Genomic DNA, 57,671 nt, shown 5'->3' with positions numbered 1-57,671 from the left:
GTAACGAGAACGCGCCGGCCTGCCCAGGCGCTTGGGCGCTTCACCACATTTTCCATTTGGCTGCGTTGCTATCCCATAGCTCCTCAAGGAATTGCTTGTCGCGCAGCGTATCCATCGGATGCCAAAAACCTTCATGACGATAGGCACGGAGCTGGTCGTCCCGTGCAAGGGCTTCCATCGGCGCACGTTCCCAGATAGTCGCGTCCCCATCTATCCTGGACAGAACATCGCGCGACAGCACGAAAAAGCCACCGTTGATCCAGCCACCGTCCGCATGCGGCTTCTCCTCAAAGGCAGTGACTTTGTCGTTCTCAAGATGCAACGCGCCGAAGCGCCGCGCAGGACGTACAGCCGTGACGGTCGCCTGACGGCCGTGGTTTCGATGAAACTTCAGTACGTCGGGAATGTTCACGTCGGCAACACCGTCACCGTAAGTCAATCCAAACGTGTCATCGCGAAGATACTTCTCAACGCGGCCCAAGCGACCGCCAGTCTGAGTCTGCTCGCCCGTATCCACAAGGGTTACTTTCCACGGCTCCGACAATTGCCGGTGGATTTCCGTAGCGCCGCTCGACAAGTCAACAGTAACGTCGGCTTGATGGAGAAAGTAATTGTGGAAATATTCCTTGATTAGATACCCTTTGTAGCCGAGGCAGATGATGAAGTCATTGAAGCCCCAATGACTATAAATCTTCATGATGTGCCAGATGATCGGCCGCCCACCAATCTCGACCATGGGCTTCGGCCGCTTGTCTGTTTCTTCGGCCAGGCGTGTCCCCATGCCTCCAGCCAGAATAACAATCTGCACGGCATCAACCTCTGCGTTAGTGATTGCTGTGAGCTAGTATGTGCAAAGCGCTATATGCGTGAATTGTTAGAGCCGCGCAACACTGGTTCCCCGGTGTGGATAAGCTACCAACCGCGTCGCTCCCTCCACCAATTCCGCGCTGGAACTGCCCTCACCTGCCGCAACGTTTTGCCAACCCATTGGAAAGCCGTACCTTGAGTCCGGGAAGGCGTCCCGCGGGCGTTTGAAAGCACGCGCGTAGCCGCCAAGTGCGTTTCCTCCGCTACATCGAGCGAAGGCGCACAAAAAACTGGCACTGCAGCGATGCAGTGCCAGCCTCGACTGCCTGTTTCTCACCGACGAGAGTACACCTCAGAAGCGCGCGGTTGCGCTCACTCGGGCCGTGCGGCCGGGCGACGGCACCGAAGCGGTCGTCAGCGGATCGAAATAATAAAGATCCGTGATGTTTTCGATGCTTCCGTCGATCCTGAAGTGTTCGTTCACTTCATAGCTGCCAAAAACATCGTAGGCGACGAACGGGTCCCAGATCTGCTTGAAGCGGTTGGAGGTCGACTCCAGATAGCGCTCGCCCGCGAAGAATATGCGACCACCGAGTGTCAGCTTCTGGTCCAGTACACGCGTACCGACAGTGATGGTTCCCGTATGCTTAGGCGGAACATACGGCGATCCGTAATCGCTATCGGGCTCGCGGCCGTCGCATTTGGCGTCGGAAATGCAGTATGCGATTTTCGTGTAACGGGTGAGAGCCACATCCGCGAAAACTATTCCGGCATCGTACGAACCTGAGATTTCAAAGCCGTCAAACTCCGCTGTCTTGGCGTTGCTGAACCACAGACCGCCTGCCTGGCGCTGTATGCGCAGAATGTAATCGTCATAGGTGTTGTTGAAATACAGAGCCTTCAACCGCACGCGATCGTTTTCAGTGAGCAGTTTCTCACTCACGTAATTGACGCCGAGTTCATACGTTTTTGCGGTTTCCGGACGCAAGTTCGGATTTGGAAATACCGACTCTCGATACATCGTTTCGCGCAGGCTCGGCGGTCGCCAACCCTCGGAATATTTGCCGAACAGCTGCACGCCATCGAACGGCGCGATGGTGATTGCCGCGTTGGGGTTAAATCGATCGCCCGTTTTCGGCGACAGGATCGGATTTGGTCCCTTGGACTCCATTGCGAACGTGTCGTAGCGCCCGCCGCCCTGCAACTTCAGCCATTCGAGCGGCGACCACATCGCATTGAGATAGCCGCTGTGCATGCTGCGCTCGCCAACAACCATGGTCGTGGTTCCGGTCGGGCGCAATTGGAGGGCAGCATCTTCGTTGAGATAATCCCAGCCATACTTCAGCGATAGGTCGCCAACCGGCACATCCAGTTCCGAAGTATTGCTGACGCTGTAGCCGTGCGTGAAAACGGCGCCGTCACCCTGTACGCCCTTGAAGTCATCGACCTGATCCGACGCCCACGCACGGGCAACAAAGTTGATGAGCTTTGAGTCCGATGGATTGTATGTGAACTTCGATGTGTAGGTATCGACATTCACTTCGTTCGGCCCGTACTCCATCTTCAGCCAACCGAACGCCGTCAGCATATCGGCGCTCTCTTCACCGTAGCGGCTGTTGTAGTTCATATAGCTGAGCTCTACGGATGCACTTTCCGTCAGGTTGAGCTTGCCTTTCACCAGCGACGATTCCGAACTCTGGCTGGTGTTGAACACTTCCTCGCCGGGGAAGTAGGTCAACGCCCACGGACTGGGAACGAAGCGGACAGAGTTGTTCTTGTCATTCTTGCCCGCGAAGTAATTTCCTTGCTCGCGACGCGACAACGCGGCGACGATTTCAACCCTGTCCGTCATGATACCAGCAGCAATGCTGCCAAAGCTGTTGTCCAGCGATGGACGATCCGGGGAATCCATGCCCGGCACCATGGAATACAGGGTTGGAACCACAGTGTTGCTGCCCATTCCACCGCGCAGGCGCAGACCAACGGTGTTGCCGTCGCGCACGACGTCGCCGGCATTTATGGTACGCATGTTGACCGAACCGCCCATCGCGCCAGGCATGCTGCCGGGGCCCTTCTCAATGTCGACCCCACCAATCATTTCCGGATCAACGAACGTTCGGCTGTCGTAGCCGGCATAACCCGTAGCGACAGAACTTTGCTGCACGGCTCCGTCAACCATGGTTGCGACACGCCCTTGCCCCTGCATGCCGCGAATGTTCACATCGATTTTCGAACCGTTTCTGTTGCCGCGCGCAAGAACGCCGGTCGTGTTCTTGAACATATCGCCGGTGCTTGTTGGCGGAACGCGGTTGATCTGCTCCTGTGAAATGAACGCTGCCGATCCGGCCGTGATATACGGCGCCTCTTCCGCTGCCGCCCAACTGCTGCCTGCTCCGCCCGAGACATCAATCGTATCAAGAGCTATCGCGCCGTCGACCGTGGCTCCGGCGTCAGCGGCGCTGTTCGGGTCAACAAGGGTGACCGACGTGGCGCCCGTAAATCTGTAGCTGTAACCGGTGCCCGCCAGCAGTTTGTCGAGCGCCTGACGTGCGGTGAGATTACCGCTCACAGCGCCGCTCTGAATGCCCGATGCGATCACGCCGCCGGAAACAATATTGACGCCTGACGCAGCCGAGAATGCGACGATGGCATTGGCCAGCGGCTGGGCCGGAATGGAAAATGCAATCGTATTCTGGGCCGCTTGACTGCTCGCCTGCGTTTGCTGTGCGGCCACCTCAGCCGAAATGGCAATGCCTCCGACGAGCGCCGTTGTCCCCACCAAGGCCGCGCTAAAACGCTGTGCCCGCGCGCTGCTGCGCGTGAACTTCCCCCACGCCATACTCAATCAACTCCAACGCATTACTAACTGCGCATCTACTTCGCGCTACACATCCGAGACGAGTGGGAAATGCGGATTCTTGATTCGTAGCGTAGATTTTTTTGGCAGGGCGATCAGCGCGCGTGCAGCAGGGTAAGCAGCGGCGTGACGCTGGTGACCGACAACGGCAGCGCGTCCTGAAGCTGGTTCAACGCGCCATCGACATCGGAAAGGTTGACGATCAACGTCACCGGATGCGCCGCCAGCGCCGAATTCATCACCACCACGCGCCCACGCCGCCAGCGGTTCAGCGCCTCGACCACACGGTCCAGCCTCGTATTCACGAACACCAGCCGGCCTTCCCGCCAGGCCAGTTCAACCGCTGGATCTATCGCGTGCGGTGGCGATATTGCCCCGCCGGGCGTGAATGTGGTCTGTCTGCCAGCATCGACGCGCATATCGCGCCCCGCCGATGTAGCGATGCGAACTGCATGCTCCGTCACCGTCACGAGCACGCCATCGGTTCCGTCGGCGACCGAGAATGCCGTGCCCAGCGCGGTGACGCTGCCGCCTTCGGCCTCGACGACAAACGGGCGCCCCGGAACAGCGGCAACCTTGAAAAACGCTTCGCCCCGATGAAGCACAATGCGCCGGGTCTGCGCGTCGTCATCGATGGAAAGGGCGGTGTCGGTGGACAGCTCCGCGATGCTGCCATCCGGCAACGTAACGGCGAGGCGCTCGCCAACTCCGGTGCGATAATCGGCGAACGGATGGCTGCGATAGAGCCCCCAGACACCTCCGCCAATCAGCAACGCCACCACGCCTTTGCCTACCGTCCGGCGGGTTACAGCCTTGCGGCGTCGACGCTGGGCTTCCGGCAGCCCTGCCAGACCGCTCCAAAGATCTTCGATCTGCTGAAACGCCTTGCCATGCGCGGCGTCGCGATCAAGCCAAGCATTGAACTCGTTCCGGTCGGCAGCAGTCACGCGGTCAGCCCGCAGGCGGTTGAACCATAGAATGGCCTCCCGCTGCAGGGGATCGAGCCCCGCCTCAAGTTCTGGATCGAACCAGCTCGGCTTGCGCTTTGTCATCGGTGCTCCCGGGGCATGACACGCGCGACAGTCTCGCCCCTCCACTCACAAGACGATTGGCGCTTCAGGTTATTTGATTGCGGGATCAGATTTTCTCGCCGTGCCCGTTGCCACGCGCATGATCGATGCAACGCTGCAACAGAACCATCACACGCGTCATCTGGCTGAATGCCGTGTTGGGCGAAATGCCAAGCCGTTTGCCGATGGCCGCGAACGTCATTCCATCCAGGCGCGCGAAAAACACAAAGCGCACAGCGGCCGGCACTTCGTTCAGCGCGCTTTCTATGATGGCGATCTCCTGCCGGGAAATGACGAGGCGCTCCGCCGAGGGCGCATCATCCGCCACGATGGCCAGCGCGGCATCGCTATCCTGCACGGCCGGCAGATAACGCTGCCGACGGGCCCAGTCGACCGACAGGTTCGCAGCCGTGCGGAAAAGATAGGCCTGCGCATTCTTGACGCTGGCTTCGGCCTGCGCGCGCAACAGACGCAAAAACGCCTCCTGCGTAAGATCGGCCGCCAGCTCCGGCGATGCGCCGCGGCGGCACAGATAACCCTGCAGCTCCTTGTGATGCAGGCGGAACAGCGCCGCGATATCGATCGTTGCCCCGGTCATTGATCCGCTCCGCGTATCGGCGAGCCAAGGCGCTGCCGCTGAACGGGAAAATGCCGATGGGGCTTATGGTACAAAGACAGCAACAGTACTTCCCCACACTGACACGCGAATACCGACGTAAGCGCCGCCCAAAAGCTGGCGCCCAGAACTCTCAGCAGAATTCCCCAGAGTGATACGGCTCGCCATTTTTCCCGGCAATCCCGCTAGTTTAGAGCCGCTTCAGGGTTGCCGGCCGGCGCGCTCGGAAACATTACTACAATCGTAGACTTAGCATTTGAAATCGCAGGGTTTTGCGCCACTTGCAGTACGACTGCAGGTTGCGCCACCGCGGAAGTGCGCGACCGCTGAATGCGCCGAACGCGTGACAATAGCGCCACGCATTAAGCCCTGAGATGAATGGCTACGCTTCCATTCCGGCCCAACAGCGGATGCAGCCGGGACCGTCGCCAGCGCTCGCCTCGCCCCGCGCCCGTTATCATCGAGGCGCATATAGACATATCAAGTTCTTATTTAGCGACCGCACAACGCGGGTGTTACCTGCTTTACCGATGCGGACGAATTTCTGAACAGATCGCCCCCCATTGCCGGCGCGCCATTCTGGCTGTCCGCACGCCTGCGCAGCGACAAAGCTCAAGCGGACCAAGCACCATGACGGCCAACATCCCCGAAAAGATCAACGTCCTCTGGTTCATTCCCACGTTCGGCGACAACCGCTATCTGGGTTCCAGCGTCGGATCGCGACAGGCGGATCTGCCATACCTCACTCAGGTTGCGCAGGCTGCTGATACGCTTGGTTACTATGGCGCTCTGCTGCCGACAGGTAGAGCCTGCGAAGACAGCTGGATCATTGCGTCGGCCCTGGCGCCACTCACCAAGCAGCTCAAGCTGCTGGTAGCTGTGCGGCCGGGACTGCAATCGCCCACCGTCGCTGCGCGCATGACGGCTACACTTGATCGCGTCTCCAACGGACGCCTGCTCGTCAACGTCGTGACCGGCGGCGACCCGGTGGAGAACCGCGGCGATGGATTGTTTGTCGATCACAAGGAGCGTTACACGCTCACGCGCGAATTTCTTGACGTCTATCGCGCCGTGCTATCGGGCGAATCCGTCAACTACAACGGCCAGTTTGTGCAGGTTGAAGACGCGCGCCTGACATATCCGCCCGTTCAGTCGCCCTACCCGCCACTGTATTTCGGCGGCTCATCGGATGCCGCGCACGACGTGGCAGCGAAATCCATCGACAAGTATCTGACGTGGGGCGAACCCCCTGTCGACGTCGCTGCCAAAATCGCCGGCGTGAAGGCCGCCGCAGAAGCCCAGGGACGCCGCATCACGTTCGGCATCCGACTGCACGTGATCGTGCGCGAAACCAATGAAGAAGCTTGGCGCGCAGCCGACAAGCTCATCGAACATCTGGATGATGACGCAATCGACGCCGCGCAGAAGGTTTTTGCGCGCATGGACTCGGTCGGTCAGAACCGCATGACGCGGCTGCATGGTGGCCGGCGCGACAAGCTGGAAGTCAGCCCCAACCTGTGGGCCGGTGTTGGGCTTGTCCGCGGCGGCGCCGGAACAGCGTTGGTAGGCGATCCAGATACCGTTGCAGCGCGCATTGATGAATACCGGCGCCTCGGCATCGATAGCTTCATCCTGTCTGGCTATCCGCACCTTGAGGAGGCCTACCGCGTCGCTGAACTACTGCTGCCGAAATTGCCGCTTGCACATGGCGCGCGGTCGGATGCGCAGGTCGTGAACATGGGGCCGTTTGGCGAAGCCATTGCCGCAACGGACAGCACAAACAACCGCTCCAGCATCTCAGCAGTTTCCGCCGGATGAGTACGCCCACAGACGACAGGCTTTATAAGCCATCGGTGGCTATCGTTGGCGGCGGCCTGACGGGCGCTGCCATCGCATACCACCTCGCGAACAGCGCTGTGCCTGCAAATATTGCCGTGTTCGAACCGCGCCCGGAGATTGGTCGCGGCCTTGCGTACGGCACAACCGATCCTGCGCATCGCATCAATGTTCCGGCCTCGAAGATGAGCCTGCTGCCCAGTGATGAAAAGCATTTCATCAACTGGATCGCGGCCAACGATGCCACCGCTGACGATCCCGATGCGCTGGCGCCCGATGGACATCGTTACATCCGCCGCGCATTGTTCGGGCGCTATGTGACCGCGCACCTGCAACCGCATCTGGACACCGGACGCATCGAGCACGTCCGCGCCGCCGTCGACGACATTACCCGCGTATCACCGCATCGCTGGCGCATCACCACCGCTGACGGGGCGTCGCATCATGCTGACGTTGTCGTATTGGCAACGACGCATCCGCCGCCCGGCATTCCAAGGGAACTGCGCGAAGGCGTTGGCGACGATGCACGCCTGATACGCGACGCAACTTTGCCTGGCGTTCTTGATGCCATAGCGCCAACAGCGCGCGTCGTTATCGTCGGCACCGGCCTGACAATGGCCGACGTGGTCGCCTCGCTGGATCAGCGCGGCCATCGTGGTCCTATATATGCCTTCTCACGCCGTGGGCTTACATCGCGCGGGCATGCACCATCTCCGTTCGAGCCTTTCGGCGATTTCACCGGCTCGGCAACATCTGCGCGCGCGCTGCTGCGTTCGGTGCGCGAAACCATCGCGCGTGCAAAAAGTCAGAACGTCCCCTGGCAACCCGTTATCGATGCTGTACGCGCCCAGGCCTGGACGTTCTGGCCCAAACTGTCCATCGTAGAGCGCAAACGCATCGTTGACCGTCTGCGTCCGTTCTGGGATGTGCATCGCTTTCGCATCGCGCCGCAACTTAAAGCCCTGCTGGATCGCCGTCAGGCTGACGGCACGCTAACACTCAAGGCCGCATCTCTCGTCGACGCCAGAGCATTCCCGGACAGACTTGAGATCAAGGTACGTCCACGCGCAGCATCGGTTCTTGAAACGGTAAAGACCGATCATCTCATCCTGACAACCGGCCCAGCACACGACGCGATACTGGCAACGCAGCCACATCTTGCCTCCCTTGCCCGCCAAGGATTGATCGCAGCCGACGCACTCGGACTTGGCATCGCCTGCGATCGGCAGGGGCATGCACGCACCGCCGCTGGTCTATCGCATAGCGATCTGTTTATTGCCGGTCCGCTGGCCCGTGCCGAATTTGGCGAACTGATGGGGCTTCCGCAGGTAACGACCTATGCGGAACTGATTGCAGGCGAAGTGGCAGCCACACTAGCGCGCTACAGTGCGCCTCAAGACGACAAGCTCGTCAGCGCTCAGTGATTGTTGCGCAATCCTCAAGCAGGAACTTGCCAGCATAACTGTCTGCCCACCGACAACACATCCAACTCGCAACAACAGGACGGACGATGTCTCAGAAGATTATCGATATCCGGTCGCGGCCGTCGTTTCTGCACGACTTCTACGGCGCGCGACGCGGAACGCCAGAGTTCGAAACGGCCAAATGGCTGAACCGACGGGTGGGTTCGCTAGACGATGAGCACTTCACGCGCGCGCATACGCTTCAGGGCTATCTGGATGAGGTGCGCGACGCCGGTGTCTGGCGCTCGGTCGTCATCGGGCGCGATACGCCGGCCATTCAAAACACGAACGACGAGATTGCAAAGATAACCTCACCACATGCTGAGCTTGTCGGTGCTGGTTCGGTCGATCCGCAGCGGCTGGGGAGTGACGCCGCCATCGCTGAGGCGGAACGTGCCATCAAGACGCTTGGGCTGCGCGCTATAAATCTGGAACCCGGATTTGGGGCGCCTGCGCTGCATTTCGACGACGCCCAGTATTTCCCTCTCTACGAGGCGTTGCAGGATTGGGACGTTCCGGCATTTCTGATGTCGGGGCCGACAACTCCGGATCTCAAATTCAACGATCCGGCAGCCGTGGCACGGGTTGCACGCGCATTCCCCAGACTGCAAATCGTCGTGCACCATGGCTTGTGGCCGCATGTGAATGAGATCATCGGCGTCGCATTCCGCTACGCTAATGTCACCATCGTGCCGGACATGTATATCTTCCTGCCGGGCGGAAACCTGTACGTTGAAGCCGCCAACGGCTTCCTGCGCGATCAGCTCGCTTTCGGATCGTCTTTCCCGTTCCGGGCCATCGGCCAGTCCATTCGTGATTATCAGGAGCTAGGCTTCAAGGACGCTGTTCTTGAAAGCGTTCTGTTTGAAAACGCCTATCGCCTGCTGTCACTCGACGACTAAAATTCTCAAGCACCTGTCCAGCAAAAAGGGCCTGAAGCGTTTTGCTTCAGGCCCTTTTTATTTCTAACAGATCAACTTCCGTCAGAAGTTGATGAAGGCACCGAATACGACAGTCGACAGACCCTTGGTCTCGATACCGGGCAGATCGACATCATGATCGCGATAGCGCAGCCAAACCGACATGGCGGCGGCATCGATCTCCTGCACAACACCGAAGCCCCAGAAGGTGGTCTCAGAGCCCTTGAGGACACGTGCCGTATCATCGAGCGGGTTCAACGGCGTGCCACCATCATTGATGAGCAACGCACCATCGTAGGCCTTCAGCACTTCGCCGTACGGAATCGTCTTGCCGATCGATGTCAGACCAAGACGCACGCCGCTCTTGAAGTACCAGGTGTTGGTGACAGGGTTGTCCTGCGGATTCGGGCTCTGATCGAGACGAGCCCAAACACCCTGAGCAAACCAGCCCGATGGGTTGTGCTGCGTATAGATACTGGCCTGCGTGTACTTCAGATTGCCCTGCGGCGGTGCACCCTTGGCGGAGTTCGTCGTTTCCGAATACGTAACGACGCCCTTCAGAGTGAAATCACCGTGCGTGTTGATGTATCGGCCAGCGACCGCAGCGTTGTCATCGTCACCCCACGATACGGAGGCGGAGAAACCATGCAGCGTTGGCGTATCATAGCGGACAACATTAAGCGGCACGCCGTTGCAATCGCCAGGACCGCCGCCGTAACCACGGCACGAGCCCGCATTACCCCAGATCAATGAATCATTCGCCGCAAAGTTACCACGCACCTTGAAGCCGAACACATCGTAGGCAACCCAGTAGGCGGCCGGCAGCGTTCCAGATGAATCGAGTGCAACAACAGCACTATCATCCGCGGGCGAAAGCTGACCAACGCTCACGCGACCGTACTGTTCGCTCTGCAAATACCAGTACGAGTAGACGACCTGAAGTGAGTTCGGCACACCCGAGAACACACCTGGTCCAACGGGCCTGTCCTGACTGGTTGTGTAGGTGTCGCTGGTGATGGCTTCAACGTGCAGCACGTAACCGGCAGAGAGATCCTTGGTGATCTGCGCCTTACCGGTGAAGTTGAAGTTACTGGCGAAGGCCGTACCCAGGCTCTGCACATAGACGTTCGACTCGACGCCGTCGTCCCAATACATCACCTGCTCGCTCACCCATCCGGAGATTTTGAGCGAAACCCGCCGATTTCCCTTTTGTGCAACGCTGCTTTCCAAGTCGGCGATGCGTTCTTCCAAATCCGTGCAGCAATTGCCGCCTAAGTCAGCAGCTGCGACTGGGCTAGCGCCAATCATCACGCCCACAAGCGCCGCCGAGAAAGCAGCTCCCGGCCAATACCACTTCATTCTCGTCCCCCAAATGCGACGGCCGAGCCGAGCTCGACCACATGCTTCCGCGGGCCAGGACTACCGATGCAATGGATGTGATTGACACGTTATCCACTGGATGCCCCCAGGCCACTCAGCACCCTTCGGCCGAAGGCATGGAGGAGTAAAATAAGTGTTTCTACTTTCTATATTCAGCCAGGTGGGAGCAACTCTATCGGACGTCGTTTTACAGCTATTACATGGAGTTATATGGTCCCATCGATTTCATCGCGCAGCGCTTCCGCCTGCAGAATTACGTCCTTTGTAACTGCCGGGGCACACATTTCGATGAAGCGATAGACGTAATCCTTACGGAATCGGCGGCGCCGCAAGGCAAAGCACGTCTGCGACGAGTCGATCCGCGTTTTCAGGGACACCTTGCTCAGACCACTGTCGTTGTTGGCGTCGTACGCCATGCTGGCGATAATACCGACGCCCAGTCCAAGTCCGACATAGGTTTTGATGACGTCGGAATCGATCGCTGCCATCGCAATGCGTGGCTTCAAGGCAAGTTTCTCAAATGCGCGATCAATCTGCTTTCGTCCCGTCAGACCTTGATCGTACGTCACCAGCGGGCACTGCGCCACGTCCTGCAGCGTCACGTTCTCCCGCCCCTGCAGCGGGTGTCCTTCAGGCACGATCACCTCGTGCTCCCAGGAGTAGAACGGAAACGCAAGCAGATCAGGTACATCGTCGAGCGTGTCGGTTGCGAACCCGATGTCGCATTCGCCGCTCAGAAGTAATGCAGGCACCTCCCTAGGGTGCGCCTGGAGCAGCACGATCTCGACATCGTCGTACCGACTACGAAATTCGGAAAGGTACTTCGGCAATACGTACCGGCTCTGGGTATGGGTTGCTGCAATTTTCAGCGTGCCGCTTTGGCCGTTGGAAAAAGTACTCGCTACGTTGCGGATATTTCCAATTTCCAGCAACACCCGATCGATGCATTTCAATACCTCAGCCCCGGGCTCTGTCAGGCCCAGCAGCCGCTTGCCGCGCCGCTCAAAAATGGCGACGCCGAGTTCGTCTTCCAGATCCTTCACGTGTTTGCTAACGCCCGACTGCGACGTAAACTGCGCCGATGCGGCTTCGGTAACGTGAAAATTTGACCGGACAATCTCTCGCACCAGCCGGAGCTGTTTAAGGTTCATTCCCGCCTCACTCTGGGAACGGTGCTTCCCATCAACTGCTCCACAGACGGGTCAAAACCGCCTTATTGCCCGCCTTCAGTGCATGCTCTGTATAGGCGCGTCGGAACGCATCCCGAAATTGCATTTTCTGAATACGTTATGACGTAAGGGCATATTCAACGCGCGCACCTTCCAGCACCGCAGCGTTGCGCGCTCCACTGAGATGCGCAAACGACGATGCCAGTTCACGCCGTGCGAGGTCTGTGTCACCATCACCCGGCACGGTAACAATCTTTGCAATGCGCCCCGGATTTGGCTGCATGATCGCGACACGGTCGCCCAATATGAGCGCCTCTTCGAGATCGTGCGTAACGATCACCAAAGTGAGATGCATGCGTCGCCCCAGTGCACGCATATGCCTCTGCAAATCCGCACGCGTTACAGCGTCAAGCGCTGAAAACGGTTCATCGAGCAGGATCACCGATGGTCTGGCCACCAATGCGCGCGCAATGGCGACGCGTTGGCTCTGTCCGCCCGAAAGCTCTCGCGGCCATTTGCTTGCGTGCTCCACCAGACCAATCAGATCGAGCGCTTCTTGCACGCGCGCGGTTCGTTCGGATCCAGGCAGCGAGGTGATCCCAAATGCGATATTCTCCGCCACTGTCAGCCAAGGCAACAGCCTGGGCTCCTGAAAGATCATGCCGACCATCGGATGCGGCGTGCGTATCTCTTCCCCTGCAACGGTAACCGTGCCGCGAGACGGTGGTTCTAGCCCGGCGATGATCCTCAACAACGTGCTTTTGCCGCAGCCAGATGCACCAACGATCGCAACGGACTCGCCGCGCTCAACGGTCAGATCGACATCGGCCAGCACAGGGCCGCCGCGTGCAAACGCTTTTGAAACGTGAGCGATATGGAGCACGTCGCACCTCAATTCTTCTGATAGCTATCCTGCCAACGCAGAAACGGCTTCGCGGCAGCCGCCAGCAGTGCGTCCGATGCTTTGCCCAACAGCGCAAACACAACTATCGCCGCGATGATCAGATCCGGCCGCCCCGTCTGCTGTCCGTCGATAAGCAGATAGCCAAGACCTTCCGCTGCGCCCATGAACTCCGCGGCCACCACGAACATCCACCCCAACCCCAAGCCACCACGCAATGCCACAACGGAGGCGGGCAACACCGCCGGCAGCAGTATCCGGCTGACGAGTTGCAGGCTGTTTAGGCGGAATATCCGGCCAACTTCTACCAGCTTGCGGTCAACCGAAGCGATTGCTCCCATGACGCCGAGATAGACCGGAAAAAATACGCCGACTGCTATCAAGGCGATCTTCGATGCTTCAAAGATGCCCAGCCACAGGATGAACAGCGGCACCCACGCTATCGACGGAATGGCACGTAACGCCTGCAGCGTCGGATCGAGCACACGCCGGCTCATCGCGAAATGCCCTGTGATTGCGCCGACAAGCACACCGGCGATGCTGCCCAACAGGAAGCCCACCGCAACGCGGCTGGTGGTGGCCAGAACATGCACTTCCAGCTCACCGGACTTCGCCAATTCACCGAGCGTTGCAATGATCGTAGAAGGCGCTGGCATAAGCCGCCCTTCTGCAAAACCGCCGCTGACAGCACCCTCCCAGATGAGCCCGAGCGCCAACGGCAGCAATAGCGGCACGGCTATGTCCCGCAGCGAAAACCGGGGCGCAGCACGTTGCACAGCGGTCAACGCCGGAGAATGCCCAACAACGTCACTCATGTTCAATTGAAACTCGGATCAATCAGCGCATCTACCGCCGCGTCGACGTTCACGTCAGGCTTTATGATGCCGCTACGCTGCAACGCCAGCCCTGCAGCTACGATGGCCGTGCGCTGCGATGCGCCCAGCGCAAACCGATCGAGATCCGTACGCTGCAACTGACGCTGCACAATCTCCGGCGGCAACCGCATGGACTTTGCGAGTAGCGTGGTCAGCTCATCGGGATGCTCAACCGCAAACGCGCGCGCCTGCTCATAGGCTTGCAGAACCTTGGCGACCAAGTCCGGGTGCTTGCTGGCAAATTCCGAGCGCACGCACAGCGTGCCCCAGGTGTTTGCCTCAACATCACGATGAAACAGCTCGGCGCCGGCTTCGAGCTCTGCCGCTGCCATCATCGGGTCGAGGCCTGCCCACGCATCGACATCCCCCCGCAGCAGCGCAAGCTTACCATCGGCGTGCTGCAGCAGAACAGGCTTCACGTCCTTCTCGGTGAGGCCCGATTCTTCCAGCGCGCGGATCAGGAACACATAGGCATCGGTGCCGCGCGTCACCGCAATGCGCTTGCCGCGCAGGTCCGATGGGCTATGAATGCCGGTTTCCTTACGCGTAACCAGCGCCGTCCATTCCGGCCGCGAATAGACCGAAACGATCTTTATCGGGTTGCCATTGACGCTGCCCAGTAACGCTGCCGATCCCGCCGTTGAGCCGAAGTCGAGCGCTTCGGCATTCAAGAACTCCAGCGCCTTGTTGGAGCCCGCGGACTGCACCCAGCGCACCCGTATGCCGCTGTCAGCCAATGCCTGCTCCAGGTATCCATTGGCTTTCAGAACGACAGAGAGAGGATTATAAGTCGCCCAATCGATACTAATCGTGCGCGGATTGTCAGCCACTACGTTCGTGGTCGCCGCCATAACTGCAAACAGCGTTGCGGCGACGAAATGCATGCTCCGTTGCAACATGATGCGCAGTGGCTCTCCCATATTGATACCAATCGATAGAACCGTAACAAATCGATGTCGCTATGGATGCCGTTTAATTCCACTAAGCAAATTCATCAGGTGAATATAGAGAGAGCGCCGTGACGGCGGCACACGGGAGCAAACCGCCGCCACGGAGCCGCATGTTAGGTGCGGCTGGGCTCGCCAAGCAGCTTGACGAACGTGTCAGCGGAAATCACCGGAGCGAAGAAGTTGTTGATACGCCGGAATGCGGCAGCTTCTTCTTCCGCGTTATTAGCGGCTGTAGCATCACCGATGATGATGGGCAGGAAGCCGTTGTCGCGTGCAGCGCGTGCATTGCCCTCAACGCACCAGTCGAGATGGATGCCAGTGATGATGATGGTCTTGATCTGCTTGCGTGCCAGGTCAAGCGGCAACGGCGTGCCAACAAACGCTGTCTGCAGTGCGAACTCGTTGAACTCCAGATCGCCCGGTTCGACCAGTGCCCGTAGCTCATCAACGAGGTCATTGTCGGCCTTCTTCTTCTCAGCCGGCCAGTCTTCCTTGCCCTTGATCCAGGACGCGTACTGCGCCTGATCGAACTCACTCTGCGGGTAGCTCTCGCGGAACACTTCGTACCCGATCCAGGCGAATGTCTTGAAGTTGCCGGCGGCACGGGCTGCCTTGGCTGCCTTCACGGTTGCGGCGAGGCTTCCACGCTCCCACTGCTTTTCGGCCGCCTGCGCGCCGTCCGGACGATAGAGGCTGTTGTTCTGGCTGACCGACAGGAATGCTGCCGGATACTTGACGATTTTAGCAAGATCGAGCGTCTGCCACTGCGGCGCCAGCTCGGGGATTGCGTGAATGCCGCCCAGCTTGGTCTTGTCGTCCGACGCGTGTGCGGTGCTGCCCACCGTAGCCGCCGTGGCCGCAACAGCGGCGACCGTGCCTGCGACTGATCCCACGAACTCTCTTCTCGTGGTGGCGGTTGATGTATTGCCCATATTGTTCCTCGTTATACGAATTATCGCGCGTGCGCATTTCAGCGGACGGATGCCACCGCAGATCAACAGCCTTAACAGCATCGCTCTGCGCGAGGTCATCCGAGCTTGGGCTAACATGCGTGTCGTGGTTCCCTAACAATCAAAAACTCATATAAACGCACAAAAAACGGGCCATAAGCTTATCGGCCAAACGCTCTCCAGTGCCGTTATTCCTCTGGCGAATATCAAAATGCCAAGTTCATATTTCTCACCATCCTCGCGCCGATGTTAGTCCACCAAGGACACGGCCCCGTGGCCTCGCCACAAGGCCTTTTGCATCGAACGCGAAGCACGCATGCCGGTAGATCAAAATATTGCAAGCACGGTTGTTGACCGCGATGGCATCCACCGCTGTGGGTGTCGCTGCCGCCGACATTCCGCGTGACGGCGTTTGCCACAAAACGCGTTGACCAGTTCACGGCGCTCCATCGCCGACGCAATCCCATTGGGGGCAATCATCATGACCAAACCATCCATCCTTGGCATTTCCGGCAGCCTGTCCGATCCGTCTCGCACGTCCGTTCTTGTTAAAGCGGTCCTTGCCGCCATCGAGCAGGAAACCGGCTATCAATCCTCGTTCATTGAGCTGTCCGACGCTGCGCCGGCGCTGTTTCAATCGCGTTCGCCTAAAGATTTGAGCGTCACTGGCAAGGCGTTTGTGCAACGTGTTGAGCAGGCAGATCTGCTTGTCGTTGGCACACCGGTTTATCGCGCCTCCTACACCGGTGCGCTGAAGCATCTGTTCGATCTGGTCGATCACAGGCACTTCTCCAACAAACCCGTAGTGCTGACCGCAACCGGTGGTTCTCAGCTGCATGGTCTCATGATCGACCACCAGCTGCGGCCACTGTTTGGTTTCCTGCAGGCGCTGTCGCTGCCGACCACCGTATATGCGGTTGAATCGGATTTCTCGAACTACGCCATTTCCAATCCCGACATTGAAGAGCGCGTTGCGCGTGTTGGCGTTGAAGCATCGACGTATCTCAAGCGGCGCACCAATCAGGCTAACGGCGCTTACGACGCACCTCTGGCGGCAATTGCCTGAAGCCTCAGCACCCATTTTTGTGGAGCACACGGATGACCAGTTCAAACTCAGCTTCTCTGAACACTCGCGAGCCGATCAAATTCGCCTACTGGGTGCCGAACGTTTCGGGCGGTCTCGTAATCAGCAACATCCCCCAGCGCACAAGCTGGGACATCAACTACAACGTCAAGCTGGCGCAGATCGCGGAGCAGAACGGCTTCGACTATGCTCTGAGCCAGATCCGTTTCACCGCCGGCTATGGCGCCGAATTCCAGCATGAGCCGGTTTCGTTCAGCCAGGCGATCCTGAGCCAGACCGAGCGCCTGACACTCATCGCAGCGCTACTGCCGGGCCCATGGAACCCGACGCTTGCGGCCAAACAGATCGCCAGCATCAATCTGCTGTACGGCCCGCGCATTGCCGTGAACGTTGTGAGCGGTTGGTTCCGCGGCGAGTTTGCCGCCATTGGTGAGCACTGGCTCGATCACGACGAACGCTACCGCCGTTCGGAAGAGTTCATCCGTGCTTTGCGCGGCATCTGGACTGAAGAGAGCTTCACCTTCCGCGGCGACTTCTACCGTTACAACAACTACTCGCTGAAGCCGAAACCGCACCCGCTGCCGGAAATTTTCCAGGGCGGTTCTTCCCGCGCGGCGCGCGATATGGCCTCGCGCGTATCCGATTGGTATTTCACCAACGGCAACACGCCGGATGAAATTGCCAAGCAGGTATCCGACATTCGCACCAAGGCTGCCGAGCATGGCCGTTCGGTGAAGGTCGGCGTCAATGCCTTTGCCATTGCGCGCAACACTGAGGCCGAAGCACAGAACGTGCTGGCCGAAATCATCGAGCACGCCAATCCTGAAGCTGTTCGCGCGTTCGGCCACGAGGTGAAGAATGCCGGCGCGGCTTCGCCCGAAGGTCAGGGCAATTGGGCCAAGTCAACGTTCAACGATCTGGTTCAATACAACGACGGCTTCCGCTCCAACCTGATCGGCACGCCGCAGCAGATCGCCGAGCGCATTCTGGACCTTAAGGACAGCGGCGCTGATCTGATCCTGCTGGGCTTCCTGCACTTCCAGGAGGAGGTTGAGTTCTTCGGCAAAAACGTCATTCCCCTGGTGCGCAAGCTTGAAGCCGAGCGCCCGTACGCACAGGCGGCTGAGTAAACGGACGCCATCGGCACTATGTCAGGAGCTTGAGAATGACACTTACCCTTGCCCACCCGAAACCGGAAACCGCTGCGCCCGCCCACGTGCCGGGGCAGCCAAAGCCATCCCAGCCCGCGCACATCATTCGCAGTGACGCAGAAGCGATCGAGATCGCACATCGTCTGGCGGCGCAATTCGTCGGCGGCGCATCCCGACGCGACCGCAATCGCGAGTGGCCGATCGAAGAACTGAACGCGTTTTCCCAGAGCGGCCTGTGGTCGATCAACGTGCCGAGAAAGTTTGGCGGCCCGGAAGTCTCGTATTTGACGCTGACAAAAGTCGTGCAGATCATATCGGCTGCCGATCCATCCATTGGCCAGATTTCGCAAAACCATCTGGGCGTCATCGCCGCCATTCGCACGGTGTCCGATGAGGCGCAGCAGAAGCTTTTGTTCGATCTGGCGCTGAGCGGCGTACGCTTCGGCAATGCGTTTTCTGAGTTTGGCTCAAAACGCGCCGCTGACTTCGAGACCAAATTCACCGATCACGGCGATCATGTCATCGTAACTGGGCGCAAGTTCTATTCCACCGGTGCCGTGCTTGCGCATTTGGTGCCAATCGTGGCTGTCGATGATCAGGGCCGCGCCTGGTACGCCATCGCAGAACGTGATGCACCGGGCCTGACCGTGATCGACGATTGGTCAGCATTCGGTCAGCGCACCACGCTTAGCGGCACTGTGCTGCTCGATGGCGTGAAGGTGTCGAAAACGCATCTGGTGCCGGGATACAAGGGCTACGACAAGCCGACCGCCGATGGCGCGATCTTCCAGATCATCCAGGTTGGCGTTGATAATGGTATCGCTCAGGCGGCCATCGACGACACGATCGCCTTTGTGCGCACCAAAGCGCGCGCGTGGGTGGATAGCGGCCTCGATAGCGCCAGCCAGGATCCCTATACGATCCAGGCCATCGGCGATCTGAAGCTGCGCCTTCATGCATCGGAAGCGCTGCAGGACCGCGCCGGTCTTGCCGTTGACCGCGCTGTTGCAAACCCGACAGCAGAGACTGTTGCCGAAGCGCAGATCGCAGTTGCCGAAGCAAAGGTGTTCAGCACCGAGATCGCAATTGCAGCCAGCAACAAGCTGTTCGAACTTGCCGGCGCGCGATCCACGCTGGCAGAACACAACCTCGATCGGCACTGGCGCAACGCGCGCACGCACACGCTGCACGATCCGGTGCGCTGGAAGTACGCCATTCTCGGCAACTACTTCCTCAACGACGTGAAGCCGCCGCTGCACGCTTGGAGCTGACGGCCAACACAGCGCAGACAAAAAGGCCCGGAGCACAGATCGTGTTCCGGGCCTTTTCTTTGAGTTGCGTGCTTGACGTTGTGTGCATTACTGCTGGCTATTCAAGCTCGAAAAGCCCACCCGGCTATTCGTCACCGTGCCAAAGCGCATCATGCGTGCGATGCGTTTCCAGATACGCACCAGGCTTGTAGAAGCGATCGTAAAACGCCGTATCGATGTGCTGGGCCTGCGTGTAAATGCTGACCCCCACGGGCGCCACCTCAGTCGGAAAGCGGCCGTAGCGATCATGGATCTCCGCCACGAGATCGATGAAGTATTCAACCTTATCTGGATCGGGTGACGACAGCGCGCGCTTCACCTCAGCCTCATGAGCATAGGGCGTTGGACGCGTGGGCCCGAACACACCATCGGGGCCAAACTTGCGACCGAGAAACAGTTTCGCAGCCTCGGCCATGGATGACACGTAGGGCGGAATGAGCGGCTCGAACGCGCCATCAAGACCAAGCGGTATCAGCTTGTCCGGTGAACCCTTGCCGCTGAAGCGGAAGCCGAATCCTGGAATGCCCTGCCCCGCGTAGGCGCCGAGCAGGCTGGGACCATTGATGCCCGTATACAGCCATCCGCCGAGACCAATCGCCTGCAAACCAAGCTGCACATTATAGGCAGCGATGCTGAGCTCGGCCGTGCTGTGCTTCAGCGCGACCGCCTCTATGGTTGCAAGTGGCACCGCGCGCTCAGAACGCAGCGTACCCTTTTTCAATAAACCCGCAGGACGCCCCAGCTTGGCACCTCGTTCATCCAGAACTGGCGAGCCCTCGCCTGCATAGATCCATAGCAGATTGAGCAGCGTTTCCACCTGATCGGCAACCGGCACGAACAGCGTGCTGCCTGGCTTGTTGGCCGCCCACTGATTGTGCGTGCCGATATGCGGAAATTCAGCGGGCAACTGCACGCGCTTATCGCCAAGCCGCACGATATGCTTGCCGAGTTGCTCGACCAATTCCTCCGGTGAACGGACCGACTGAACAGCGCCAGCGTCGAGATCGCGAAACTTGGTGATGTAGATTCCGCTGTCGTCCGTAACCAGCAGTTCGGAACCATACACCGCCGCGCCGCTGGGATAAGTGCGTCCCACCGACCGCACCGGATAGTCGCACCCGGCTTCCGCCGGACCATGGGCTGCGTGCGGGAAGCCGAAATTCCATCCCGAAACGCCAGCTCCAATGGCGATCAGAAGCGTACGCTCGAATTCGCCAATCGGCTCCGCCGCGCGTTCCGACCGATACTTGAACGGGCCATCGGGAATTTCCATTCCCGTCCCGAAGCGTCGCGAGCGCCGACCGAACAGCGCATCAAGAAGCGAAAAGCGCTGCAACTGTTGCAGCGCCTCCGGTGTTGCTGATGTGGTTTTCACCTTACGGCTTGCACGCTTTCTATTCGACATCGGCTGTCTCGGCTAACTGCGCTTTTGGAACATATGGCGTCAGCACATCATCAACCTCAACCTGCACCAGATTGTTGAACAGATTTGTCGCCACCATCAGTCCCGCAAAGGCCACCAGATTGACGAGATCGCGCTCGCTGAAACGCTCCTTCAACTGCGCCCACAGCTTCGGATCGATCGGCTGCGCGTGGCGTGCAGCGGCATAACCCAACGCAACAATTGGCGCTTCCTCCTCGCTCACTTCAAACTTATCCGGCGACGTGCCGAGATCGGTCAACGCCTTGCGGAAATAGGTGGAGCACAGCAGGCAGTTGTTGGTGGTCGAGATCGCGTGCGCGTAAAGCACAGCACCGCGCAACCCCAGCAGCTTCTTCACCTCGTCCCACAGCGGATACCACTGCATGTAGGCCGCATGAGCGGGTACGGAGTGCAACAGCGTCGCCTTCATATTCGACGGCTTGCCACGCACGGCTTGTTCATGGCGAAACGCCTCCTGATTCTCAGGAGGCGCGTCGTCATAGTTCAATTGACTGATATAGGCCATTCCGTTCCCGTTACTCCGCAGCCTGCCGGCTTTCAGTGCCAGCTCCCAATCCTTTGAAGATTGCCGTTACGGCGGCAAGCTCTTCCTGCGAGTGCCGACCAAGACCACATTCGGTCGAGACACCAAACGACTTCAGATGATTGGCGACATAATTCCAACGGCGTTGCGCCGAGTCCAGTCCGTCACTGGCATGAACAAGCCCAAGATAGAATTCCGTTTCCGGTGCGAGTTTCAACTTCGACAGCGCTTCCCAATGCTGCGGCTGATCCCAATCGCGCATGGTTGCGGCATGAATGAAGTTGATCGGCCGGCCAATACGCTCCGCCAGTCGGTTGCTGAATTCAACCACCGTGCTGATATCCTGGGGCAGGATGTTGCGGCCATGATCCTTATGGCTGTGAATTGGGCACTGGTCCGGATTGCCCATGAACGGCGAGGCACCGAACTTGGAATCGCCGTAGCAGAGATGATAGCCAACATCGACGTCGGCCGGCACCCAGCTCGTTACTTCAGCGATGGTCGAGAAAACGGAATCAAGGTTCGCCAGCGGATTCGGGAACCAGCCCTGCACCGTCACCAGCTCGGTCGGCAGATCCCACTGGATCGCAAGTTCCTCATGCGGGAAGCGCCGCAGAATTTCTTCTGTCGCCGCCTTGGCCTGCACGTTGTAAGCGGCCAGCACGCGCGCCTGATCCTCAAGCACGACGAAATATGATACGGCGTTGAACGGCGTCGGCAGCGAAATCTGGAACTTCGCATCCGGTGCAGAACGACCCTCTTCCTTGGCCTTCTTGAACAGCGGATACGACTCGGTTGCAAAATCCGGATACTGGAACGGTGGGAACGCTATATCCTCAGCGCGCACACCCGGCTTGATCCGTGCAAGTCTACGGCCAATTTCAGGCGATTCCGGCAGCACTTCCAGAAACGGGTTATCAAAGAAATGTGCCGTCTGTGTCAGCACCCAGTTACGGCGCTCACCTGTTTCGCCGTCAGGTACGCGCGCAACCCACGGACCAAGCTCGCTGCCGATATAGTCGAACACCTCATCGGCGTTTTTGAATGGCAGACTGCCGGTCAAATAGATCCCATGGTATGCGGTCTGTTGCGACATGCGTGGTCATTCCTCTTTGCGCGCGCAGCCAGTGACGCACGCGAAAAGCGCGCAGCCTGTGAACGGTTGCGGGTGATAACGGGATAAGGTGTGAGAGCAACGGCCGATGATGGTGCAGCGTGGGATCGCAACAGCTGCGGCGCGTACCACTCTCACAATTCGATGCTATTAACCGGCCAGCTTGAACACAAATAAGTAGTTCTCATTTGAATATTCACGCGGGCCAAGTCATCGCGATTTACTCGGCGGCAACGACGCCCGCGCTGACCGCCGTGCGCGCATGTGCTGTTTCCGATCGCTTGATGCTGGAGCCGAGATAGAACTCGCGCGCGTCGGCGCGGTTACGAAGCTCATCGGCGGTCCCCTCAAGCACCGTAGCGCCGTTTTCCAGCACAGTCGCGCTTGACGCATAGCGCAACGCAATGGCCGCATTCTGCTCCGCGAGCAGTATCGTAAGCCCGTCCTCGCGATTGAGCCGGCGCAGCGTATCGAAGATGCTTTGCACCACAATCAGCGCCAATCCCATCGACGGCTCATCCAGCACAAGGAGACGCGGCCGCGCCATCAGCGCGCGTCCGACCGCAACCATCTGCTGCTCGCCGCCCGATGTCAGGCCCGCAGCAATTTTACGCTTTCGCGTCAGCGACGGAAAAAGCGTGTAAACGCGCTCAAGATCGGATGCGATCTCAGCCCGCGAGGAACCGCGTCCCAGGCCACCGGTATTGAGGTTCTCCTCAACGGTCAGCGATTTGAAAACGTGGCGTCCTTCCAGCACAGGCACCAGCCCTGCGCGAATAAGATCGCTGGGTTTCGCCTTCGCCACGTCGAGACCATCAAACGTGATCGAGCCAGCGGTGATCTGCCCGCGCACTGCGGACAGCACATTCGATATTGCCTTCAGTGTCGTGGATTTGCCTGCGCCATTAGCGCCGAGAATGGCTCGCACCTCGCCGCGCGCAACCCGCAGACTGACACCATGCAAGGCGGAGACGGCATGGTTGTACACGGCCGCCAGATTATTCACGACCAACAGATCGGAGCGCTCAGACATCGGATCCTCCAATGATGAGAACGCCACCACTCCGAACTGGAATGGTGGCGCGCAATGCAACGGTTCAGTTCTTGGCGCTCGAAGCAGCACCCTGAAGTTCGGTCACCTTGTCCGCATCCTCACTGGTGCGGATCTTGATGCCCTTCTCCTTGGCGTATGCTTCCGCTGACTTCTCGATGATCGGACGCAGCAGCTTCCAGTCCGGCGCAATCCAGTCAGAAACAACGTTCCACTTCTTGCCGTCCCACTGCTGGAATGTGACCAGGCCATCGCCCTCGTGGTTGTCCCACGTGACATTGATGGAGTGGAACAGGCCCTTGGCGCCCAGTTCCTCGACACGCTTGGGATCAAGCTGCAGATGCTCGAAACCCCACCGCACTTCGTCGCCAGTCAGGGTGCGATTGCCGAAACGCTTCTGTGCAATGCGGACAGCTTCGACGTTCAGGATGCCGTTCACGATGCCGAGGTTATGGTAGACGCTGCCGATGCGCTTCTTGTCTTCCAGGTTGCCTTTACCGCCGTCGTAAACGGTTTTGACGATTTCCTGCAGCACCGGATAATCCGCACCCGAAGCCTGCGTCGTGATCGCGGTATAGCCGATCGCAGCATCACCTGCCGGGATCACATCCTCTTCCGAATTCGACCAGACATTGCCGATGATGCGATCAACCGGGAAGCCCGTCTTCTGCGCCGTCTTGATTGCCACCGGGTTCATCACGCCCCAGCCGCGCAGCACAACATAGTCCGGCTTGTAGCGACGAATGGCCAGCCACTGCGCTTGCTGCTCGTTGCCCGGATGCGGCACCTCGATCTGCTGCACTTCGTAGCCGAACTTCTCCTTCAGAAGCTCATAGATCGGGATCGTCTCCTTGCCGTAGGGCGAGCCGTGATACAGCACGACGATCTTCTTGCCCTTCAGCTTCTCCTCGCCGCCTTCCTTCGATGCAATGTAATTGATGATGCCCGACGTCTCGCTGTACGGATTGAGCAGCAGCGGGAACACATACGGGAACACGCGGCCATCGGTGGAATCGGTACGACCATGATTGACAGTGATAAGCGGCACGCGGTCCTGCGTGATACGGTCGATCATCGCGTACGCAATGCCCACCGACAGCGGGTTCCAGGCGGCAATGTTCGGCCGGCCCTTCAGGCGCTCATAAACCTCGACACCACGCTCAACCTCATACTGCGTCTCACCCTCTTCCCAGGTGAGCTTGACGCCGTTGACGCCACCGTCGCGTGTGTTGATGAGGTTGAAGTAATCGATCGTTCCGCCAAAGAAGCCCGTTCCGCCAGCCGCATATGGACCAACGCGATAGCTTTGCAGCGGGAAGAACTGCTCATCAGCGATTGCTGCTGTGGCGAATGATCCGGCGGCGACGGCTGAAAGCACCGCGCCCTTCAACAAGGCCTTGGCCCCGTAGTGTTTCATGGTCGTACTCCTTCGTTGATTAAAAAACGTCGAGTTCAGTTTGTCGGCGACTTCAGTCGAAGACGCCGCGCTATGCGGTTGCCGAGCGCTGCCAGGCCATCCGGCTCCGCAATGAGGAAAACGATGATGAGCGCGCCTACTAAGATCCGCTGGCTCATGTCGAGCACGCCGGAGTCGAAGTAGCTGCCGAACAGGAACGTGCCCGCCCGCGACAGCACCAGCGGCAGCACCACAATCAGTGCGGCGCCAAAAAACGCGCCCCGAATGGTTGCAAGACCACCGATGATGATGATGAACAGGATCTGGAACGAGCGATCGAGGTTGAAGCCGTGCGGCTCAACGGTGCGCAGGTAAGCGAACGCCCACAGCACGCCAGCAACGCCGATGATGAAAGACGAGATTGCGAACGCCAACAGCTTTGTGTGCAGAACCGGAACGCCGCTGATCCTCGCCGCCGTCTCATTGTCGCGCACGGCAATGAAGTTCCGTCCGGTCTGCGTCTTCACAAGCCGCGCCGCGAACACCGTCAGCGCGACAACGACGCTAAGTGAGAACAGGTAGCGTCCGTGCGGGCCCTCAAACACGTATCCGAACACGTTGAGCGCGGGGGCATCGATAACGCCGGACGGGTTATAGTTCGAAAACCAGCTAAACTTGGTCAGCGTCCACTGCACGAAAAATTGCGCCGCCAGTGTCGAGACCGCCAGGTAGAAACCCTTGAGACGCAGGCTCGGCAGACCGAACACAACACCGACGGCCGAAGCGATAAGTCCCGCGAACACAATGCTCGCCAGCAACGGCAGCCCTTCAACACGCAGGTTGAAGTTGTAAGCTGCATAGGCGCCCACGGCCATGAAGGCGGCCGAACCAAGCGACACCTGTCCCGCATAACCGGTGAGGATGTTCAGGCCAACCGCCGCAAGACTGAGCGCCAGGAACGGCGCCAGAATTGCATCATAAAGATAGTCCGACGCGAACAGCGGAATACCGGCATAGGCGAACACGATCACTGCAAGCGGCAGCGGCCAGGTCGGCACGCGGCCAATAGCGGAAGCGGGACGCGGCAGTGGAATGGAAGCTGTTGTCATTGTCAGGTCCTTTCCACAAGGCGCTGGCCAAACAGACCGGACGGGCGAATGAGAAGGATGGCGAGCGCGAAGACGTAGGCGAACCACGACTCGATGCCGCCGCCGAAGAACGGCCCCAGGTAGACTTCCGCGAGCTTCTCGCTGGCGCCGATAAGCAGACCGCCAACAATCGCGCCGAGAATTGAGTCAAAGCCGCCCAGCACGAGCACGGGCAGCGCCTTCAGCACGACCAGCGAGAGCGAGAACTGAACACCCAGACGCGCGCCCCACAGCAGCCCGGCAACAAGAGCCACGAAACCGGCAGCGATCCACACCGCCGCCCAGATCACCGGCAGTTTCAGGCCAATAGCGAGGGCTGCGAATTGATCATCCGCGACCGCCCGGAACGCCAGACCGATCCGCGTATATCGAAACACGATTGTCAGCAGCAGAACGATGCTGGCTGCTACTGCTGCTGCGAACAGATCGAACGTGCTGATAAAGACACCGCCGACGACATACGGCACATCGTCGATGCCAAGGTCGAGCCCGTGCACCTGCGTGCCCCACAGCAACTGAGCGCCGCCCTCAAGAACGTAGGCAAGGCCAAGCGTGGCGACGAAAAGCGTGATCGGCGGCTTGTTGACCAGTGGCCGCAGAACCGTGCGTTCTATCAGGATGCCGATAACCGCCATGATCGCCAGCGTCACCGCGAACGTAATCCAGAACGGAACGCCGCGTTCCAGCAGGCTCACAAACGTCAGCGCAGCAAACAGAAGCAGTGCACCCTGCGCAAAGTTTAAAACGCCGGAAGTTTTGTAGATCAGCACGAAGCCAATCGCGACCAGTGAGTACATGATGCCGGACAGCAATCCGCCTACCAGCACTTCTATGAAAAAGGGGAAGTCGAAACTTTCCATCAGGCGTTGCTTTCCTCGATAATGTCGTCGTCATGGGCGACACCGAGATAGGCGTCGATAACCCGTTGATCCGCGCGCACCGCATCCGGAGTTCCGTCTGCAATCTTGCGGCCGTAATCCAGCACCGCGATGCGATCCGACAGCCCCATCACCACGCCGATGTCATGTTCGATAAGCACGATGCTCGCGTTGAAGCGGTCGCGGGCTGCCAATACGAAGCCCGCCATTTCCTGCTTCTCACCGGCAGTCATTCCCGCCATGGGTTCGTCCAGCAGCAAGAGCCGCGGCTCTGAAACCAGCGCCCGGGCCAGCTCAACGCGCTTCTGCACGCCATAGGGCAGCGTACCGACAAGCCGATCGCGCACTGAAGTCAGGTGCAGCGCGTCGATCACCGCTTCAGAGCGCGCCCGCGTGTCAGCCTCTTCACGGCGTGCACGGCCAATGCCGATCACCTGCTCAATGAAGGTCGATGAAACAGTTGCCGCGCGGCCCGTCTCAACGTTCTCCAGAACGGTCAGTCCTTTGAACAGGGCGAGGTTCTGATAGGTCCGCGCGATACCAAGTCGCGCAACGCGGCTGCCAGGAACGTCAGCAAAAACCGTATCGCCGATTGCAATCGTGCCGCGGTCCGGCCGGTAGACGCCGCTGATCACATTGATGAGCGAACTTTTGCCAGCGCCATTCGGGCCAATGATTGCGCGAATTTCGCCTTCGGCGACGTCCAGATCGATGTCCGATATCGCGGTGACGCCACCAAATGAAAGCGTGACCCCGCGCAAGGTCAGGATCTGTCTGGCGCGCGCCGCGCTTTTCGCTCCGCCCCATTCAGCGACATTCGTCGACACAAGTCCCACACATCCCCCTTTCAACATTCAGAAGCTTCGACCGCAGACAAAGCTCCGCCGCTCGCTGCGCACGGCAGCGATGGCATGCATCAACTTCCAATCTTCAGTTTTTGGTTATGGCGGCCGGTCAATCACACGTCTGATGACAGACGAACTTCCTGACCGTGACGATTATTCTCGCGCGCGCCGAAATGTAGACATCGTTCCATCGTCAGACTTCTCGCAAGCGCCAAGGGGTAGGGCTGATCGGCCAGCAAGCGACGCTCAGCGTTCCTCACCACCGCCGTCAAATATGAGGCGCTGCGGTCTGGGGTCAAATATCAATTCCTGATTATCTATGCACTTTACGTGCACTTGCCCCATGGTCAGGGAGCAGCTGACATCATCACATTCCCCCAGCGCGATTGCGGTTTGGATGGTGGCCGATACCGGCAAGTCAGCATGCGTCCGACGGTTGCGTTCTATTGCGGACTATCTGCAAACCGCTGCCCAACAATAGCGGCATTTTTCACTCATTCAGTCAGACTTCGAAAAGCAAGCTCCGGCAAAGCTTCCGCAAGATAGCCGACGCTCCGATAAGATCCAGATGAGGAAAACAGGAGAGCTTTGGATGTCCCATTCGCGTGCAACCGAACGCAGTATTTTGACCGATGACCAGCTTGAAATGGTCGACAAGTCTCATCATCCGGAGATTTACGACATCGATGCCAAGGCTCTGCGTGACCTGCAGAAGCAGATACGATCCGAGAAGGGTAAGGTGCGGACCCTGGTGCGCCAGCGTCAGCGGGAGTTGCGTGGCAAAGCCGAGGCACGCGGTGGATCGTTTCCCGGCAACACCGAGCATCCGCTGAAACGCAAACAGGCGCTGTCCGCCGCGCTAAAACGTGTTAACCGCGAGCTTGCGCGCCAACGTGCACTTGAAGCGCGCGCGTCCAATGTCGATGCGGCACGCCGCGCGCTGGCCGCCCGTCGGCAGGCCAGTTTTGTCAATCCTGCGTCTTCTGATCGGACAAGAAGCGACGGGATGCAGCCAATCCCGAACAGGCGTCGCCGCAACATCATTCCCGGAAGCCAGATTGGCTCTGTGTCAAAGGCCACTAAGGTAGCGCAGGCGAAAAAGGACAACCGCGGCTGAACTGAGCGGTTGCGCCTGATAACTGCCTGCAACCGCATCACTGCGACGCGTCAACCACGGCATGCTTTGTCTGCCGTGGTTGATCGCTTGCCTGCATTGAGATTAGCGCTTCTGAGCGCCGGTAGCCTCAGCGTTATCCGCCAGCCACTTCTTCATCAGTGCAATCTCGGCTTCCTGCGCCGAAATTACTGCCTCAGCCAGTTTGCGGACTTCCGGATCCTTGCCATGCTCCAACACCACGCGGGCCATGTCGATCGCCCCCTGGTGATGGGGAATCATGCCGCGCATGAAGTCGGTATCCGCGTCGCCGGTGAACTCAATCGCCATGTCGGTATGCATCCGGTCGTTGGCAGCCTGATAGGCTCGGATCACGACATTGTCGGACGCTGCGCCTGTGCCATGCGCCGCATGGTGGCCATGGCCTGCATGGTCATGCTCCGTCGCGGAGTGTCCATCGCCCGCTTGAGCATAAGCAAGGCCCCCTGCGGCGATGAAGGCAGCGGCAACAAAGGCCAGAGAGAGTTTCTTCATGGATATCTCTTTCGTTCAGATAACGCGTGCTTCATAGCCGTCAGCCGCGAGGGCACTGGTGACAGCCTGTTCTGTCGCGGAGGTTTCAACCGTTGCGCGCCGCGCGGATACGTCGATCAGCACCTTGGCCTCGGCATCGACAGCCTTGATGGCCTGGGTGACGTGTCTGGCGCAGGAGCCGCAGGTCATGTTGTCGATCTGGATCTGCATTTCAAATGCTCCAATCATTTTAGTTGATCGAAAATCTTGTGGGGCTTCCCACCGTTGGAAGGTCAAGGCCGATTTTGAGAAATAATTTCTTGACCTTCCCATCGTTGGAACCTTTAGGAGTCCCCATAATGAGAGCATGAATTCCGTGGAGGTACCGCGTGAACGCCAGTCAAACGCGACCGATGGTCAAAGAGGGCAGCATCAGCCTGCCAATTGAGGGCATGACTTGCGCCTCCTGCGTCGCACGCATCGAGAAGGCCTTGAGCAAGGTCGAGGGCGTCAGCTCTGTCAGCGTCAATCTCGCGACGGAACGAGCCGACCTGCGCACCAGCGGTGCGGTCAATCGCAATGAACTCGTGCAGGCTGTGCAGGCCGCCGGCTATGACGTGCCAGCGAATAGCGTCGAGCTTGCCATCGAAGGCATGACCTGCGCCTCCTGCGTGGGGCGTGTCGAGAAGGCTCTCAAGGCCGTGCCCGGCGTTACCGATGCTACGGTCAACCTTGCAACCGAGCGCGCCAGCGTGCGCGGCACCGCTGATATCGCGACGCTGATCGATGCAGTAGCATCGGCCGGATATACTGCACGTCAGCTCAGTGCAAATAGCGGCCGCGAGGACGACGAGGCTGCTGAGCGGAAAGAAGCCGAGCGCGTCGAGCTGAAACGCGATCTTATTATCGCCGCTCTCCTGACGCTGCCAGTGTTCGTGCTTGAGATGGGATCGCACATGATCCCGGGCGTGCATCATCTTATTGCCGACACCATCGGCATGCAGGCCAGCTGGTATTTGCAGTTCGTGCTGACGACGCTGGTGCTGGCGATCCCCGGCCGACGTTTTTACGAGAAGGGCGTTCCAGCTCTTATCCGCCGCGCGCCTGACATGAACTCACTGGTCGCGGTCGGTACGCTGGCGGCATACTCTTACTCCGTGGTGGCAACGTTCGCGCCGCGCCTGCTGCCGGCTGGCACCGTCAACGTCTACTATGAGGCGGCAGCAGTCATTGTTACGCTGATCCTGCTCGGCCGTTATCTGGAAGCCCGCGCCAAGGGCCGCACCTCCGAAGCCATCAAGCGACTGGTCAAACTGCAGGCGAAGACCGCACGCGTGCAGCGTGGCAATTCGCTCGTCGAGATTCCCATCGACGACGTCGTCACCGGCGACATCATCGAGGTCCGGCCAGGCGAACGCATCCCTGTCGACGGTGAGGTCACCGACGGTGAGAGCTACGTCGATGAATCCATGATCTCCGGCGAGCCTATTCCGGTTGCAAAAGCATCGGGCGCAACGCTTGTCGGCGGCACCGTCAATCAGCAGGGTGCGCTTGCCTTCAAGGCAACCGCCGTTGGCGGCGCGACCATGCTGGCGCAGATCATCCGCATGGTGGAACAGGCGCAAGGCTCCAAGCTGCCAATCCAGGCACTCGTCGATAAAGTGACGATGTGGTTCGTGCCCGCCGTCATGCTTGCCGCCGCGCTCACGTTCGTTGTCTGGTTCTTCTTCGGGCCCGCGCCAGCGCTGACGTTCGCACTCGTCAATGCTGTGGCTGTGCTGATTGTCGCCTGCCCATGCGCGATGGGCCTGGCCACACCCACCTCAATCATGGTCGGAACCGGCCGCGCCGCCGAACTCGGCGTGCTGTTCCGCAAGGGCGAAGCGCTGCAGCTCCTGAAGGATGCCAAGGTCGTCGCCTTCGACAAGACCGGAACGCTCACCGAAGGCCGACCGGCCTTGACGGATCTCTTCATCATGCCGGACTTCGACCGTCCGCATGTGCTGGGTACTGTCGCCGCCGTCGAAGCCAAGTCGGAGCACCCGATCGCTCGCGCCATCGTAACTGCCGCTGAAAGCGAAGGTATTGCACTTCCCGCTGCGCGCTCATTTGAGGCCATTACCGGCGTTGGTGTTCATGCTGAAGTGGACGGCGCAAGCGTCGACATTGGCGCCGACCGTTACATGCGCGATATCGGTGTAGACGTAACCGCCCATACCGCCATTGCCAGCAAGCTCGGCAGCGAAGGAAAATCGCCGCTTTATGCGGCCATCGGCGGCAAGCTTGCGGCCATCATCGCCGTCGCTGATCCGATCAAGAAAACATCACCAGCCGCCATCGCCGATCTTCACAAGCAGGGTTTGAATGTCGCGATGATCACCGGCGACAACCGCGCGACAGCCGAAGCCATCGCTCGCCAGCTTGGCATTGACGAAGTCGTCGCCGAAGTTCTCCCGGATGGCAAAGTCGAAGCGGTGCGCAAGCTCAGGACCTCTTACGGAAGCCTCGCCTTCGTTGGCGATGGCATCAACGACGCGCCCGCACTGGCTGCGGCCGATGTCGGACTGGCTGTCGGCAACGGTACCGATATCGCGATCGAAGCTGCCGACGTCGTGCTGATGTCCGGCAACCTCACCGGCGTCCCTACGGCGATTGCAATTTCGCGCGCCACGCTGCGCAACATCCGGCAGAACCTGTTCTGGGCCTTCGCGTACAATACCGCTCTAATCCCGGTTGCCGCTGGCGTGCTTTATCCCGGTTGGGGGATCTTGATGTCGCCAGTGTTGGCCGCTGGCGCCATGGCGCTGTCCAGCGTGTTCGTACTCGGCAACGCCCTGCGTCTGCGCGCGTTCAAGTTCAACGATGGCATGCTGCCTTCGGGCAAAGGCGGTGCATCTTGAACATCGGCGAAGCTGCAAAAGCGTCCGGCGTTTCCGCCAAGATGATCCGTTACTATGAGGAAACCGGGCTGATCCCCAAGGCAACCCGAACGGAATCAGGCTATCGGGACTATACGCCTTCGGACGTGCACATGCTGCGCTTCATTCGTCGTGCGCGCGACCTCGGCTTTGCTGTGACGGAAATCAATGAGCTGCTTGGCCTGTGGCGAGACACCTCGCGTCGTAGCGCCGACGTCAAGAAGATTGCCAAAGCGCACATCTCTGAACTGCGCCAGCGGATCGACGAGCTTGAAGAAATGGCCGGCACGCTGCAGGTGCTGATCGACGGCTGTTCTGGCGATGACCGTCCCGATTGCCCGATCCTCGCCAATCTTCAGTCGCCTGCGGATACAAAAGCGATGAGACACGGCGCGCCGGCAAAAGGAAAACTTGACCGGCACACCGCGCACGGCGCGCAGCAATCCGCTTGCTGCCATGCCCCATCAACGTCCAAGCCGCGGGCTAAACGCAAGCCTGCTAAATAACTGCGGCACAGTCTTCTGTGCGGCATCAAGGACTGCCACACTACCGCGCATCTGATGACGAACTGCGATTACACCCAAAACTCCTTGATGGCGGGTGCTTCCTTCTTCGCGCGATCGTATCCAGCCTGCAACCCGGCCGAAACTTCCTTCGGATCCATCAGATTGACGTTGGGCGGATCAGCCTTGATCCACATCGTCTTTGTTCCCACCGCTTCGATCTGCTGAATGTTCTGTGCAATCGGATGCGGTATTCCGGTCAGAAACGGCGGCTGCAGACCATCATTGAGCGTAATGATCAGCGCGCGCTTCACACCAGCGACGAGGTCAACGTGCGCTGCGTTTGAACACATTCCGCCGTCCATGCAGTAGCGCTGCCCCAGCAGCGTCGGGCCGATGATGCCAGGAAGCGAGCAGCTGGCCGCCGCGCCATGCGCCAACGGAATGCCGTTCTTGTCTGCGGATGCCTTCGACACAACCACACGCTCGCCGGTGTAGCAATCGACAGCAGTTGTATGCATCTTGCCAGAGGTCCAGGCACTTTTGCTGTCGCCGGTGAGAAATGCCGCCAGCCGCTCAACGCCCTCACCATTGACCTTATTGTCGGATGCCAGCGCTGCATGGCCGATGGCCTGACGCGTAGCGATAGAGCCGTCTTTGGCCGCCGCATTGATCTTTTGCGCGCGCTGCTGGCTGAGGTTCGGATCGCTTACCGGCGCCAAACGAGCAAACAGCCCAGGAAAGTGACCGAAAAATTCGAACTCTGTCCGCAGGCGAAAAAAATGCCCGCTGGCGAGCGACGACCCAGCATAGGATCCCGCCGATGTGCCGACAATCATGTCCGCAAGCTCGGGCGCGTCGATGCCCTCATCGAACAGGCCATGAAAGAAGCCGCAGTACCAAGCCAGATAATACGTTCCACCGCCGCCCAACACGAGCGCACGATCCAGACCTTTGGCCAGCGGCGAGATCGTCGGTTGATCGGGAATAGGAAAGGCCAGCCCGTCGCCCGCAAACAGGCTCTGATCCAGCTCTGCGGAAAGCTTCTGGAGTGATGAAGGCGCGTCTGTAGAGGCGGCCATGGCCGGAGAATAGGCAACGGTGGCGAGTGCCGGCCCCGCCAGGTTAAGAAAATGTCTACGATCCATGGCGCGCTTCCCATCACTGCTCTGGCGCCGACAGTTACCTCCCCGCAGTAAAAATGCCGTGTGCTGGATCGGACAAATTTTCCATCCGCCGTGTGCCAAACTCGCACAGCTTTAAGGGGGCGCCAGAACCATAAAGATGCACAGCAACGCCCCGGTCAGACATCAAATAATGCGCCAAAGACATACTTCAGTGGACTGTGCTTAATTTGCGACAACACCCATGGCATTTCTCCTATCGTCGCTAGCGATGATCGTCGGCATCGCGAATCACTGCTTTGCTCAGTCAGCGGATATTTTCACATCTCCAGCATCAGAAAGATGCGCAGTTTGATGGCCGCCCGTGCGTCGCGTCTGCCAATTCAAAATTGCCCGCTAGCAATTCAGCCTCCGCGCTTATTTCAGTGCGGGCCATGGAGATATGTTCCCCATGCAGCTCAGTATTACCTCTGCTATTGCATCAATCAGTGTTTTTGCGCTCGGCTTCCTAAGCGCTTCGGCTCCCGCTTTATCGCAAACGATCATCAACATTCCTGACGGGCAGAATCTCGCCCCTGTTTCCACCGGCAGCAACACGGTCTGGGAGTTCGATGGCGATGCGTTTCTGACCGGCAACAAAAACATTGGCAGCGGGCTGGTGATGAGCGGTGTGCCGCCGGACAGTGTGATCACGCTCAACAACGGTGCCGGCGTCTACGGAAAATTCACAGCCAGTCAGTTCACCGCTGACAATATTGTCATAGCAAACGGCAACGGCAATGGCAGTGAAGGCGGTGCAATGGGTGGGAGCAGTTTGTCGATCGACGGCACGCGCCTTATTTTCAGAGACAATTTCAGTACCGGCCGCGGCGGTGCGATTTTCATATCCGGCAATTTTACGTCATCAGTCGACCACTTTGAACTCAGGGACAACTACGGCCAAGATTTTGGCGGCGGCCTGCATACCATCAACGGCAACATCTCATTCACAAACACAAATGGCACCCTGATTGTAAGTGGCAACAGAACCGACACAAGCGGTGGCGGGCTTTGGTCCAACAACGGCAGTCGAATTATCATCGATAGCCGGATCGTCACTTTCGAAGATAACATCGGCGGAAGTGGCTACGGCTATGGTGGCGGCGTCAGGTCGGGCGGAAGCGTGAGTGCGTCTGGGGAAGGCTTCCAGGCGCTCAACCCCGAAGCCATTGTAACATTCACGAACAATCAGGCTTGGTTCGGCGGCGGCGGCGTAAACGTTGAGTACGGGATTGCCATTGCCGGCACTGCCGTGTTCACAAACAACCGCGCGCTGTACGAGAACGGCGGCGGCTTTCGCACCGGTTATGGAATATCAAGGCTTACAATCGGCAACAATGGCGGCACGACAACCTCCACAGTCAGCGACAACTATGCTGGCGTTAAAGGCGGCGGCGCATATGTGGGCACCGTGTCAGTGGATGGTAGCCTGACGCTGACCGGCAACATTGCTGGCGGCAGCGGCTCGTTTGACGGCGGTGGCGGATTCTATCTGGACGAAGCGGCCAGTAGCGATATCGGCGGCGCCGGCGCGGTGCTTGTTCTCGATAACAATCTCGCTGGCTTCAACCAATCCGGCGCCGCAACCGCGTTCGGGTCTGGCGGCGCGATTTACAGCGACAGCGCTTTGTCGCTTGCTGGCAGCCAAATTTCCATATCGGGAAACAAGTCTACGAATTTCGGCGGCGGACTGTATCTCTCTGCAAGCGCAACCAGCACTATTGGCGGCGCGGCTACCACTTTGGTGATTGAGGGGAACACAGCCGGCTATAACGAGACAGGCGGCGTTTACAATGCGTTTGCAAGCGGCGGCGCCATTTACTCCTTGGCGCCGTTAATCCTGACAGGATCAAGCATATCGCTAGCCAACAACATGGCGACGTTGGACGGAGGTGCCATCCGCGCTGGCGGACCGCTCTCTATCCAAGGTCCGATGATAGCCCAGGGCAATAGTTCCGGCGGCAACGGCGGCGCGATATGGGGCGGCTCAGACGTCACGCTTTCGGTTCAGTCGGGTAGCACTGTATTTTCCGGCAACACGCACAATGGCGCTTCGACAGCGGCCGCTAACGCCATATATTTGGCAACGGGCGGGACAACGCTGAGCCTGGATGCTGCATCCGGCAGCAGCATAGAGTTCTTTGATCCGATTGCGAGCAACCTCGCGAACAGCGCGGTCGCGGTTGAAATCAATCAATCGGGCGGCTCGGGGCGTGTACTTTTTTCCGGTGAAGACCACGCAAGCTTGCAGAACCGAACCTCTGAAATCCTGGCTGACACCACGGTGCATGCCGGCACGTTCGAACTTCGCGATGGCGCGGTGTATGGCGTGAATGCGCCGGGCAGTTCATTCAATCTGACTGCAGGAGCGGAATTCGAAAGCGTCGTCAACGAAGCCAACAGCGGCAACAGCATTCGCGCCGACGATATAACACTCTCAGGCCGCACCAGCCTGCAGGGTAGTCATGTGCAAACCCTCACTTTCGACGGCAATGTCGTGCACGGAGGGCAGATTATCGCCGCCAATGGAAATCTGGTAGGCAGCGAAGTCGTCGTAAGAGGTAATTACACCGGACAGGGCGGCACACTGGGCATCAACACGCAGCTTGGCGGCGATGGATCGCCTTCCGATAGGCTTGTGATCGATGGAGGAACGGGCACCGGTACGTCCCAACTCGCGGTCAACAACGTCGGCGGACTTGGCGACCTTACCCAACTCAACGGAATTCTGGTCGTCGACGCGATCAACGGCGGCACAACGGTGCCGGGCTTGTTCGCGCTCGCCGGTCCGGTGGTCGCCGGTCCATATGAATACTCGCTCTATCGCGGCAGCGAAGATGCTTCCAATCCCAACGCCTGGTATCTGCGATCGGAGCTGAACTGCGCACTCGATCCAACTGCACCCGTCTGCGGCGATGGTATTCCCGACTGGCGGCAGGAAACGTCGCTCTATGCAGCTGTGCCAGCGATGACGCTGCTGTACGGTCGCCTAATGCTGGACACGCTGCATGAGCGGCGCGGCACGGCTGTCAGCCCATACGCGGAAGGCGCACCAAATGCTGCATGGGCGCGTGTCATCGGCCAGCATGGTGATCGCGACGGTGGCAAAGGAGGCATCTATGGCGCTGGCCCGAAGTACGATTATGACTTCTGGGCTTTCCAGGGCGGCATGGATCTCTATCGCGACGGTGATGTCAGCACATCGCGCAATCACGCCGGTGCATTCTTCGCCATCGGCCACGGCTCAGGCGATGTGCAGCATATCGGTGACGGCAAGGCGGGTGAGAACAGCTTCATGGCGTACTCATGGGGCGCATACTGGACGCACTACACACCCGACAACGCTTATGTTGACGCGCTGCTGTTAGGCTCGTGGTACGATATTGACGCTAAGTCCAACCGCATCCCGAAGATGAAGACTGATGGCGGTGCCTTCGGCGCTTCACTCGAAGGCGGCTATCCGGTTTACACGGGGCCTGGCGGCTTCAGCATCGAACCGCAGGCGCAGCTGGCCTACCAGACCATCAATCTAAACAACGGATCGGATGTCGCCGCCCAGGTGCACTTCGACAACGTCAATTCTCTGGTTGGCCGTGTCGGCGTTCGCTTCGCTCAGGACTTCGGCACACCCACGTGGCTGACGGGATCGCCATCCACCTTCACCGCGTGGGTACGACCTAACTTCTGGTACGAGTTCCTCGGCGATCCAAAGACGAAGTTCTCATCCGCCACCGGCTTCATCCCGTTCGCGGCCGACATGGGCGGCACGACATTCGAAATCAACACCGGCTTCAGCACCGACATCGGCGACGGCGCTGCCATCTACGCCAACGCGTCATATCTTGTCGGCATCGGCGAACACGCCGACGGCAACGCCTATGACGGCAAACTCGGCGTCAAGGTTGCCTGGTGATCGGCCAACCTACTCAGCAGCGCATCATCTGGTGCTTTGTTCACAACCAGTGCTTTGCATCTAGTTTCATTCCGTCAGCATTTATTCCGTACACAAACGACTACGCATCATTTTCATCATAGCAATTTACACAATCATTGGAGCTTGGCGCATGAATAATGCATTTACCCGGCGCCTCCGGAGCACGGCGACATTTACACTGTCTCTCTTGCTCGCATCGTCGATGGCAACAGTCATTCTTTCCTGGCGGCCACCACCAGCCCGTGCAGACGACCCATGGCCGGCACCAACCGACGTCGAGGGAGGCACCGGAGGAGAATCTGCAGGCTCAATTCCCTCGCCATATGCCTACGGCGGAGAATGGAACAACCCCGGCGCAGGACAATGGTTTGTGGGCAGCAACTGGCTAAGCGGCACGGTTCCCGTCGATTACACCAACATCCTCGTGGACATGGGCAGGGCAACCATCGGCGCCGGAGAGACAGCGCGCGTATCGTATATGGATATAGGTTTGGCTAATGCCGGTGAGGTGATCGTCGAAGCTGGCGGAACGCTTACAACCGGCTCCATCTACAGCTCTCTAATGCTCGGCGCCACGGCGGCCGGCAACGGCACCCTGACGATCAATGGCGGAACAGTTCATTTCGACGCCCAGTTTTCGATGGGCTTTGATGGCACCGCGTTGGTCACCATGAACGGCGGCAGTCTCTATGCCGGGTGGAACGCCCGTTTCGGCGTAAACCCCGGCTCCTTCGGACACTTCGTAATGAACGGTGGGTACTTCGAAAACCAAGCTGACAATAACTTTGTGACAGGTGTGGGCGGCCAAGGCTTGCTGGAGATGTATGCCGACGCACATGCCGTAACCGACTGGTGGTTTGTGGGTGGTGAATACTGGCGCAACACATTGCAGGGCGCCGGCGATGGTGTTGCGTCAATAAATGGAACAGCCATCATCGACTCTAAATTCGGCGCGGTGTTCGCCGCCGGTGGTGGTTCAAGCGGCTATGTAACATTCAACGATGCCTCGGTTCTCCATATACCGCAGGGTTCTTTATGGGTCGGCTACGAAGGCGACAGCTCGCTGACATTGAATGACTCCGCCAGCGTTACAACGGCCGGTCCCAGCGGCACCGGACTTTGGATCGGCGCGTTTGCAGGCTCAAACGGCGTCGTAACTCTCAACGACAATGCCAGCTTCATTACTCCAGCTGACATGCAGATTGGTGCACGCTCTACCGGTGCGTTCGTCATGAACGGCGGCTTTGCCTCGGCACGCCGTGTCGGGCTAGGCACGCAGGCGACAGGTGATGGAACCCTGCGCTTGAATGGAGGCGTACTGCAAGCCAATCAGGTTGCAGGCGGATCGGGCAGTTCAGCTGCTTACTTCGACGGTGGTACTCTGCGCGCGCTGACTGACCGCGCGGACTTCATTTCAAATCTCGATACGCTCCAGGTCGACGCTGGCGGCGCATTCATCGATTCAAACGGTTTTGATATCGGCGTCGTGAACAGCTTCTTCACAGGCTCAGGCCCCCTAAACAAAATCGGTCAGGGCAAGCTGACAATCAGCGAGAATAACCCCGGCTATACTGGCGCCGCCGCTGTTCAGGAAGGAACACTGCAGGTCGATGGTCTACTTGGCGGAACAATGGCTGTCTGGAATGGCGCCCGCCTGCAGGGCATCGGAACGGTTGGCTCGACCACACTGGAAGCTGGCGGCGTAGTCGCACCTGGCAACGCGCCATTTGGCGCACTGACGATTGCCGGCAACTTTATCGGCAAGGGCGGCACGGTGGAAGTTGAAACCGATCTCGGTGACGATGGATCGCCTTCCGATAGGCTGATCATCAGTGGTGGCACAGGATCGGGAAGCGCATATCTTTCCGTTATCAATGTGGGCGGGGAAGGCGACCTCACGCAGCTCAACGGCATTCTCGTCGTCGATGCCATCAACGGGGCCATCACAGCACCGGGTTTGTTTACGTTGGCTGGACCGGTCATCGCAGGCCCCTATGAGTACTCGCTTTATCGGGGCAGCGTCGATGGCTCTAACCCTAACGCCTGGTATTTGCGCTCCGAGATTAGTTGCGACTTCGCGCCTGAGCAGCCGCACTGCGGCGATGACATCCCTGACTACCGTCCTGAAACCTCGCTCTACGCCGCGGTGCCGGCGATGACGCTTCTTTACGGCCGGCTGATGCTCGACACGTTGCACGAACGGCGCGGTACGGCGGTCAGTTCATACGCTGAAGGCGCACCCAACGCCGCCTGGGCTCGCGTTGTCGGTCAGCATGGCGATCGCGATGGCTCGCCGATTGGTATCTACGGCACCGGACCAAAATACGATTACGACTTCTGGGCATTCCAGGGGGGCATGGACCTCTATCGTGATGGCGATGTCGGCTCCTCACGCAATCATGCCGGTGCGTTCTTCGCCATTGGTCACGGCTCCGGCGATGTGCAGCACATCGGTGACGGCAAGGCGGGTGAAAACAGCTTTATGGCGTATAGCTGGGGTGTTATACTGGACGCATTACACGCCCGAAAACGCCTACGTTGACGCGCTGCTGTTAGGTTCGTGGTACGATATTGATGCCAAGTCCAACCGCATCCCGAAAATGAAAACAGATGGCGGCGCATTCGGTGCGTCGCTTGAAGGTGGCTATCCGGTTTACGCCGGACCCGGCGGTTTCAGCATCGAACCACAGGCGCAGCTTGCATATCAGACCATCAATCTGCACAACAGCTCAGATGTCGCAGCGCAGGTGCGCTTCGATAACGTCAACTCGCTGGTGGGACGCGTTGGTGTGCGCTTCGCGCAGGACTTCGGCACGCCGACCTGGCTGACCGGAGCACCCTCCACCTTCACCGCGTGGGTGCGGCCTAACTTCTGGTATGAATTCCTCGGCGACCCAAAGACAAAGTTCTCGTCGGAAACCGGCTTCATTCCATTCGCGGCCGACATGGGCGGCACGACATTCGAGATCAACACCGGCTTCACGGCGGATGTGGGCGACGGCACAGCCATCTACGCCAACGCATCATATCTTGTCGGCATCAGCGAAAACGCCGACGGCAACGCCTACGACGGCAAACTCGGCGTCAAGGTTGCGTGGTGAAATTCACCATCCGATCCAATGTTAAGCGCGTTGCCAGTACGCCCTCAGACGCAGTACTGGCCGATCGGCCTATGGACTAAGATCAATGCCTGCCGAAAATACGAAACGTGCGTCGGTGTCGCTGCTGCTGATGTTTGTGTCCCAATATCGGAAATCAAAGAAAAGGCGCTCCACGTCGAGCCGCAAACCCGTGTTCCAATACACAATCGACTTATGCCGGTCGCCATCAACGTCTACAAAGTAGCCACCGGCGTAATATGCGTTTTCGGCGAGCCCCCACCGGCCAACCGTCGCACTCAATGTCGGAGTGAACACGCCGACATTGCCAAGTTTGTATCCAATATCGCCCTGGAGCGTCAGGCCCTCTGGCAGCGCCAGACCCTGTTCGGGCGCGTAAAAGGCGGTCGCGCCGACTGCCAGATTTTTGGACAGCGTCACGGAGGCGCCCAGCTTCAATTCAAAGAAGTCGCGATCCCAGATCCCGACACCGCCGCCGCGCACCCCGTAGATGTACCATAGCGCCCCAATATCCCATTCGATCGCGCCGGTTATAGGTCGTAGACCGATATAGACATCCTGTTCCCATGGTCCAAGAGCACCGTAGCCGACATCATCCGGCGATCCGCTGTTGATGTTCTCGGTTGAAAGCGCGAGATAGGCTATTCCGTACGTAAACTCGACGTAGGCATTGATCATGGGCTCACCCTGCGTGAATGACACGCCGAAACATGTAATCCGTCGCGCCCGTCATCACCGCAGAATACGCAAATGTAGCAGGCTGTTCAGCCAGCACTGGCGACACGGCCATAAAGCCAGCCACCCCTGCCCCCGTCACGTTCTTCCAGACCCTCATCGTCATTCGCGCCCCAGCGTATTCGTCCGCGTCGTTATCCGGTTCAATCTTGATCAGTCGCCCACACGACACGGAAGAGCACCAATCGGACAGTGTCCGACTGGTGCCTGCCATCCGGGAGGTATCGTCAGTCGATCTGAACGTCGGCCAAAGCGAAGTGGCGCACCGTTTTGCGATTGGCGATCAATTCATCCATCGTGGGCTCTTGCTTCATTGCCCGCGACAGAGCCGTGGTCATTGCTTCGTAGTTGTTTTTGTAGAGTTCCTTCTTATCCAGATTGGCATCGGTCGCGGTCCGTGGATCAAGCCAGACCGTTGTGATGATCGCGAGATCGTTAGCCTGCTCCTTTGGAATGATGCCGTTTGCAACCGCGTCAACGATGGCATCGCCGAGCGCCGCCTGCACAACACCACCCAGCAAGTCGACGTATTCAGCGCTCGTGATCGTCACTTTCGACGTCATGATTGCAGAGGGGCGAACCTGCTGATTACAGTCGCGCAGGATGAACATACGCGTGTGACCAGCAGACTGGCCCATGAGGGTCGCGAAGGCGGTGCCGACCGGCCCTTTTACCGAGCCAATGACAACCTCAGGCATTGCGTCAGTCACCTGCCCCTCGGAAGCAAATACAGTAGCTTCACCCGTCCTGAACCAGATCTCAGACATTAGTTCCTCATGTTTCCTTGAATGCGAATTAGGTTCACTGCGACGCGATATGCGTCCTGCAGAACCGCGCAGTTCTTGGGCCGAAGCTGCGTGCACACCCATGCACGCAGCCAACGGCATCAACCCAGTTGAGCCTTCAGCTCTTTGGAAATTTCGAACATGTCGCCCACGATTCCGAAGTGCGCTTCGCTAAAGATCGACGCTTCCGGATCCTTGTTGATGGCGATGATGTGTGGAACATGCTTCATGCCAGCCAGATGCTGCACCGAGCCGGAGATACCCATCGCCACGTAGACTTTGCAGGCACTCACCGTCTTGCCGGATTGACCGACCTGACGATACTTCGGCAACCAGCCGTTGTCGGCGATCGGGCGTGAACAGCCGAGGGTGAAACCCAGCGCGCCTGCAAGGTCTTCAAACTCGGCGACGTTGTCTTCGTCGGCAACGCCCCGTCCGATGGAAAGGATATATTCAGCCGCGGTCAGATCTTCGCCGTCGCTTGCAACTGGCTCGTGGAAGGTAACGTGCTTGGTGAGCGCGTCTGCCTTTGGTGCAACAAAGCTCGTCAAGCTTGGCGAAGCGGTCTCCTCCGGTGCCTTGAACGCACCGGATCGCAACGTGAGCACCACCGTTTCCTTGCCTGGAAACTCAAGCTCGACGTGTACCTTTTCCTGATAGGCTTGGCGTACGGCCACCAGATCGTCGCCGTCGTAGCGAGCACCGAATACGTCCGTTGCAAACCCAAAGCCGCCTTTGGCCGCCAGCGCCGGCGCATAGCCGAGACTGTCGATGCTGTGTGGCAGAAGCACAGCTTTCGGCGTTCGATCGGCAATCAATGCGGCGACCGCTGCTTCATACTCGTCGCTCTGGAACTCGGGCGAAGGCAGCGCAACACTGATGATTTCATCAACGCCCGCCAGCGATAGCACCGGAACAAGACGATCGGGATCGCCGCCAAGTGCTGCAACAATCACCTTGCCGCCTTTTGCGGCCGCCAGCTCCTTCGCGACGGCAATCGCTTCGGCAACCGTGGCGTTCAGTACACCGCGACGCTGCTCGCTGATAACGAGAATATCGGCCATGATGTCAGGCTCCCTTCAATTCATTGACGATCTCGATAAGGCGTTTGACCTGTTCGGGAGGCGTCCCGGTAATGAGTTCGGCCTTGCTGCGCTCAGGGATGTACATCCGCCGCACGCGTGCGGCCGAGCCATGCTCGCCCAACTGGTCGGCGGGAACGCCGAGATCTGATGGCGACAGCAGATCGACCGTTTTGGTCTTCGCCTGTTTGATTCCGCGCAGCGACGCGTAACGCGGCTCGTTGATACCGAGCTGAATTGTCAGCACCGCGGGAAGAGCGATTTCAATTTCCTCTTCAACGCCGCCTTCAAGTTCACGACGTACCGTGAGCTTGCCATCACCCGCTGAGTAGTCGAGCGCCGACACGACAGCCACGTGCGGCCAGCCTAGCAGTGCGGCAACCGCGATGCCGGTCTGTCCGTGCGCCTGATCCGTCGACTGCGTTCCAGCCAGCACGAGTTGCGCGTTTTCCTTCTTTGCCGCTGCAGCAATAAGGCGAGCAATTGCGATCGGATCTGATCCGGCGACGCTATCGTCCCATACCCGAATGGCCCGCTCGCCGCCCTTCGCAAGACACTTGCGCAATCCATCGTCTGCGCTCTCATCGCCGACGGTCATCGGAACTGCTTCCACCGTCCCTTCGTGTTTCTCCATCAACTGCAGCGCAGTCTCCCACGAATAGTCATCCCATTCGTTGAGCTCACACTCGATGCAGTCGGGATCAATCGATCTTCCGTCGTCCTGGACATCGAAATCCTCGTCGAGAATTTCGACCTGCTTAACCGGCACAAGTATTTTCATAATCATTTTCCTTTGCGTTTGAGGCGCGAGGCAGATTGACGGCAGCGTCCATGTCGGACCAGCGACAGGAGCGCTGCGTAATTTCCCGTTCCAATTCCGTACGCGCCAATCGCATGGCGGCCATAAACCTCACCTGCGGTTCCGGATCGGACAGCAGCGCGAGCAGCGTCGACATCGGCAACGTTGGCTGCTCGACGAGGGTGATACGGTTGAAAGCGTAGGGGTCTTCCGACAACTGTCGGAGAAGCGCCGATGGCGCATTGGGATTAAGGATCACGGCCCGGCGCAGGTCCGCGTTTTCGCTTGCCGCGATGCGCTTCAGCCATCTGCCGGGCGCGGCAGGATTCTTTCCAATTCCGCTCAGAACATCGGTGTCATCCTCATGCGCGAACAGGCGCATCACATCGGCTTCAAGATCAGCGCGGAAGCTGACGCCTGCACGAACCCATGGATTCTGGTCCGTTGCCAGATGACGCAGCAAATGCTGCGGGCAGCTGACATTGCGCGCAACGCTACGGCGGACATCCGACGCGGCGTCTTTCGACAGCAATGCCAGATGCTCAACGTCCAGACTTGGATTGCGCGCCAGCCATCTGCGCACAGCTGCACATTCGTCATTGGCGATGCGCGCCACGAGTTGTGCAGACAGATCAACTCGGCGCGCTGTCTGTTTGCGCACAGATGCTGCCGGATCACTTTCGTCGATGTCACAAGCGGGAATATGCTTGATGGCTTCCACCCGCACGGCGGCAACCGGATCACTCAGCAACACGATAAGCTGGTCATGCGTAACGTTCGGATTGCTTGCGAGCTTCCGTCGGATCACATCACAGCTACTGCCCAATGCCGCTGGCAGCAGATCATTTGGACATCCAGGGTGAGCCGCTATCTCGGCGCCCAGATGCTCGTCGTCGTTGGCGTTGTGCCACAGCGTACCCAGAAGTTTTTCCGTTGCGCCGGGATTGCCCGCAAGAGCGCGCCGTTCGTCCTTGCTGGCGTCAAGGGCAATAGCCTCCAGAATATCGGCCGGGGTCGACGGGTTTCCTGCCAACGAGAACCTCACGACCGGCGAGCCGCTGGCACGAAAGGTAGCCAGCAAATCCGCCGACGCGTTCCGATGCGCCGCTATGCCGCCCAGCGAGTGCTCGTCAGTCACCACTCGGCGCACATGCCGGAGCGCCTCTAACGGCGTGCGCCCGTTGCGGATGATGCGGCGATTAAGCTGGTGGTCGTTGAACCTCGCCAACGCCGACAGAATACTCGGTGGAACGAACACGGCGCTGGCCCAGCGAATGCGCGAACGCGGCGTGCGGAACAGCATCGTTTCAATCGCCTGCCGCAGTTCAGCATTGGCAAAGCCGTGGATCGCCGCAGCAATGTATTCGTCGCTGCAGTCCCAGAGCTGCTGACTGGCAGTCAGATTTGCATACGCACAATTCATGTCCGCCCCCTCACACCGGTTCCGCAACATGCTCTTGATCAACGACACTTATGGCGCTGTCATCCAGGCACTCTGCGACCAGCTCGACGACCTCACGAATTTCAAAGTTGTCTTCGTTGTTCGTCGTCTTGCGCGCGTCCTCCAGCATGTTCATGCACTTCGGGCAGCTGACGACAATCGTCTCCAGGCCTTCGATCGTAGCGGCTTCGCGCACGCGGTTTTCTGACGGCTTTTCCTTGCCGACCGGATCGGGTGTCCAGATACGGCCGCCGCCAGCGCCGCAACAAAACGAGTTGTCACGGCAGCGCTTCATTTCCACGAGATCGGCACCGAGCTTGCGTATGGCGTCGCGGGGCCCGTCATAGCCTTTGTTGTAGCGCCCGAGATGGCATGGGTCGTGAAACGTCACGCGGCGGCCATCCAGGCCCTTCTTCAGCGGAATGCGTTCCTCGTCCAGCAGGCGCGCAATAAATGCGCTGGCGTGTTCCACATCGTAACTGCCGCCAAACTCGGGATACTCGTTCTTGATGGTGTTGAACGAGTGTGGATCTGTCGTAACGATGCGCTTGAAATCGCAATCGTTCAGCAGCGCGATATTGCTTTCAGCCAAATGCTGATAAAGCCCTTCCTCGCCCACGCGGCGCACGTCATTGCCGGAGTTGCTTTCGTCCTCGTAGAGAATACCGAAATCGATGTTCGCCGCCTTCAGGATGCGCGCGAAGTCCATCGACACGCGCTGATATCGCGGATCGAACGATGCGAAGTCACCAACAAACCACAGCACGTCGACAGCTTCGGTCCGGGCATCCTTGATCTCGAAGTCGAGCTTCTTCGTCCATGCAGGGCGCTTCTTTTTCGTTTCGCCGAACGAGTTTCCACGCTTCTGGATATTCTGCAGCGCCTTCTGGACCAGCGGATCCATGTCGCCCTGCTCCACCAGTGCACGGCGCATCTCTACAATCACCGGGACATGCTCGATGCCGACGGGGCAGATCTCCACACAAGCCGCGCAGGTGCGGCATGCCCATAGCGTTTCGGTCGGCACCTGAAATACACCGTTGCCCTGTGCAATCAGCTTTTCCGGTTCCGGCTGGCGGATGCCTTCCAGCGTGTTCTCTGCCAGCTCGCGCAGCGTCAGGATAAGATCGCGCGGTGACAGCGGCGCACCGCTTGCGTTGGCCGGGCATGCCTCGTGACAGCGACCGCACTTAGTGCAGGCATCGAAGTTGAGCAGCTGCTTCCAGTTGAAATCCGTGATTTTGGAAGCACCAACTGTTTCGGCGCTCATGTCGACGGGTGGAAGCTTCTGAACGGGCAACGGGTCCCGCAGCGCCAGCGACGACATGGCGGTGAAGATATGCTTTGCCTTGCTGTACGGTATCAATGCGATGAAGGTCAGCGAAATGATCGCGTGGAACCACCAGATGCTGACACGCAGGGAGCCGGCGCCTTCCGGCGTGAAGCCGGCGAGCGAGAGAGCGTTCGCGACGACCGCGCCTACGGGCGACCACCACCTGTAATCCCAGACAGTTGGTGTATTCTGCAGCCACAACAGGCGCGCGCCTTCCAGCACAAATCCGGTGATGCCGATGATGATCAGCAGACATAGGAACGCCCAGTCTTCAAACTGATAGAAGCTGCGGTTGGCGTCCGGCGCATCGGCAGCGCGATCGGGACGTGCATAATTGAGTTTCGGCGGCTTCAGCCAGCCACGACGCGCCATCATGTACACGAGGCCAGCGACCAGCCAGAGTCCGGCCAGATCTAGCGCCAGCGAAAACAGCAGATAGAAGTTGCCGTGCCAGAACTTCAGGCCGATGAGCGGGCCCAGAATGTCGTATTCGAGTGTGATCGTGGCGGTGCCCATGAACAGCAGCGCAAAGCCGAAAAATATCAGTGCGTGCGCATATCCAGCGCTCCGATCGCGACGGCGCAGCGTACGGTGCGTGCCAACAGACACCACCATCTGCAGCAACCGATCCTTAAGCGGCGGCAATGCTTTCCGCAGCGATTGGCCACGCGCGTACTTGCGATATTGCACAAAGCAGCCGTAGAGAAAGACCGCGATCGCTCCAAATCCGACAACGTAGAAAACGCCAACAGCCCAGCCCGGAAAACTCTCAAAGAGCACCCGCGTCACGTCCTGGGGATTATGATTTCCGTCAATCATCATGGCATGTCCGGTCCCGCCGATGGCCTACGGGGGCCACCGGCTTTGGGTTCAGCTTGGGAAAAACGAACGGCGTGACGTCACAGCCGATATCGGATCTCGGATGTCGCGCCCGGCATGTGGGCCACACCCCAAACCGCAACCTCGCGGCGATAGGGCTTCGGATACTGAGGGCTTTCGTCCTCAATCTCTCGTGCAATCCGATGCCCATCGAAGGTTGCGTCGGCGATCAGCTTCGGTGCCAGTGCATCCCCGATCAGGTAGACGCCCTTGATGTCGTTTGCTGCCCACTCGCCCTGACGTTCCTTGATGCTACGGAACAGCGACACATTCGATGACCGGCCGGTTACAAGAACCAGCGTGTCGTACTCATGCCATTTGTGAGTTCTGTTTTCCGTGCGCGGACTTTGCCCGACGCCGTTGAACTGTATTTTGTGGCCGTCACCCCAGACGTCATAAAGCTCAATGCGTCCTTCTTCTGCCCGCGAAGCCCACACATCGCTGATGATCTCGATGTTGAGTTCGTTGAAGAGGCGCCGAATATTCGGATACTCGAGCGTAAAGTGCATGTACCGGCCAAGGTCTACACCCGTAGCAACCTTCACCTCATGGCCAGCTTCCGCAAGTTTGTGCGCCAGGCTCGGCGCCATGTAATACGGATCGGCGTTGAGGATCAGAACACGTTTTCCGATCGGCTTGCTGCCTGCAAATATCTGCTCAGGCGTTACCATGTAAGGCAGATCAGCATTGATGCCGGGAATTGGTGCATGGGTCAGTGCACTGTTGCCGTCACGGTTCCAATGAGCACCGGTTGCAATGACGACCTTGTCGGCGCCGTACCCCAGAATACCCTCAACATCCAACGGCTTTGCACCAAGGGCGATCTGTGAATCGCGGTTCTTCTTCACCAGCTTATTGAGCTGCGTCTCGCGATAATCGCGATGGTATCCCCACTCGCCCAGCCCCGGCAGCGACGCAACATTATTGACGTACCCACCGATCTTGTCGGCCTGATCAACAAGATGAACCGTGTATCCACGCTCCATCAAAACGCGCGCACACTCCGAACCCGACGGCCCGGCACCGACGACAAGAATGGTGTCATCTGATTTCTTCGGTTCAAACTTTTCAGGATGCCAACCGCGGCGATACTCTTCACCGGCCGTTGCGTTCTGCGTGCACACCATAGGCGGCCCGCCAATTTCCCATCGCGATATGCAGACGTTGCAGCCGATGCACGTACGAATATCGTCGACGCGTCCTTCCTTGATCTTGTTGGGCAGGAACGGATCTGCAATCGACGGACGCGCGGCGCCGATGATGTCGAGCTGGCCTGCCCGGATTACCTCCACCATCTTTTCCGGATCAGTGAAGCGACCGACTCCAAGCACCGGCTTTTTCGACACGAGCTTGATGAAGCGCTGCCACGGCAACTGATGGCCCATGCGATGGAATCGCGACGGACCTGCATCCTCGCCCCATTCCGCAATCACGCCGACGTTGACGTCCCAGACATCAACCAGCGGATCGGCTAGTTCGACGAAGCGCATGCCTTCGTCTTCGACCTGAATGCCCTCCTGCCCGCTGAGCGAATCCACCGCAAAGCGCGTTGCGATCGCACAGTCGCTGCCTACCGCACCGCGGACCTTCTCCAGGGTTTCGAGCCAGAAACGGGCGCGATTTTCCAGCGACCCTCCGTAGCCATCGGTACGCTTGTTGTAGAATGGCGAGAGAAACTGCAGCGGCAGATATGCGTGGGCGCCGTACACATAAACGATGTCAAACCCGGCATCGCGTGCGCGCAATGCTGCATCGACGTAAAACTGCTGCACCATCTTGATGTCGTCGAGATCCATCTCCTTGCAATAGGATTGGGTCTCGAAGTCCGAAGCGTACTGGCTCGGACCGCGCGGAGTTTGCCGACTTTCCAGACACGGCGCGTGCGGGCCGCCGTACCACAGCTCAACACCAACCAGCGCGCCGTATTTGTGCACCTCATCTGTCATAGCCTTGAGATTGCGGACGTCGCCGTCATCCCAGATGCGGGCCGAAACACGGTTCGTGTCGTCGGATTCGGGATGAATGGAGCAGTATTCGGTATTGATGCCGCCCCAGCCACCCTCAGCTTTCATCGAGCGGTGGGCTGCCTGAAATCCAGGCTTATCGCTACCGGCGCCGATGCAGTGTGGCACCTGATAAAAACGGTTCTTCAGCGTTTTGGGACCGATTTTAATCGGCTCGAACAACGTCGCATACTTCGAGTCCATGAGCGCTTCCCCAGTCGAAACATGCTCAGACCAAATAAGGAACAAGGGCACCCGTTCCCCCTCACGAAGAGGCAGGCCAATGAGCTAGATTGTTTTTTGCAAACAGGATCCCGTTCAGAAAAAGCCCTGCTTTTCCCGGCGAGTTCCCGTATCAATTTCAAATGCAGGCGCAGTCGATCCCTAAAACAAACGTGTTCCTGGTCAGACTGCTCGCTGGTCTATCGCGGCGTTCCCTTCATGCTTGGTGCTTCCTCCGGTTTCGTAGTTTTTATTGATTCAAACTAGGTCAGGCGACCTAAACTAGTCAAGCAGGTAAGTTCGCGATTGCGAACATCTTTGGTAGGAGGGTTTTCAGCGCCAGGACCAGACGCTTGGGGCAGCGGCCAAAGCAACATGGCTCTGCATGGAGCTTCGACATAGGCCGTGGGCAATCATCGATCACGAGTAGTACGGCCAATCAATCGGCGCTTGAAATACAGCGACAAAACGCCGGTATCGCACCGTTCCGATCCTCTGGAATGAAGGAATTGATTGGCGCTTCCAGCGCCCGCCCGCTCAATCTGCAGCGCGGCCAATCAGGCTGAAGAGAAGCATTGAAATGACGAAACCGGATATTGATAATTCTGAAACCAGCGAATCCGCAGATGATTTCAGCCTGACAATAAGCGCAGATTATTTTTTTAATACGCACACCGCCGGACGGAATCTCACGCAAAAAGGCAAGGAAGCCACTTTGCAGATTCTGGAGGCTTCACGTCTCGTTCTTATTGAAAAGGGTTATAACAATCTCACCTTGCGCGAGGTTGCGCGGGCGGCAGGCATGCGCTTGGGAAACCTGCAATATTACTATCCTACGCGGGAGGATCTGATGAAGGATCTTCTGCGCATCATCTTTTCAACTTACGATCAACGCTATGACATGATTGCTGTGGCCCAATCGCTCGATCCTAAATGTCGATTGCAGGAAATGATCCGCTTCTTGATGATCAACATTAGAGAGCGGTCGATCAACAGGCTGTTTTTTGAATTGTGGGCAGTATCGCGCCACGATCATTTCGCTGCTGAGCTTCTGGCAGAGCTGTACGCAAAATACTGCCAACGGTTTGAAGCGGTCATCGCTGAAATCAGCCCCCGAATGCCGGAAGCTATTCGAAAGAAGCGCGCGGTTCTGATCGCATTCCTTGTCGAAGGCATCATGATCCACCTCAACATCAACTCGGCTTACGTCACTGATGATGTCGACGATGAATGCATCAGCGAAGCGATGCGCCTTGCCTCCTGGCCCTGACCAGCCGGGTGCTGAGATGCTCGCCGCTGATGCTGCATTGCAGTTCAACGGCGGTCATTGCAGCTCGACACAGAGGCTGACGCCAAACTCAAATTGCCCACCGTTGCACAGTGCATCGATGAACAGCACTGCGGCTTACCGCACGCGCATTCCCCAGCGTCAACCGGCCTTAAGCGCCGCATTGCCCACGAGTGGCCCCAGTGCAAGTTGCAGACGCTCCGCGAACTGCCGGATTTCTTCATCGGTGACGATCAACGGCGGCAAGATGCGGATAACGTCGTCACTTGCTGGGATCGTCAGCACTTTGCCATGCACCCGCAGCGCTTCGGCAATCTGCGGCGCAGGCAAGGCGCATTTGATACCAAGCATCATACCGCGGCCGCGAATTTCAACGACCACGTGCGGGAACCGGCTTGCTACAGCCGCGAGCTCAGCGCGCATAAGATCACCTTTGCGCCGCACCTCAGCTAGAAATTCATCACTCTGCACGATGTCGAGCACGGCATTCGCCACCGCGACTGCAAGCGGATTGCCGCCAAAGGTTGAGCCGTGACTGCCGGGTGTCATGCCTTCTCCTGCATGTCGCGTGGCAAGGCATGCGCCAATTGGAAAGCCGCCACCGAGTCCTTTGGCCAAGGTCATGATGTCCGGCGCAACCTCCGCCTCCTGATGTGCAAACAGATAACCCGTGCGTCCCAACCCGCATTGGATTTCGTCAAAAATCAGCAACAGCCCTTGCTCATCACAAAGTTCGCGAAGCTGGCGCAAAAACTGGAAACTTACCTGCCGAATGCCACCTTCACCCTGCACCGGCTCGATCATTATTGCCGCCGTCTGCGGACCAACGGCGTTACGAACGGCAACAATGTCTTCAAGCGGACAAAGATCGAAGCCATCGACAGCCGGGCCGAAACCGTCGAGGTATTTTCCGTTGCCGCCCGCTGCCATGGTGGCCAACGTGCGACCATGGAAAGCGCCTGCGAAAGTGATGATCCGCCACCGTTCGGCGTTACCGCATGCATGCTGATAGCGGCGCGCGATTTTGATCGCGCATTCGTTAGCTTCCGCGCCTGAATTGGCAAAGAAGGCAACATCGGCAAAGCATGCTTCTGTCAGCCGCTCTGCAAGGCGTTCGGCACCGGCGATGCGATAGACATTCAACAGATGCCATAGCTTGCGACCCTGCCTCTCCAGCGCCGCAACGACGTGAGGATGCGAATAGCCCAAGGCATTCACGGCAATGCCTGCGCCAAAATCCAGATAGCGGTCACCTTCGATCGTCGTAAGCCAGGCGCCTTCTCCGTGCTCAAACAGCATGGGCGCAGGCTGGAAAATCGGCAGCAGGGCGGATGTCATTTCAAATCTCCACCAGCGTCTATCGCACTGGCATCTGCATTTCGGATTCAGTGCGCCCGTGGTGCATACGGCAAGATATCTCCACCACAGCGGCGCATTTGTTGTTCGACTAGGAAACCGTTGCGGACCACTTGGCAGGCAAGCGCCCATTCAGGATCATGTAGGCACCTAACCCGATCACCAGCCCCCAGAACGCGCCGCCGATGCCAAGCATGTTGACGTTGGCAGCCGACGCCAGGAAGGTGATGAGCGCTGCCTCGCGTGACGATGGATCAGCCATGGCGCTGGCGAGACTTCCGCCAATCGTGCTGAGCAGTGCAAGCCCCGCCAGCGTAGTGATGAACGTGGCTGGAAATGCCATGAAGACAGTCGCGAGCGTCACACCAAACACACCAACGAGCACATAGAAGCAACCAGCGGCAATGCCCGCGATCCAACGCTTGGACGGATCTTCATGTGCTTCGCGACCCGTCGCGATAGCAGCGGTTATCGCGGCGACATTGAAGGCGTGCGAACCGAACGGGGCCATGATGAGGGAACCCAGGCCCGTTACCGTCACGATGGGATTGGCGTTTGTCTTGAACCCATCATTCCGCAGCACCAGCATCCCAGGCATGTACTGGCCCGTGAGCGTGATGAGAAACAGCGGCAGCGCAACACTCAACGTCGCGTTCAGCGTGAATTCCGGCATCGTGAAGATCGGCGTAGCGAACTTCAATTGCAGACCGAACAGATCGACGCGATCCAGCACGACGAGATAAGCGACGCCGATCAGCAATATGCCGACCACGGCATATCGCGCTGAAATGCGCTTCAGCACCACGTAGGCAAGAATGAGTATGCTGACGAGAACCGGATCAACGCTTGCCCCGCCAAATGCCCCGATGCCGAATTGAAGCAGAATGCCCGCGAGCAAACCCGACGCGATACCCGGCGGGATCATGCGGATGACTCTCTCAAAATAGCCCGACAATCCGAGCAGCACAAAAGCCAACGCTGATACCAGATAGGCTCCGATCGCCTCGGCATAAGTTGTGGTAGCAAGCGCCGTCACCAGAAAAGCAGCGCCGGGCGTCGACCACGCGGTGATGATCGGCTCGCGGTAACGCACTGTGAGCAACAGGCCGGTCAGGCCAACACCAACCGATACCGACCACACCCACGATGCGGTCAGCGCCGGGCTGAGACCGGCCACGCGGGCCGCCTGGAAGACGAGAATGAACGTCCCGCCATAGTTGACGATGACGGAAATAATCCCGGCCACGATGGGATGGGTGAGATCGTTCAGGCGAATAGATGACGGCAACGGTTCTGCAGACATGCTTGTGAGTTTCTGGGAATGCACCAAAAGGCGGACCACGATGCCGCCAACACCGCTTGACATCTAGCCGACCATTGGTCTGTAATTTCATGCCAATTTGACGATCATGGTCAGACCACTTGTTCAAGCACTCCCAGCTCGAATCCGTAAAGGCATCTCTGTCTCATCCCGCAAACGCGGGTATCCCGATGCATGCCCGGATACAGCGCGCCATACGGCAACTGATTCTCGACGGAGCTCTCAGCTCAGGAAAGCCGTTGCCGGCTTCGCGCGCACTCGCGAAATCTCTCGGCGTATCTCGGGATACGATAGAATCATCGTATGCTCAGCTTCACGCCGAAGGCTTCATAGACAGGCGCGTCGGGAGCGGAAGCTTCGTGGCGGAGATATCCGAGTTTTTGCCCCGCTACCAACGCGCCAAGCGTGATGTGCGTCATGCCAACCGGGCGCCAAGTCTGAGCAAGCGCGGCGCTGCCATGTTCCAAAGCGGCGGCGTGTGCGAGCTGCTGACACCTCGTCCATTCGCTCCTGGTGTTCCTGATACACGCAGCTTTCCGCTTTCGCTGTGGGAGCGGATGCAGCGGCAGGTGTTGAAAGAGGTTGGCACTCAGGCGCTGCTGCATAGCAGTCCCCAGGGTGCAGAGCCGCTACGTCAGGCCATCGCCGATTATGTGAACCTCGAACGCGGAGCGCGCGCCAGCGCTGACCGCGTACTCGTGCTCACCAGCTCACAACAGGCGATGATGCTGTGCGCAAGCACGCTGCTCGATCCGGGCGAGCGGATATTTATCGAAGATCCCGCCTATTATGGCGCGCGCAATGCATTTGATGCTGCCGGTCTGGAATGCATTCCGGTCAGCGTGGATCGTCAGGGGGTCATGGTCGAACCGATATTGAGCGACCCGCGCCGCGCCAAGGCCATCTACCTCACGCCCTCGCACCAGTTTCCCACCGGCGCTACGCTCTCCCTGGATCGGCGTTTGGCGTTGATCGATTGGGCCGCGCGAAACCGGGCCTGGATCATTGAAGACGATTACGATAGCGAATTTCATTATGCGGGCAAACCCACTGCCTGCGTGCAGGGCCTCGATCACCGCGATCGGACCATTTACATCGGCACCTTCACCAAATCGCTGTTTCCCGGCCTGCGGATCGGATACGCGGTGCTACCGCAGGAACTCGTGAAGCCGATAACGATCGCCCGTACACTGCTCGATGGACATACAGCATCAATCGCGCAACTGACGCTGGCACGGTTCGTGGATGGTGGCCATTTCGGAGCGCATGTCCGCACAATGCGCGGCATCTATGCACAGCGCCTCGATGTGCTGACCAAGCTTGTCGTCAAACATCTTGGGGAGTTTGTCACGCCGCAGGTTCCCATCGGCGGCTTGCAGATGTCCTGCGAGTTTATCTGCGACATCTCCGAGCGCTCCGTCATCGACGCAGCGCGCCGCGTCGGCATCGAGTTGCTGGGTCTGTCAGCTCTGCATGCTGACCGCAACAACGGCAAGGCCGGATTCCTGATGGGCTTCGCCGCATATACGCCTGAGGAACTTGAGGTCGCGGTCAAGAAGCTGGCAACTACGCTTCAGCGAGAAAAACGGAAGTGATCCGGTAGTCGGAAATATCGACCGATCTGGCGCAAAGCAACGAGTTACGCCAACTCGATCAGGTGAAAGAACAAACATGCTGAAAGTCATCGCACAGGATTTCATACGCCCGGATGCCCTTGAGATTGTCCGCCCGCTGTACCGCGAGCTTGTGGAGCTGACGCAGCGCGAACCGCTTTGCATCGCCTATGACCTTTTTGAGAACCAGAAGGATGCCGGGCACTTCATCTTCATCGAGGAGTGGCCAGACAGAGCGGCTCTGGATATCCATTGCGCCAGTGATCACTTTCGTCGTCTCGTACCACTCATAAACGCGCATCAGCGACAGGATGGGACCTTCATCCTGATGGACCGTTTCAATACCGACGCTGATACATAGTCATGCACCCGCACGGCCATTGCGCTCGATCAAAGGTCTGGCCGCCCCTCCTGAATTGGCAGGGATCAAGCAGCGCACTTTCTGATAGGGACCGACAGAACGCACACGGCATATCGCCATGCGATGCGCTCAGTCGGAATCCTGAAGGAGAACTGCGATGGCAACATCGCCGGCCGCAGACCCGAACAAGCACTTTTCGGAAGAATGGATTGGCAGCGCCCACCATCCAGTTGCTGACAGCGCTGTTGCCGAAAATCGAGAGCGCCACAAAACTTGCTTTGAGCTGATCGATATCGTCGCCTGTACCGCTGATACCATGCTGCGCAGTCGACACGACGCTCTTATCCTGAGAAAAAACAAAGACGCAAATATCGCCAGCGCAATCAACACTGCTGTCTTTTCCGCCCCGCTATGCGAGCCGCTTATTCAGGTTGCAGCATTCAAGACCATGATGTTTGGCCCGGTGCCAGATCCCGCGCTTAAGACATACATACGGCGCCTCGCGAAGCGTTCCTCCGTTTTCGCACAAACGCTTGCCGATAGCGGCGTTGCAATCACCACCTGCGGCAACGATCATCATCTGACTGTCGTCGATCTGCGGCCGATGGGTGCAACGGCAAGCACGGCGCAAACAGCGCTGGCGTCAGTGGGCATCACCCTCGACATAAACCTAGCCCCACGCGATCACGATAATCCCGTGATCACCTCTTGCATCCGCTTCCCCACCGCATCCGGTACTTGTCGGACGTTCGGCACTCAGGAATATCGAAAGATAGCGGACGCAATCCTCGCAACGCTAAATGCTGTGCGAACGGGAACGTTCGACGCGAACCGCGTTGAAATTAGAGACCAATTACGTCGCCTCACGAAGTGCTCCGTACTACCGTGCTGATCAAGAGCTCGACTTCTACGTTGGCCTGAATGCTTGCCTGCGTTCCTGCCTTTAATCGAGACGCATGCTTCAAACGTGCTTATCTGACGAGTGTGCGGCGATAGACACTCGCGCGCGCCGTCCAGACACTATTCCAGCACCGGGAGCGCGAAGCCTTACGACCAATCTGGCCAAGAAACGCGGACTCGTTGGAGCGACATCCAGATCAACTCAGCGACAGTGCTCGAGCGTCCGGCCTCCGCAGCAGTCCCACGGAGCGGCGCGATGACGAGCCATCGACGACCGGCGAGGGTTTGCCTGACATCAACGCTGCGGCGGTTGGGGGTAGCGGGGAGGGGTGGCTAAAAGCGGATATGTCGCAATGCGGGTTCGCGCTGCACTACCCGGCACGACAGGCCGCAGCTTAATTCACGGCGCGACCGCGGAGTCGCCCGCCGCAAGGGTGAGGCCGGCAACGGAGCCCCCAGAGAGTTGGGCATTGAAGGTTGGTCCCGCGCCTGACCGGCCGGCGTCCCGCCAACGACCAGCCTCTCAGCTGTCACTCATCCGCAGTCCGCAA

General features: G+C 58.7%; 47 protein-coding genes (1 of these 47 running past the window's edge). 16 read left to right on the top strand and 31 right to left on the bottom strand.

From position 1 onward, the window contains the following. From rfbG to QEZ49_RS06195, 5 genes are all read right to left on the bottom strand, one after another. A protein-coding gene (gene rfbG / locus QEZ49_RS06215; RefSeq protein WP_280385195.1) for a CDP-glucose 4,6-dehydratase crosses the window boundary here: on the bottom strand, positions 1 to 44 show its 5' end (the start). Its footprint begins 1,036 nt before the window's first position; the window shows 44 of its 1,080 coding nt (coding positions 1-44); the start codon lies at positions 42 to 44; its stop codon lies beyond the left edge, outside the window. Continuing rightward, positions 41 to 808, bottom strand: a complete 768-nt coding sequence (gene rfbF / locus QEZ49_RS06210; protein WP_280385193.1) for a glucose-1-phosphate cytidylyltransferase — start codon at positions 806 to 808, stop codon at positions 41 to 43. The genes rfbG and rfbF overlap by 4 nt, the downstream gene beginning before the upstream one ends. A 351-nt stretch (positions 809 to 1,159) precedes the next feature. Then, entirely contained in the window at positions 1,160 to 3,646 is a 2,487-nt protein-coding gene (locus tag QEZ49_RS06205) for a TonB-dependent receptor (protein ID WP_280385191.1), read from the bottom strand. 113 nt (positions 3,647 to 3,759) lie between these two features. After that, the gene (locus tag QEZ49_RS06200; protein WP_280385190.1) at positions 3,760 to 4,716 is read right to left on the bottom strand and encodes a FecR family protein; all 957 of its coding nucleotides are present in this window, start codon (positions 4,714 to 4,716) and stop codon (positions 3,760 to 3,762) included. A gap of 85 nt (positions 4,717 to 4,801) precedes the next feature. Continuing rightward, positions 4,802 to 5,332, bottom strand: a complete 531-nt coding sequence (locus QEZ49_RS06195; protein ID WP_280385188.1) for an RNA polymerase sigma factor — start codon at positions 5,330 to 5,332, stop codon at positions 4,802 to 4,804. Between the two features lie 648 nt (positions 5,333 to 5,980). Here QEZ49_RS06195 and ssuD point away from each other — a divergent pair. The 3 genes from ssuD to QEZ49_RS06180 all read left to right on the top strand — a co-directional run bounded on the left by ssuD (position 5,981) and on the right by QEZ49_RS06180 (position 9,551). After that, positions 5,981 to 7,168, top strand: a complete 1,188-nt coding sequence (gene ssuD / locus QEZ49_RS06190) for an FMNH2-dependent alkanesulfonate monooxygenase (protein ID WP_280385187.1) — start codon at positions 5,981 to 5,983, stop codon at positions 7,166 to 7,168. After that, complete coding sequence (locus QEZ49_RS06185) at positions 7,165 to 8,610, top strand: FAD-dependent oxidoreductase (protein ID WP_280385185.1); 1,446 nt, start codon at positions 7,165 to 7,167, stop codon at positions 8,608 to 8,610. The genes ssuD and QEZ49_RS06185 overlap by 4 nt, the downstream gene beginning before the upstream one ends. A gap of 86 nt (positions 8,611 to 8,696) precedes the next feature. Further along, positions 8,697 to 9,551, top strand: coding sequence for an amidohydrolase family protein (locus QEZ49_RS06180; protein ID WP_280385184.1), 855 nt, complete (start codon positions 8,697 to 8,699; stop codon positions 9,549 to 9,551). 81 nt (positions 9,552 to 9,632) lie between these two features. Here the strand turns inward: QEZ49_RS06180 and QEZ49_RS06175 are convergent, their stop codons facing one another. The 6 genes from QEZ49_RS06175 to QEZ49_RS06150 all read right to left on the bottom strand — a co-directional run bounded on the left by QEZ49_RS06175 (position 9,633) and on the right by QEZ49_RS06150 (position 15,737). Beyond that, a complete protein-coding gene (locus QEZ49_RS06175) occupies positions 9,633 to 10,724 on the bottom strand; it encodes a porin (protein ID WP_280385182.1) in 1,092 nt (363 codons plus the stop codon). A 431-nt stretch (positions 10,725 to 11,155) separates the two neighbouring features. Then, positions 11,156 to 12,100 carry a LysR substrate-binding domain-containing protein gene (locus QEZ49_RS06170; protein ID WP_280385180.1) on the bottom strand — a complete coding sequence of 315 codons (945 nt, stop codon included), beginning with the start codon at positions 12,098 to 12,100 and terminating at the stop codon, positions 11,156 to 11,158. 136 nt (positions 12,101 to 12,236) lie between these two features. After that, positions 12,237 to 13,001, bottom strand: coding sequence for an ABC transporter ATP-binding protein (locus tag QEZ49_RS06165; protein ID WP_280385178.1), 765 nt, complete (start codon positions 12,999 to 13,001; stop codon positions 12,237 to 12,239). An 8-nt stretch (positions 13,002 to 13,009) separates the two neighbouring features. After that, positions 13,010 to 13,834: an ABC transporter permease gene (locus QEZ49_RS06160; protein ID WP_280385176.1), complete on the bottom strand. Its 825-nt coding sequence runs from the start codon at positions 13,832 to 13,834 to the stop codon at positions 13,010 to 13,012. A gap of 2 nt (positions 13,835 to 13,836) precedes the next feature. Then, positions 13,837 to 14,778, bottom strand: coding sequence for an aliphatic sulfonate ABC transporter substrate-binding protein (locus QEZ49_RS06155; RefSeq protein ID WP_280385174.1), 942 nt, complete (start codon positions 14,776 to 14,778; stop codon positions 13,837 to 13,839). 179 nt (positions 14,779 to 14,957) lie between these two features. Next, positions 14,958 to 15,737, bottom strand: a complete 780-nt coding sequence (locus QEZ49_RS06150; RefSeq protein ID WP_280385172.1) for an isochorismatase family protein — start codon at positions 15,735 to 15,737, stop codon at positions 14,958 to 14,960. A gap of 538 nt (positions 15,738 to 16,275) precedes the next feature. On the opposite strand from QEZ49_RS06150, the gene msuE reads away from it, so the two are divergent. From msuE to QEZ49_RS06135, 3 genes are read left to right on the top strand one after another with little or no spacing between them, the layout of a single operon-like run. Beyond that, positions 16,276 to 16,860, top strand: a complete 585-nt coding sequence (msuE, locus tag QEZ49_RS06145) for an FMN reductase (protein ID WP_280385170.1) — start codon at positions 16,276 to 16,278, stop codon at positions 16,858 to 16,860. Between the two features lie 32 nt (positions 16,861 to 16,892). Next, entirely contained in the window at positions 16,893 to 18,008 is a 1,116-nt protein-coding gene (gene sfnG / locus QEZ49_RS06140; RefSeq protein ID WP_280385169.1) for a dimethylsulfone monooxygenase SfnG, read from the top strand. Positions 18,009 to 18,043: 35 nt separating this feature from the next. Further along, positions 18,044 to 19,300 (top strand): SfnB family sulfur acquisition oxidoreductase, encoded by a 1,257-nt coding sequence (locus tag QEZ49_RS06135; RefSeq protein ID WP_280385167.1) that lies wholly within the window; start codon positions 18,044 to 18,046, stop codon positions 19,298 to 19,300. A gap of 124 nt (positions 19,301 to 19,424) precedes the next feature. Here QEZ49_RS06135 and QEZ49_RS06130 read toward each other — a convergent pair whose 3' ends face one another. The 8 genes from QEZ49_RS06130 to QEZ49_RS06095 form a co-directional block, all read right to left on the bottom strand. Further along, positions 19,425 to 20,744 (bottom strand): hypothetical protein, encoded by a 1,320-nt coding sequence (locus QEZ49_RS06130; RefSeq protein WP_280385165.1) that lies wholly within the window; start codon positions 20,742 to 20,744, stop codon positions 19,425 to 19,427. Continuing rightward, positions 20,734 to 21,288: a hypothetical protein gene (locus tag QEZ49_RS06125; protein WP_280385163.1), complete on the bottom strand. Its 555-nt coding sequence runs from the start codon at positions 21,286 to 21,288 to the stop codon at positions 20,734 to 20,736. Before QEZ49_RS06125 ends, QEZ49_RS06130 begins: the two co-directional genes overlap by 11 nt. Before the next feature lie 10 nt (positions 21,289 to 21,298). Then, the gene (locus QEZ49_RS06120) at positions 21,299 to 22,402 is read right to left on the bottom strand and encodes a hypothetical protein (RefSeq protein ID WP_280385162.1); all 1,104 of its coding nucleotides are present in this window, start codon (positions 22,400 to 22,402) and stop codon (positions 21,299 to 21,301) included. A gap of 238 nt (positions 22,403 to 22,640) precedes the next feature. Next, positions 22,641 to 23,453, bottom strand: a complete 813-nt coding sequence (locus QEZ49_RS06115) for an ABC transporter ATP-binding protein (RefSeq protein ID WP_280385160.1) — start codon at positions 23,451 to 23,453, stop codon at positions 22,641 to 22,643. A 64-nt stretch (positions 23,454 to 23,517) separates the two neighbouring features. After that, positions 23,518 to 24,888, bottom strand: a complete 1,371-nt coding sequence (locus tag QEZ49_RS06110; protein WP_280385158.1) for an ABC transporter substrate-binding protein — start codon at positions 24,886 to 24,888, stop codon at positions 23,518 to 23,520. A gap of 35 nt (positions 24,889 to 24,923) precedes the next feature. After that, positions 24,924 to 25,976 (bottom strand): branched-chain amino acid ABC transporter permease, encoded by a 1,053-nt coding sequence (locus QEZ49_RS06105; protein ID WP_280385156.1) that lies wholly within the window; start codon positions 25,974 to 25,976, stop codon positions 24,924 to 24,926. A gap of 2 nt (positions 25,977 to 25,978) precedes the next feature. Then, the gene (locus QEZ49_RS06100) at positions 25,979 to 26,875 is read right to left on the bottom strand and encodes a branched-chain amino acid ABC transporter permease (RefSeq protein WP_173952435.1); all 897 of its coding nucleotides are present in this window, start codon (positions 26,873 to 26,875) and stop codon (positions 25,979 to 25,981) included. Beyond that, a complete protein-coding gene (locus QEZ49_RS06095; protein WP_280385988.1) occupies positions 26,875 to 27,663 on the bottom strand; it encodes an ABC transporter ATP-binding protein in 789 nt (262 codons plus the stop codon). The genes QEZ49_RS06100 and QEZ49_RS06095 overlap by 1 nt, the downstream gene beginning before the upstream one ends. A 667-nt stretch (positions 27,664 to 28,330) precedes the next feature. Here QEZ49_RS06095 and QEZ49_RS06090 point away from each other — a divergent pair. Beyond that, positions 28,331 to 28,855, top strand: coding sequence for a hypothetical protein (locus QEZ49_RS06090; protein WP_280385152.1), 525 nt, complete (start codon positions 28,331 to 28,333; stop codon positions 28,853 to 28,855). 102 nt (positions 28,856 to 28,957) lie between these two features. Here the strand turns inward: QEZ49_RS06090 and QEZ49_RS06085 are convergent, their stop codons facing one another. Further along, entirely contained in the window at positions 28,958 to 29,386 is a 429-nt protein-coding gene (locus tag QEZ49_RS06085) for a DUF305 domain-containing protein (protein ID WP_280385150.1), read from the bottom strand. A 15-nt stretch (positions 29,387 to 29,401) separates the two neighbouring features. Continuing rightward, a complete protein-coding gene (locus QEZ49_RS06080) occupies positions 29,402 to 29,596 on the bottom strand; it encodes a heavy metal-associated domain-containing protein (protein WP_280385148.1) in 195 nt (64 codons plus the stop codon). A gap of 182 nt (positions 29,597 to 29,778) precedes the next feature. Between QEZ49_RS06080 and QEZ49_RS06075 the strand changes: the two genes are divergently transcribed. Continuing rightward, a complete protein-coding gene (locus tag QEZ49_RS06075) occupies positions 29,779 to 32,265 on the top strand; it encodes a heavy metal translocating P-type ATPase (RefSeq protein WP_280385986.1) in 2,487 nt (828 codons plus the stop codon). Beyond that, positions 32,262 to 32,789 carry a Cu(I)-responsive transcriptional regulator gene (cueR, locus tag QEZ49_RS06070; protein WP_280385146.1) on the top strand — a complete coding sequence of 176 codons (528 nt, stop codon included), beginning with the start codon at positions 32,262 to 32,264 and terminating at the stop codon, positions 32,787 to 32,789. Before QEZ49_RS06075 ends, cueR begins: the two co-directional genes overlap by 4 nt. A gap of 68 nt (positions 32,790 to 32,857) precedes the next feature. On the opposite strand, the gene QEZ49_RS06065 is transcribed toward cueR, so the two are convergent. Continuing rightward, the gene (locus tag QEZ49_RS06065) at positions 32,858 to 33,934 is read right to left on the bottom strand and encodes a patatin-like phospholipase family protein (RefSeq protein WP_280385144.1); all 1,077 of its coding nucleotides are present in this window, start codon (positions 33,932 to 33,934) and stop codon (positions 32,858 to 32,860) included. Between the two features lie 427 nt (positions 33,935 to 34,361). On the opposite strand from QEZ49_RS06065, the gene QEZ49_RS06060 reads away from it, so the two are divergent. The 3 genes from QEZ49_RS06060 (at position 34,362) to QEZ49_RS06050 (ending at position 40,984) form a co-directional block, all read left to right on the top strand. Next, positions 34,362 to 37,862, top strand: a complete 3,501-nt coding sequence (locus tag QEZ49_RS06060) for an autotransporter outer membrane beta-barrel domain-containing protein (RefSeq protein WP_280385142.1) — start codon at positions 34,362 to 34,364, stop codon at positions 37,860 to 37,862. 223 nt (positions 37,863 to 38,085) lie between these two features. Then, positions 38,086 to 40,425, top strand: a complete 2,340-nt coding sequence (locus tag QEZ49_RS06055; protein ID WP_280385140.1) for a hypothetical protein — start codon at positions 38,086 to 38,088, stop codon at positions 40,423 to 40,425. Then, positions 40,382 to 40,984 (top strand): autotransporter outer membrane beta-barrel domain-containing protein, encoded by a 603-nt coding sequence (locus tag QEZ49_RS06050; RefSeq protein WP_280385138.1) that lies wholly within the window; start codon positions 40,382 to 40,384, stop codon positions 40,982 to 40,984. Before QEZ49_RS06055 ends, QEZ49_RS06050 begins: the two co-directional genes overlap by 44 nt. Positions 40,985 to 41,053: 69 nt before the next feature. Here QEZ49_RS06050 and QEZ49_RS06045 read toward each other — a convergent pair whose 3' ends face one another. The 7 genes from QEZ49_RS06045 to QEZ49_RS06015 all read right to left on the bottom strand — a co-directional run bounded on the left by QEZ49_RS06045 (position 41,054) and on the right by QEZ49_RS06015 (position 50,263). Further along, positions 41,054 to 41,680 carry a hypothetical protein gene (locus QEZ49_RS06045; RefSeq protein WP_280385137.1) on the bottom strand — a complete coding sequence of 209 codons (627 nt, stop codon included), beginning with the start codon at positions 41,678 to 41,680 and terminating at the stop codon, positions 41,054 to 41,056. A gap of 284 nt (positions 41,681 to 41,964) precedes the next feature. Next, positions 41,965 to 42,504 carry a formaldehyde-activating enzyme gene (gene fae / locus QEZ49_RS06040; RefSeq protein ID WP_280385134.1) on the bottom strand — a complete coding sequence of 180 codons (540 nt, stop codon included), beginning with the start codon at positions 42,502 to 42,504 and terminating at the stop codon, positions 41,965 to 41,967. Between the two features lie 119 nt (positions 42,505 to 42,623). Next, the gene (locus tag QEZ49_RS06035; protein ID WP_280385132.1) at positions 42,624 to 43,586 is read right to left on the bottom strand and encodes an electron transfer flavoprotein subunit alpha/FixB family protein; all 963 of its coding nucleotides are present in this window, start codon (positions 43,584 to 43,586) and stop codon (positions 42,624 to 42,626) included. 4 nt (positions 43,587 to 43,590) lie between these two features. Beyond that, positions 43,591 to 44,385, bottom strand: coding sequence for an electron transfer flavoprotein subunit beta/FixA family protein (locus QEZ49_RS06030; RefSeq protein ID WP_280385130.1), 795 nt, complete (start codon positions 44,383 to 44,385; stop codon positions 43,591 to 43,593). Further along, entirely contained in the window at positions 44,363 to 45,826 is a 1,464-nt protein-coding gene (locus QEZ49_RS06025) for a hypothetical protein (protein ID WP_280385128.1), read from the bottom strand. Before QEZ49_RS06025 ends, QEZ49_RS06030 begins: the two co-directional genes overlap by 23 nt. A gap of 10 nt (positions 45,827 to 45,836) precedes the next feature. Beyond that, complete coding sequence (locus QEZ49_RS06020; protein ID WP_280385127.1) at positions 45,837 to 47,996, bottom strand: heterodisulfide reductase-related iron-sulfur binding cluster; 2,160 nt, start codon at positions 47,994 to 47,996, stop codon at positions 45,837 to 45,839. Between the two features lie 80 nt (positions 47,997 to 48,076). Continuing rightward, positions 48,077 to 50,263 (bottom strand): NAD(P)-binding protein, encoded by a 2,187-nt coding sequence (locus tag QEZ49_RS06015; RefSeq protein WP_280385125.1) that lies wholly within the window; start codon positions 50,261 to 50,263, stop codon positions 48,077 to 48,079. 598 nt (positions 50,264 to 50,861) lie between these two features. On the opposite strand from QEZ49_RS06015, the gene QEZ49_RS06010 reads away from it, so the two are divergent. After that, complete coding sequence (locus tag QEZ49_RS06010; protein ID WP_280385124.1) at positions 50,862 to 51,551, top strand: TetR/AcrR family transcriptional regulator; 690 nt, start codon at positions 50,862 to 50,864, stop codon at positions 51,549 to 51,551. Between the two features lie 159 nt (positions 51,552 to 51,710). On the opposite strand, the gene QEZ49_RS06005 is transcribed toward QEZ49_RS06010, so the two are convergent. Together QEZ49_RS06005 and QEZ49_RS06000 are read right to left on the bottom strand one after the other, a co-directional pair. Then, positions 51,711 to 52,907, bottom strand: a complete 1,197-nt coding sequence (locus QEZ49_RS06005) for an aspartate aminotransferase family protein (RefSeq protein WP_280385122.1) — start codon at positions 52,905 to 52,907, stop codon at positions 51,711 to 51,713. Between the two features lie 109 nt (positions 52,908 to 53,016). Then, complete coding sequence (locus QEZ49_RS06000) at positions 53,017 to 54,228, bottom strand: benzoate/H(+) symporter BenE family transporter (protein ID WP_280385120.1); 1,212 nt, start codon at positions 54,226 to 54,228, stop codon at positions 53,017 to 53,019. Between the two features lie 119 nt (positions 54,229 to 54,347). Here QEZ49_RS06000 and QEZ49_RS05995 point away from each other — a divergent pair, with 119 nt between their 5' ends. The 3 genes from QEZ49_RS05995 to QEZ49_RS05985 all read left to right on the top strand — a co-directional run bounded on the left by QEZ49_RS05995 (position 54,348) and on the right by QEZ49_RS05985 (position 57,112). Further along, entirely contained in the window at positions 54,348 to 55,841 is a 1,494-nt protein-coding gene (locus QEZ49_RS05995) for a PLP-dependent aminotransferase family protein (protein ID WP_280385118.1), read from the top strand. Positions 55,842 to 55,917: 76 nt separating this feature from the next. After that, on the top strand, positions 55,918 to 56,220 hold the full coding sequence (locus QEZ49_RS05990; protein ID WP_068458901.1) for a putative quinol monooxygenase: 303 nt from the start codon (positions 55,918 to 55,920) through the stop codon (positions 56,218 to 56,220). Between the two features lie 157 nt (positions 56,221 to 56,377). Further along, positions 56,378 to 57,112: a hypothetical protein gene (locus tag QEZ49_RS05985; RefSeq protein WP_280385114.1), complete on the top strand. Its 735-nt coding sequence runs from the start codon at positions 56,378 to 56,380 to the stop codon at positions 57,110 to 57,112. Positions 57,113 to 57,671: the final 559 nt, after the last annotated feature.

The sequence above is a fragment of the Hyphomicrobium sp. D-2 genome, assembly GCF_029872155.1.
GTDB lineage: Bacteria > Pseudomonadota > Alphaproteobacteria > Rhizobiales > Hyphomicrobiaceae > Hyphomicrobium_A.
The sequence above is the reverse complement of the archived record's forward strand: the minus strand, read 5'-3'. Positions and strand labels throughout refer to the sequence as shown.

Bases quoted from the DNA above. Each gene is read 5' to 3' on its own strand.
- QEZ49_RS06205 (WP_280385191.1), bottom strand. From the start codon at position 3,646: ATGGCGTGGGGGAAGTTCACGCGCAGCAGCGCGCGGGCACAGCGTTTT.
- QEZ49_RS06200 (WP_280385190.1), bottom strand. From the start codon at position 4,716: ATGACAAAGCGCAAGCCGAGCTGGTTCGATCCAGAACTTGAGGCGGGG.
- QEZ49_RS06195 (WP_280385188.1), bottom strand. From the start codon at position 5,332: ATGACCGGGGCAACGATCGATATCGCGGCGCTGTTCCGCCTGCATCAC.
- ssuD (WP_280385187.1), top strand. From the start codon at position 5,981: ATGACGGCCAACATCCCCGAAAAGATCAACGTCCTCTGGTTCATTCCC.
- QEZ49_RS06185 (WP_280385185.1), top strand. From the start codon at position 7,165: ATGAGTACGCCCACAGACGACAGGCTTTATAAGCCATCGGTGGCTATC.
- QEZ49_RS06180 (WP_280385184.1), top strand. From the start codon at position 8,697: ATGTCTCAGAAGATTATCGATATCCGGTCGCGGCCGTCGTTTCTGCAC.
- QEZ49_RS06175 (WP_280385182.1), bottom strand. From the start codon at position 10,724: ATGTATTGGGACGACGGCGTCGAGTCGAACGTCTATGTGCAGAGCCTG.
- QEZ49_RS06170 (WP_280385180.1), bottom strand. From the start codon at position 12,100: ATGAACCTTAAACAGCTCCGGCTGGTGCGAGAGATTGTCCGGTCAAAT.
- QEZ49_RS06160 (WP_280385176.1), bottom strand. From the start codon at position 13,834: ATGAGTGACGTTGTTGGGCATTCTCCGGCGTTGACCGCTGTGCAACGT.
- QEZ49_RS06155 (WP_280385174.1), bottom strand. From the start codon at position 14,778: ATGCATTTCGTCGCCGCAACGCTGTTTGCAGTTATGGCGGCGACCACG.
- msuE (WP_280385170.1), top strand. From the start codon at position 16,276: ATGACCAAACCATCCATCCTTGGCATTTCCGGCAGCCTGTCCGATCCG.
- sfnG (WP_280385169.1), top strand. From the start codon at position 16,893: ATGACCAGTTCAAACTCAGCTTCTCTGAACACTCGCGAGCCGATCAAA.
- QEZ49_RS06135 (WP_280385167.1), top strand. From the start codon at position 18,044: ATGACACTTACCCTTGCCCACCCGAAACCGGAAACCGCTGCGCCCGCC.
- QEZ49_RS06130 (WP_280385165.1), bottom strand. From the start codon at position 20,744: ATGTCGAATAGAAAGCGTGCAAGCCGTAAGGTGAAAACCACATCAGCA.
- QEZ49_RS06125 (WP_280385163.1), bottom strand. From the start codon at position 21,288: ATGGCCTATATCAGTCAATTGAACTATGACGACGCGCCTCCTGAGAAT.
- QEZ49_RS06120 (WP_280385162.1), bottom strand. From the start codon at position 22,402: ATGTCGCAACAGACCGCATACCATGGGATCTATTTGACCGGCAGTCTG.
- QEZ49_RS06115 (WP_280385160.1), bottom strand. From the start codon at position 23,453: ATGTCTGAGCGCTCCGATCTGTTGGTCGTGAATAATCTGGCGGCCGTG.
- QEZ49_RS06110 (WP_280385158.1), bottom strand. From the start codon at position 24,888: ATGAAACACTACGGGGCCAAGGCCTTGTTGAAGGGCGCGGTGCTTTCA.
- QEZ49_RS06105 (WP_280385156.1), bottom strand. From the start codon at position 25,976: ATGACAACAGCTTCCATTCCACTGCCGCGTCCCGCTTCCGCTATTGGC.
- QEZ49_RS06100 (WP_173952435.1), bottom strand. From the start codon at position 26,875: ATGGAAAGTTTCGACTTCCCCTTTTTCATAGAAGTGCTGGTAGGCGGA.
- QEZ49_RS06090 (WP_280385152.1), top strand. From the start codon at position 28,331: ATGTCCCATTCGCGTGCAACCGAACGCAGTATTTTGACCGATGACCAG.
- QEZ49_RS06085 (WP_280385150.1), bottom strand. From the start codon at position 29,386: ATGAAGAAACTCTCTCTGGCCTTTGTTGCCGCTGCCTTCATCGCCGCA.
- QEZ49_RS06080 (WP_280385148.1), bottom strand. From the start codon at position 29,596: ATGCAGATCCAGATCGACAACATGACCTGCGGCTCCTGCGCCAGACAC.
- QEZ49_RS06075 (WP_280385986.1), top strand. From the start codon at position 29,779: ATGGTCAAAGAGGGCAGCATCAGCCTGCCAATTGAGGGCATGACTTGC.
- QEZ49_RS06065 (WP_280385144.1), bottom strand. From the start codon at position 33,934: ATGGATCGTAGACATTTTCTTAACCTGGCGGGGCCGGCACTCGCCACC.
- QEZ49_RS06060 (WP_280385142.1), top strand. From the start codon at position 34,362: ATGCAGCTCAGTATTACCTCTGCTATTGCATCAATCAGTGTTTTTGCG.
- QEZ49_RS06055 (WP_280385140.1), top strand. From the start codon at position 38,086: ATGGCAACAGTCATTCTTTCCTGGCGGCCACCACCAGCCCGTGCAGAC.
- QEZ49_RS06045 (WP_280385137.1), bottom strand. From the start codon at position 41,680: ATGATCAATGCCTACGTCGAGTTTACGTACGGAATAGCCTATCTCGCG.
- fae (WP_280385134.1), bottom strand. From the start codon at position 42,504: ATGTCTGAGATCTGGTTCAGGACGGGTGAAGCTACTGTATTTGCTTCC.
- QEZ49_RS06035 (WP_280385132.1), bottom strand. From the start codon at position 43,586: ATGGCCGATATTCTCGTTATCAGCGAGCAGCGTCGCGGTGTACTGAAC.
- QEZ49_RS06030 (WP_280385130.1), bottom strand. From the start codon at position 44,385: ATGAAAATACTTGTGCCGGTTAAGCAGGTCGAAATTCTCGACGAGGAT.
- QEZ49_RS06025 (WP_280385128.1), bottom strand. From the start codon at position 45,826: ATGAATTGTGCGTATGCAAATCTGACTGCCAGTCAGCAGCTCTGGGAC.
- QEZ49_RS06020 (WP_280385127.1), bottom strand. From the start codon at position 47,996: ATGATTGACGGAAATCATAATCCCCAGGACGTGACGCGGGTGCTCTTT.
- QEZ49_RS06015 (WP_280385125.1), bottom strand. From the start codon at position 50,263: ATGGACTCGAAGTATGCGACGTTGTTCGAGCCGATTAAAATCGGTCCC.
- QEZ49_RS06010 (WP_280385124.1), top strand. From the start codon at position 50,862: ATGACGAAACCGGATATTGATAATTCTGAAACCAGCGAATCCGCAGAT.
- QEZ49_RS06005 (WP_280385122.1), bottom strand. From the start codon at position 52,907: ATGACATCCGCCCTGCTGCCGATTTTCCAGCCTGCGCCCATGCTGTTT.
- QEZ49_RS06000 (WP_280385120.1), bottom strand. From the start codon at position 54,228: ATGTCTGCAGAACCGTTGCCGTCATCTATTCGCCTGAACGATCTCACC.
- QEZ49_RS05990 (WP_068458901.1), top strand. From the start codon at position 55,918: ATGCTGAAAGTCATCGCACAGGATTTCATACGCCCGGATGCCCTTGAG.
- QEZ49_RS05985 (WP_280385114.1), top strand. From the start codon at position 56,378: ATGGCAACATCGCCGGCCGCAGACCCGAACAAGCACTTTTCGGAAGAA.